Consider the following 57671-nt stretch of genomic DNA (forward strand, 5'->3'; position numbering starts at 1 on the left):
TTAGCCACCGTTTCCAGTAGTTATCCCCCTCCATCAGGCAGTTTCCCAGACATTACTCACCCGTCCGCCACTCGTCACCCGAGAGCAAGCTCTCTGTGCTACCGTTCGACTTGCATGTGTTAGGCCTGCCGCCAGCGTTCAATCTGAGCCATGATCAAACTCTTCAATTTAAAAGTTTGATGCTCATGAATTAAACTTCGTAATGAATTACGTGTTCACTCTTGAGACTTGGTATTCATTTTTCGTCTTGCGACGTCAAGAATCCGTATCTTCGAGTGCCCACACAGATTGTCTGATAAATTGTTAAAGAGCAGTGCAACGCGGCTTTCGCTCACCGTTGCGAGGTGGCGTATATTACGCTTTCCTCTTTTTGAGTCAAGCCTTTATTTTCGCTTTCCTCACAGACTTCTTAACGAAGCCTTTCTGACCCGGCGGCCTGTATGCCGTTGTTCCGTGTCAGTGGTGGCGCATTATAGGGAGTTATTAGAGCCTGACAAGACCTAAATGCAAAAAAAAGCTCAACCGTTCACTTTTCAAACAACATTTGAACCAAAAGCCTATTTTCGCCTGGTTTTTAAACAAAAACGAGCCCGTCAGGGCCCGTTTTATTCAAATTTGTGACTTACTGCACTGCCACAATACGATCATCATTGGCTTCAAGGCGAATCACTTTGCCAGGAACCAGTTCACCAGACAGGATTTGCTGCGCCAGTGGGTTTTCGATCTGCTGTTGAATAGCACGTTTTAACGGACGCGCCCCGTAGACCGGATCGTAACCGTTGGCGCTCAACAGTTTCAGCGCCTCGTCGGAGATATGGATTTCATAACCACGTTCTTCCAGACGTTTGTACAGACGCTGCAGCTGGATCTGAGCAATAGAAGCGATGTGTTGCTCACCTAACGGATGGAATACCACAACTTCATCAATACGGTTGATAAATTCCGGACGGAAGTTTTGGCTAACCACACCCAGCACCATCTCTTTCATTCGACCGTAATCCAGTTCGCCAAAGCGCTCCTGAATGAGATCGGAACCGAGGTTAGAAGTCATAATGACCACCGTATTACGGAAGTCGACCGTTCTCCCCTGCCCGTCAGTCAGCCGACCGTCGTCCAGCACCTGCAACAGAATGTTGAATACATCCGGATGCGCTTTTTCTACTTCATCCAACAAGATGACGGAATAAGGACGACGGCGCACCGCTTCCGTCAAATAACCGCCTTCTTCATAGCCGACATATCCCGGAGGCGCCCCGACCAAACGAGACACGGAGTGTTTCTCCATAAACTCAGACATGTCGATACGCACCATCGCGTCGTCGCTGTCGAACATAAAGTTAGCCAGCGCTTTACACAGTTCGGTTTTACCGACCCCCGTCGGCCCAAGGAACAGGAAGGAACCAATCGGACGGTTCGGATCGGACAGCCCCGCGCGGCTACGACGTATGGCGTTCGATACTGCTTCAACGGCTTCATTCTGCCCGATCACACGGCTGTGTAACTCTTGTTCCATACGCAACAGTTTTTCACGTTCGCCTTCCAGCATTCTGGCAACCGGAATACCGGTCCAGCGCGCCAGCACTTCGGCAATTTCCGCATCCGTTACTTTGTTACGTAACAGACGCATGGTTTTACCTTCCGACTGGGTCGCGGCTTCTAACTGTTTTTCCAGCTCCGGAATTTTGCCGTACTGCAGTTCAGACATTCGCGCCAGGTCGCCAACGCGACGCGCCTGCTCGATGGCGATCTTCGCCTGCTCCAGCTCCGCTTTAATAGTTTGCGTACCAGAGAGCGACGCTTTTTCCGCTTTCCACTCTTCTTCTAACTCAGAATACTGACGCTCTTTATCGTCCAGTTCTTCATTCAGCATATCGAGACGTTTTTTACTCGCCTCGTCAGACTCTTTCATCAACGCCTGCTGTTCCAGTTTGAGCTGAATAATGCGGCGGTCGAGCCTGTCCAGCTCCTCCGGCTTAGAGTCAATCTGCATACGAATGCTGGATGCCGCTTCATCGATGAGGTCGATAGCTTTATCCGGCAACTGACGGTCGGCGATATAGCGATGAGACAATGTTGCCGCCGCCACAATCGCCGGGTCAGTGATCTGCACATGGTGATGCAGCTCGTAACGTTCTTTCAGGCCACGCAGAATAGCAATGGTGTCTTCCACTGAAGGTTCTGCGACAAACACTTTTTGAAAACGACGTTCCAGCGCCGCGTCTTTTTCAATGTACTGACGGTATTCATCCAGCGTGGTGGCGCCCACACAGTGCAGTTCACCACGCGCCAGCGCCGGTTTCAGCATATTCCCGGCGTCCATTGCGCCATCGGCCTTACCTGCGCCAACCATGGTGTGCAGCTCGTCAATAAACAGGATGACGTTGCCTTCCTGTTTCGCCAGATCGTTCAGCACGCCTTTCAGACGCTCTTCAAATTCGCCGCGATATTTCGCCCCGGCCACCAGCGCGCCCATATCCAGCGCCAGTACGCGACGACCTTTTAAGCCTTCAGGGACTTCACCGTTAATAATGCGCTGCGCCAGTCCTTCAACAATTGCCGTTTTACCGACCCCTGGCTCACCGATTAACACCGGGTTGTTTTTAGTACGACGTTGCAGTACCTGAATGGTACGGCGAATTTCTTCATCACGACCAATTACCGGGTCAAGCTTACCTTGTTCAGCCCGCTCGGTCAGATCGACGGTATATTTTTTCAAGGCCTGACGTTGGTCTTCAGCCCCTTGATCGTTCACGCTTTCACCTCCGCGCATCTGTTCAATTGCCTGAGTGATATTGGCCGTGGTCGCACCGGCTGATTTCAGCAGATCGGTTAACGTGCCGCGAGACTCAAGCGCCGCCAGAACAAACAGCTCTGACGAAATAAAATTGTCCCCTCGTTTTTGCGCCAGCTTGTCGCAAAGGTTCAGTACGCGCACCAGTTCCGAAGAAGGCTGTACGTCGCCGCCGGTACCTTCCACCTGCGGTAAACGGCTCAGCGCTTGATCGATAGCGGTGCGCAACTGGCCAGCATTAATGCCGGCGGAGGTTAATAAAGGACGTATCGATCCCCCTTCCTGGTTCAGCAAGGCGCTCATAAAATGAAGAGGTTCGATGAATTGGTTGTCGTGCCCCAGCGCGAGCGACTGGGCATCGGCAAGAGCAAGCTGGAATTTGTTAGTAAGACGATCCAGACGCATAACTCCTCCCATAACAGGTCAAAATTGCTACTGGAGATTAAATGAGGTCATCCCTCAATTATTCAAGGTGAATGACCTGAATTATGTGAAAAGAAAGTTACCCGTACCGGATCGTCTTGATTCTTTAGGTTATATCAGCCAAATAAAACTTGCCATACGACCTGTCGTCTTGTCGCGACGATAAGAGAAGAAAGTCTCACTTTCGCTAAAGGTGCAGCGATCCCCGCCATAGACATGTTCAACGCCGGTATTCGCCAGACGTTGGCGTGCAAGCTGATAAATATCCGCCAGAAATTTTTCCCCGTGCGGCAAAAATGCGCTATCGGCTTGCGCATCTTTTGCTAAAAATGCGTCACGCACTTCCGGCCCCACTTCAAACGCGGTCGGGCCGATCGCCGGACCTAACCAGGCGATGATATTTTCTGGTTTGTCAGCAAAGCAGGTGACAGTTTCCTCCAGTACGCCTTCACATAATCCGCGCCAGCCCGCATGAGCCGCCGCCACTTCTGTTCCCTCACGGTTACAGAATAGCACAGGCAGGCAGTCTGCCGTCATTACCGCGCAGACGGTTCCTGGCGTATTGCTGTAAGACGCATCCGCACGTTTGGAGGCATAAGGTTCCCCGGTAAGCCTCAACACATTTTTACCGTGAACCTGTTCAAGCCAGACAGGTTTCGAAGGCAGATTGCCCGCCGCAAACAGACGCTTGCGGTTCTCTTCAACATGCTCCGGGTTATCGCCGCAATGCGCGCCCAGATTCAGCGAGTCGTAAGGCGGTAAACTCACCCCGCCAATACGGGTAGAACTACAGGCTGCGACGCCTTTCGGCAGCGGCCACTGCGGGACAATCAGTGCATTCATAACCAGTCCACATCATCTTTATGATCTTCGAAATCGGCGCGCATCGCATCGATAAGGTCCACCATATCTTGTGGAATCGGCGCGTGCCACTCCATTTCGATACCCGATACAGGATGGTAGAGACGCAGCATCGTTGCATGAAGCGCCTGGCGGTCAAACTTACGCAGCGTGGAAATAAATTCTTCCGATGCGCCTTTCGGTGGACGTGGACGACCACCGTAGACCTGATCGCCCACTAACGGGTGCGTAATATGCGCCATATGCACGCGGATCTGGTGCGTACGCCCGGTCTCCAGACGCAACCTAAGACGCGTGTGCACACGGAAATGTTCCATAATACGGTAGTGGGTCACCGCCGGTTTGCCCATGGGATGCACCGACATATGGGTACGTTTGGTCGGGTGACGACTAATGGGTTCATTCACCGTTCCTCCCGCCGTCATATGTCCGATCGCGACCGCTTCATATTCGCGGGTGATCTCGCGCAGCTGCAAAGACTCCACCAGGCGCGTTTGCGCCGGAACGGTTTTGGCCACCACCATCAGCCCCGTCGTGTCCTTATCCAGACGATGCACAATGCCCGCGCGCGGGACATCCGCAATCGGCGGATAATAATGTAGCAACGCGTTCAGTACCGTACCGTCCGGGTTACCCGCGCCAGGATGTACCACCAGATCGCGTGGTTTGTTGATAACCAGAATATCGTCATCTTCATAAACAATATCTAACGGGATATCCTGCGCTTCAAAACGAATCTCTTCGTCGATCTCCGCATCAATAGCCACCCGCTCGCCGCCTAACACTTTTTCTTTTGGCTTATCGCAAAGTTGACCATTGACCAACACGCGCTGATTCAAAATCCATTCTTTTATACGCGAACGTGAATAATCCGGGAACATTTCGGCCAAAGCCTGATCTAAGCGTTGACCGAGTTGGTTTTCGGAGACCGTTGCGGTGAGTTGTACTCGTTGTGCCATATACAGCTTCTTCGTTTAACGTTGGGTTTTACGGCTTTGCCGTTTAATATAGTGTGCTATTGTAGCTGGTCTTAACCGGGAGCAGGAACAGAGAATCTCCCGTAAAACATTTTGAGGAAAGTCAAAACGTCATGACGCGCATGAAATATCTGGTGGCAGCAGCCACGTTGAGCCTGTTTCTGGCGGGTTGCTCGGGTTCAAAGGAAGAGGTGCCCGATAATCCGCCGAATGAAATCTACGCGACTGCTCAGCAAAAGCTGCAGGACGGTAACTGGAAACAGGCAATAACGCAATTGGAAGCGTTAGATAATCGTTATCCATTCGGACCGTATTCTCAGCAGGTGCAGTTGGATCTTATCTACGCCTATTACAAAAACGCCGATTTGCCGCTAGCGCAGGCCGCCATCGATCGTTTTATGCGTCTTAATCCAACGCACCCTAATATTGATTATGTCATGTACATGCGCGGCCTGACGAACATGGCGCTGGATGATAGCGCGCTGCAGGGTTTCTTTGGCGTCGATCGCAGCGATCGCGATCCGCAACATGCGCGGGCGGCGTTCAATGACTTTTCGAAACTGGTACGCAGCTATCCTAATAGCCAGTACACCACCGACGCCACTAAGCGTCTGGTATTCCTGAAAGACCGTCTGGCGAAATATGAATATTCCGTCGCAGAGTACTATACCGCGCGCGGCGCATGGGTTGCGGTCGTAAACCGGGTAGAAGGTATGCTACGCAATTATCCTGATACGCAGGCCACGCGCGATGCGTTGCCGCTGATGGAAAACGCCTATCGCCAGATGCAGCTGAATGCGCAGGCTGACAAAGTCGCGAAAATTATTGCCGCTAACAGCAAAAACACCTGAAGCAATACCAACAAGCAAAACGGCAGCCTTCCGGCTGCCGTTTTTTTATTCGATATCTGATGCAACAGAAATGATTTCACTGCAACGCATCCAGTCAAATATGGCCTGCTTTCAGCCATTCCTCAAGTAAAAGATCGCTTCTTCCTGCGATGCCTCACAAAAAGTTCGCCTTGACAAAAAGTGACAAAATAATGTGATTTACATCACACATTTTGACATTAAGAACGGTATGCTGGAATCACCAAGACGGGAAAGACAAGAGGTAAAATTTATGACAATGAACATTACCAGTAAACAAATGGAAATTACTCCGGCAATTCGCCAACATGTCGCAGACCGTCTCGCCAAACTGGAAAAATGGCAAACTCACCTGATTAATCCTCATATCATTCTGTCTAAAGAGCCACAGGGCTTTATTGCTGACGCCACCATTAATACACCGAACGGACATCTGGTCGCCAGCGCAAAACACGAAGATATGTACACCGCTATTAATGAATTGATCAACAAGCTGGAACGGCAGCTCAATAAAGTGCAGCACAAAGGCGAAGCCCGTCGTGCCACCGCATCGGTGAAAGATGCCAGCTTCGTCGAAGCAGAAGAAGAGTAGTCCCTTACATTGAGTGTATCGCCAACGCGCCTTCGGGCGCGTTTTTTGTTGACAGGATTAAAACAGTACGGGTACTGTACTTACGTACACAAAGGAAACAGTTATGAAGCTCACCCGGTTTTTCTTCGCATTCTTTTTTATCTTCCCCTGACCGGGAGGCGTTTCGTCATGTGATAAAGAATGCGAAGACGAACAAGAAGGCCTCCCCCACCGGGAGGCCTTTTTTATTGATAACAAAAAAGGCAACACTATGACATCGGAAAACCCATTACTGGCGCTGCGAGATAAAATCAGCGCTTTAGACGAAGAGTTACTGGCCTTACTGGCAAAACGACGCGCGCTGGCGATTGAAGTGGGACAAGCAAAACTACTGTCGCATCGTCCGGTTCGGGATATCGATCGTGAACGCGCGCTGCTGGACAGGCTCATCCATCTCGGTAAAGCCCACCATCTCGACGCACACTACATTACCCGTCTGTTCCAGCTTATCATTGAAGACTCCGTGCTTACTCAGCAGGCGCTGCTGCAACAACATCTGAATAATACTCACCCTCATTCGGCACGTATTGCGTTTCTTGGGCCGAAAGGCTCCTATTCTCATCTCGCGGCGCGCCAGTATGCCGCACGTCATTTTGAGCAATTTATTGAGAGCGGCTGCGCAAAATTCGCCGATATTTTTCATCAGGTCGAAACCGGCCAGGCCGATTACGCCGTGGTTCCGATAGAGAACACCAGCTCCGGCGCTATCAACGATGTGTACGACTTATTGCAACACACCAGTCTGTCGATTGTCGGTGAGATGACCGTCACTATCGATCACTGCGTACTGGTTTCCGGCGCTACGGATCTGAATACCATCGAAACGGTGTACAGCCATCCGCAGCCGTTCCAGCAGTGCAGTAAGTTTTTGAGCCGCTATCCGCACTGGAAAATCAACTATACCGAGAGTACGTCGGCAGCGATGGAAAAAGTCGCGCAGGCGAACTCTCCGCGCGTCGCGGCGCTCGGCAGCGAGGCAGGCGGCATGTTGCACGGATTACAGGTGCTGGAACGCATCGCCGCAAACCAGACGCAGAATATCACCCGCTTTCTGGTACTGGCGCGCAAAGCCATCAACGTTTCCGATCAGGTTCCGGCAAAAACCACTCTGTTAATCGCCACCGGGCAGCAAGCTGGCGCGCTGGTCGAAGCGCTGCTGGTGCTGCGTAACCACAATCTCATCATGACGAAACTGGAGTCGCGCCCCATTCACGGCAATCCGTGGGAAGAGATGTTTTATCTCGATATTCAGGCGAACCTGGAGTCGCAGGTAATGCAAAGCGCGCTAAAAGAGCTGGGCGAGATCACGCGCTCAATGAAAGTGCTTGGCTGCTATCCCAGCGAAAACGTCGTGCCGGTAGAACCTGCCTGACGTTCAATAAAACGGCTTTTCTTCATCCCTGCGACGGCTACCTGCAGGGTGAAGATGGCGCCGGAGAGCGGATAATCCGCCACTTCCTGAGCAGACATATTTTCTCTGGTAGTTGTAATAAACAGCGTTTTCATATCTGCGCCGCCAAAGCAAACCATCGTCGGACAACGTACCGGCAACCGGTACTCTTCCAGCTGCTCTCCTTGCGGTGAGAAACGCGCCACGCGCCAGCCGTCAAACATCGCGCTCCAGTAGCACCCTTCGCTATCCATCGCCGCGCCGTCGGGAAGTCCTTCTCCTTCGCCAAAATGGCGAAAAAGTTCACGCTTGCCCGGTTCGCCATGCTTATCAAATAACGTGCGGTATATCACGCCATTCGGCGTATCGGAGGTATACATCCACTGGTTATTCGGGCTGAACGCCAGGCCATTGTGTCCCTGGATATCGCACTGGATCACTTTTGCCGTCAGGTCATGATCGATCCGCATCAGCAACGCGCCATTATAGTCACCTGGCGCCCAGAACGTTCCGGCATAAAAACGTCCATCACCATCAGTGCCGCCATCGTTGAAACGCGCCAGTTTCGTATTAGAGGGATTGTCGCAAACCTTACGCTGCAATAATCCATTTTTATCGGCCAGCCAGATAGCATGACGCATGGCCACAATAAATCCGCCCTGCTCACGCAAGGCAAAACAACCCACCTCTTCCGGAAACGCCAGCACGCTATGCGTCCCGCTCGCCGGATGGTAACGATGGATCTCCTGTTCCAGGATATCGGTCCAATACAGCGCGCTTTCATCCTCGCTCCATGTGGGGCATTCTGGTAAATGTCCGACATAATCAAATAAAACGTGCGGCGTAGTCATAACGGTTCCTTAAACGAAAAAAGCCAGCAAAGCTGGCTTTTAGTATAGATGTCATCATTATGGTCGGCTGTCATTCGCCTGACGCAATAACACACGGCTTTCATTCTGGAAGCGTCTGGCATAATCGCCAAACCAGTGTTCAACTTTGCGAAAACTGTCGATAAAAGCCTGCTTATCACCCTGTTCCAGTAACCCGATCGCATCGCCAAAACGTTTATAGTAACGCTTGATAAGCGCCAGATTGCGCTCCGACGACATAATAATGTCCGCATACAGCTGCGGGTCCTGGGCGAACAGACGCCCGACCATCGCCAGCTCCAGTCGATAAATCGGCGATGATAGCGCCAGAAGCTGCTCAAGCTGGACGTTCTCTTCCGCCAGATGCAGCCCATAAGCGAAGGTAGCAAAGTGGCGCAACGCCTGGATAAAAGCCATGTTCTGATCGTGCTCGACAGCGCTAATTCGATGCAACCGCGCGCCCCACACCTGGATTTGCTCAAGGAACCACTGATACGCTTCCGGTTGACGCCCATCACACCAGACCACCACCTGCTTCGCCAGGCTCCCGCTGTCCGGACCAAACATCGGATGCAAGCCCAACACGGGGCCATCATGGGCCGCCAACATTGCCTGCAACGGACCGCTTTTCACCGATGCCAGATCGACCAGAATACAGTCGGACGGCAGGGGCGGCAGTTGCGCTATGACCTGTTCAGTAACATGAATCGGCACGCTGACGATCACCATTCCGGCATCGGCAACAATGTCCCTGGCGCGCGGCCAGTCCTGCTGTTCCAGAATACGGACCTGATAGCCCGACAGCGTGAGCATTTTTTCAAACAGACGCCCCATCTGTCCGCCGCCGCCCACAATGACGACCGGACGCAGAGAAGGACAAAGCGTTTTGAACCCCTTATCATTTTCGCTGGAGTAAGATTCACGCATTACCCGGCGCAGGACATCTTCAATGAGATCGGGCGGGACACCGATCGCTTCTGCTTCCGCCCGTCGTGAAGCCAGCATAGAGGCCTCACGCTCCGGCACGTAAATAGGCAGGCCAAAACGGCTTTTCACCTCGCCTACTTTGGCAACCAGTTCCAGGCGCTTAGCCAGTAAATTCAACAACGCTTTATCGACATCATCTATTTGATCGCGTAACGCGGTCAATTCAGCAACCATAACAACCTCTTATGCGACGCGCACCGCCAGCTGGCCGCTCAAATCTTTATGAATTTCACGTAACAGGGCATCGGTCATCTCCCAGCTAATACAAGCATCGGTGACGGAAACGCCATACTTCATTTCGCTGCGCGGCTGCTCGGAAGACTGATTACCCTCATGAATATTACTTTCAATCATTAAGCCAATGATTGAACGATTGCCATCTTTAATCTGCGCAACCACAGATTCGGCAACGGCTGGCTGGCGGCGATAATCTTTATTGGAGTTACCATGACTGCAATCTACCATCAGCGAAGGACGTAGTCCCGCCTGTTCCATCTCTTTTTCACACTGAGCGACATCTGCCGGGCTATAGTTTGGCGCTTTGCCGCCACGCAGAATTACATGGCCATGCGGATTTCCCTGGGTTTGCAATAACGCAACCTGACCGGCCTGGTTAATGCCAACAAAACGATGAGGTTGCGCAGCGGCGCGCATGGCGTTAATCGCTGTCGCCAGGCTGCCATCCGTGCCGTTTTTAAAGCCGACCGGCATAGAAAGACCAGACGCCATTTCGCGGTGGGTTTGCGATTCGGTTGTGCGCGCGCCTATCGCCGACCAGCTAAACAGATCGCCCAGGTATTGCGGGCTGTTCGGATCCAACGCTTCGGTCGCCAATGGCAACCCCATATTCACCAGTTCCACCAGTAGCTGACGCGCTATTTTCAACCCGGCTTCCACATCAAATGAGCCATCCATGTGAGGATCGTTAATCAGCCCTTTCCAGCCGACGGTAGTCCGCGGCTTTTCAAAATAGACGCGCATTACCAGATAGAGGCTATCGCTGACCTCTGCGGCAAGGGCTTTAAATCGACGGGCATATTCCAGAGCGGTTTCAGGATCGTGAATAGAACAAGGACCGCATACCACCAACAGACGCGGATCGCGCCCGGCAATAATGTCAGAAATGATTCCCCGGGACTGCGCTATCTGCGCTTCCTGCGCCAGGCTCAACGGAAAGGCCGCTTTAAGCTGCTCCGGCGTCATTAATACCTGTTCATCGGTGATACGTACGTTATTCAGCGCGTCTTTTTGCATGATGGCGATCCTGTCTTTTCTTGTTTGCGATAGTTGATCCTCCACGAGGATGTTTAAACCATACCACAAAAAGTAAAGATTTCAATCCATATTACGTAAAATAAACTTTACACCATGCGCAATCGTCGATTAAACCCCTCCATTTCGTATCAAAAACTTTACACAACAAGTGAATTATTTTATTCCCAGCCTCAGAAAAACGGTAAAATGAGCGATGCTCGCTATTTTTTGATTATTTTTTCTCCGCACACATATTTTTACTTTCTGATATAGGGTGATTAATACCATTATCACAAGAATTTAATATCAGGGACGCCACTTAAATTATTCATATTATCAATAAGAAATAATGACGATATGGCAAAATAATGTTATTTTGCTACAAACAATCACGGATGTATTTTAATGCTTTACGACTGAAGATGGTGGGGACTTGTTAATGCGTTTTTCTCACCGATTTATCCTTCTGTTATCGCTATTATTAGCAAGCTTGCCTCTGTATGCTCAACGCGTCACGGAAGAAGAGAAATCCGTACGCGCCATCGTCTCCGGTATCGTCAGTTATACACACTGGCCGGCGTTATCCGGGCCGCCAAGGCTATGCATATTTTCATCTGCGCGTTTTGTCAGGGTACTTAGCGAAGAGGCTGACTGGGCTTTCCCTTATCAACCGCTTGTCATCCGTACCACACAGGAAGCCCTGAGCGCCCGCTGTGATGGTTTTTACTTTGGCAATGAATCGCCAGCTTATCAGGTGGAGTTAACGCGTCATTATCCAGTTAATGCCTTGTTATTAATTGCCGAGCAAAATACCGAATGTATTATGGGCAGCGCATTTTGTCTGATCATTAACAATGATGAAGTCAAATTTTCCGTCAACCTGGACTCCCTCTCGCATAGCGGGGTGAGAGTGAATCCAGAAGTATTAATGCTTGCACGGAATCAAAAGCATGAATAAGGAATTTTCTCTGTCCAGACCAACATTTAAACGCACACTACGGCGGATTAGTATAATCAGCGTGCTGCTTACAATGACATTGATCTGGCTATTAATTTGCGTTGCGTCTGTCCTTACGCTCAAACAGTATGCGCAAAAAAATCTCGATTTGACCGCCGCCACAATGGCCCATAGCCTTGAAGCGGCACTGGTATTTTCCGATAACGCGGCCGCAGCGGAAACGCTCGCCACACTGGGACGCCAGGGACAATTTTCAGCGGCGGAGGTCCGCGATAAAAATGGCCGTACTATCGCCTCATGGCGCTATGATGCGCGAGCCGCAGACGATAAGCTCATCGGCTTAATTAGCCACTGGCTTTTTCCATTGCCGGTATCGCAACCCGTCTGGCACAACGGCAGGGCCATCGGCGAAGTACGGCTTGTCGCCCGCGACAGCCTTATTGGTCATTTTATCTGGCTATCGCTGGCAGTGCTGACAGGATGTATTCTGCTGGCATCCGGCATTGCCCTGCTGCTCACGCGTTATTTACACAATGGCGTTGTGGATGCGCTGCAAAATATTACTGAAGTTGTACACGACGTTCGCACTAACCGAAATTTTTCACGCCGGGTACCTGATGAGCGTATTGCGGAATTTCACCTGTTTGCGCAGGATTTCAATAGCCTTCTGGATGAGATGGAAGAATGGCAGCTACGGCTTCAGGCTAAAAATGCCCAGTTACTGCGTACCGCACTGCACGATCCGCTGACGGGGCTTGCCAATCGCGCGGCATTTCGCAGCTGTATTAACGCGCTGATGAAGGACAATTCCGCTCGTAGCAGTTCGGCATTGTTATTTCTGGATGGCGATAACTTTAAATATATTAATGATACCTGGGGACATGCGGCAGGCGACCGCGTACTTATAGAGGTTGCCAAAAGATTAGCGGAATTCGGTGGTAGCCGTTATCAGACTTACCGACTCGGCGGCGATGAATTTGCGATGGTGCTTTACGATGTACATTCGGAATATGAAGTACAACGTATTTGCGCAGCGCTATCCCAGGCGTTTAATCGACCTTTTGAACTGCATAACGGCCAGCGAATAACGATGACCCTGAGTATTGGCTTTGCGCTGACATGGGAACATGCCACTGCCGAAAAACTACAAGAACTGGCCGATCGAAATATGTATCAGGCTAAACACCGGCGTGCGGAACGCTCGCTAAACTAAGGAACGGGCCTGGCCGTTTCTGACTCAGCGTTGAGACCACTGACCCAGACTAATCATGCAACCGTCTATGGCGTGGAGCAAACCCATAAAAAAAGGGGCCAGCGTAATGCCAGCCCCTTCTTTTCTACAAGCTTTCGGATGTTGCGAAAGCGCGTTCTTAGTTAAGACGCTCTTTGATACGAGCCGCTTTACCAGTACGCTCACGCAGGTAGTACAGTTTAGCTTTACGAACAGCACCACGACGTTTAACAGCAATGCTGTCAACTACCGGAGAGTGAGTCTGGAAGACACGCTCAACGCCTTCGCCGTTGGAAATTTTACGAACAGTGAATGCAGAGTGCAGACCGCGGTTACGAATAGCGATAACCACGCCCTCGAATGCCTGCAGACGTTTCTTGGTACCTTCAACAACCCATACTTTCACTTCCACGGTATCGCCCGGACGGAAGGAAGGTACGTTCTGCTTCATCTGCTCTTGTTCAAGTTGCTTAATAATGTTGCTCATAATTTAATCTCTTATCCTGGGTAAACTGATATTTGGGGGCCTATGCCATCCCATCATGTTTATGCTGCTGTTGTGCGTGTTCTGTTTTGAACTCCGCCAGCAACCTTGCTTGCTCTTCAGTCAGAGCCAGGTTTTCCAGAAGTTCAGGTCTTCTAAGCCAGGTTCGGCCCAGCGACTGTTTCAAACGCCAGCGACGTATCTCGGCATGGTTTCCCGACAGCAATACTGGCGGTACTTCCATCCCCTCTAACACTTCAGGGCGCGTATAGTGCGGACAATCCAGCAACCCATCAGCAAACGAATCTTCGATTGCTGATGCCTCATGCCCCAGAACCCCCGGTATAAACCGGGCGACGGAGTCAATCAGCGTCATTGCCGGTAGTTCGCCACCGCTGAGAACGTAATCGCCAATTGACCATTCTTCGTCAATTTCGGTCTGAATTACGCGCTCATCTACGCCTTCGTAGCGACCACACACCAGAATAAGCTTCTGATTCGTGGCCAGCTCGCTAACGCCCGCTTGATCAAGCTTGCGTCCCTGAGGCGACAGATAAATCACTTTAGCGCCTTCACCTGCCGCGGCTTTTGCTGCGTGAATGGCGTCCCGCAAGGGTTGCACCATCATTAACATCCCCGGTCCGCCGCCGTAAGGACGATCGTCCACGGTACGGTGCCGGTCATGAGTAAAGTCTCGAGGACTCCAGCTCTGGATGTTCAGCAGGCCATTTTTTACTGCCCGGCCAGTTACCCCGTAATCGGTAATTGCGCGGAACATTTCAGGAAACAGGCTAACGATACCTATAAACACAAGCCAATCCCCATAACGCCGACTTTTACCGTTTATCCGGTGGTTTAAAAACCAGGATCCCAGTCTACTTCGATAGTACGAGTAGCGAGATCGACTTTCTTGATAACCTGCCCATCGAGGAACGGTACTAGTCGTTCCTTGATACCAAATGCATCTTTCAGGTTCGCCTTAATGACGAGAACGTCATTCGACCCGGTTTCCATCATGTCGATAACTTTACCGAGATCGTAGCCTTCAGCGGTGACTACCTGGCAGCCCATCAGGTCTTTCCAGTAGTAGTCTCCCTCCTCAAGCGCAGGAAGTTGCGAGGAATCCACGACAATTTCGCAATTCGTCAGAAGATTCGCGGCATCTCGATCGTCAACGCCTTTCAGCTTGATGATCAGATCCTGATTGTGGTGCTTCCAGCTTTCCAGCTGTACCTGCTGCCACTGACCCGCCTTCTGGATAAACCAGGGCTGATAGTCAAAAATGCTTTCGGCGTCTTCAGTGGAGGAAAACACTCTGAGCCAACCACGGATACCGTATGAAGAACCCATTTTCCCCAGTACAACCGGTTCAGCGGGTACTTGTGCGGCGAGTTGCTTGCTCATCATGACCACCGTGACAGATTAAGCTGCTTTTTTTACTTCTTTGATCAGCGCCGCAACGCGATCGGAAATGGTTGCGCCCTGGCCAACCCAGTGAGCGATGCGATCCAGATCCAGGCGGGTGCCTTCTTCTTTTTCGCTAGCGATTGGGTTGAAGAAACCAACGCGCTCAATGAAGCGACCGTTGCGTGCATTACGGCTGTCGGTGACAACAACCTGGTAGAACGGACGCTTTTTAGCGCCGTGACGAGCTAAACGAATAGTTACCATAACATCCTCTTGTGTGAATAAAACAACCGGGCCCCATCGAGGAACGGAGCCCGGCGTCATATTAAAAGCCCGAAAATTTTACTGATTTCTGGGAGAATTGCAATCAACAGTTAATAACTCTGCTGTAGAAGGCCGTCGGCGGCGCAGCGAGTTCGGTACCGGCGTGCGCGCAGCCACCGCAGCGTACACGCAGTACGTGAGGATGGCGAGCACACCCCGGTGCCGAAATAGCAAGTGAGCCAGGCCGGGAAATTAGCGACCCGGGAAGCCTGGCGGCATCATCCCCTTCATACTCCGCATCATCTTCGCCATCCCGCCCTTCTTCATCTTCTTCATCATGCGCTGCATGTCGTCGAACTGTTTCAGAAGGCGGTTAACGTCCTGCACCTGCATCCCACAGCCCTGCGCGATACGACGCTTGCGGGAACCTTTGATGATTTCCGGCTTCGCGCGCTCTTTCAGCGTCATCGAATTGATGATCGCTTCCATACGCACCAGCACCTTGTCATCCATCTGCGATTTAACGTTGTCCGGAATCTGCCCCATGCCCGGTAATTTGCCCATCAGACTGGCCATACCGCCCATGTTTTTCATCTGTTTGAGCTGTTCCAGGAAGTCGTTCAGGTCGAAACCGTCGCCTTTCTTCAGTTTGGTCGCCAGCTTCTCAGCCTGTGCGCGGTCAACTTTGCTTTCGATATCTTCGATAAGAGACAGTACGTCGCCCATGCCGAGAATACGCGAGGCGATACGATCCGGGTGGAACGGCTCCAGCGCGTCGGTTTTCTCGCCGACACCGAGGAATTTAATCGGCTTGCCGGTGATATGACGAATAGAGAGCGCCGCACCGCCACGCGCATCACCATCAACTTTGGTCAGCACCACGCCGGTTAACGGCAGCGCTTCGTTAAAGGCTTTTGCGGTATTCGCCGCATCCTGACCGGTCATCGCATCGACGACAAACAGCGTTTCTACTGGCTTGATAGAAGCGTGGACCTGTTTGATTTCGTCCATCATCGCTTCGTCAACATGCAGACGACCGGCGGTATCCACCAGCAGCACGTCGTAGAATTTGAGCTTCGCTTCTTTCAGCGCGGCGTTGACGATATCAACCGGTTTCTGGCCGACATCAGACGGGAAGAAATCCACGCCAACCTGCTCAGCCAGCGTTTCGAGCTGTTTGATCGCCGCCGGGCGATAGACGTCGGCAGAGACGACCAGCACTTTCTTCTTGTGCTTCTCGCGCAAGAATTTACCCAACTTACCGACGCTGGTGGTTTTACCCGCCCCCTGCAGACCCGCCATCAATACTACGGCTGGCGGCTGCGCAGCTAAATTCAGCGTCTGGTTCTCTTCGCCCATCGCCGCAACCAGTTCGCTACGGACAATCTTGACGAACTCCTGCCCTGGGGTCAGGCTCTTGTTAACTTCATGACCAACCGCTTTCTCTTTTACGCGATTGATGAACTCACGCACTACCGGCAGCGCAACGTCAGCCTCCAGCAGCGCCATGCGCACTTCGCGCAGCGTCTCTTTAACGTTGTCTTCAGTAAGGCGCCCACGGCCACTGATATTGCGCAGCGTGCGCGACAAACGATCGGTTAAATTATCAAACATTGTCTCTCGCCTGGGGTGGAAACGGTTGGTCGCCGCAGCGACACAGTTACAGAATTTCGCCACAGTATACCATGAAGCCGTCTTTGTTGTTATGCAACGGTTGGAGCTGCGGTCACGTAACGCTATACTGCTTCTCTTTCTCACTGGTCAACTGTCGACACAACTATGCCCGTTTTTGCTTTACTTGCCCTTGTCGCCTACTCCTTCAGCCTCGCGCTGATCGTTCCCGGACTGTTGCAAAAAAACAGCGGCTGGCGGCGTATGGCTATTCTTTCTGCGGTCATCGCGCTGGTGTGCCATGCTGTCGCGCTGGAATCGCGTATTCTACCCGGCGGCGACAGTGGACAAAACCTGAGCTTGCTGAATGTCGGTTCGCTGGTCAGCCTGATGATCTGCACGGTGATGACCATTGTCGCGTCGCGTAATCGCGGCTGGTTACTTCTGCCCATTGTCTATGCTTTTGCGCTGATTAACCTGGCCTTCGCCACATTCATGCCTAATGAATATATTACGCATCTGGAAGCGACCCCAGGCATGATGGTGCACATCGGTCTGTCGCTTTTCTCTTACGCGACGCTGATAATCGCCGCGCTGTATGCGCTACAACTGGCGTGGATCGACTATCAGTTGAAGAACAAAAAGCTGGCGTTTAGTAATGAAATGCCGCCATTGATGAGCATTGAGCGCAAAATGTTTCATATTACGCAGATTGGCGTCGTACTGCTGACCCTTACTCTGTGTACCGGCCTGTTTTACATGCATAACCTGTTCAGTACTGAAAATATTGATAAAGCCGTGCTCTCTATCGTGGCATGGTTTGTCTATATCGTTCTGCTGTGGGGGCATTACCATGAAGGCTGGCGGGGTCGGCGGGTCGTGTGGTTTAACGTCGCAGGCGCGGGTATTCTGACGCTGGCCTATTTTGGTAGCCGCATATTACAGCAATTTGTAAGCTAAGCTTTTAAAGGAGTTTCCCCTGGAACACATCTCCACCACCACGCTGATTATCATATTAATCATCATGGTGGTCATCTCGGCCTATTTTTCCGGTTCCGAAACTGGAATGATGACGCTAAACCGTTACCGTTTACGCCATATGGCGAAGCAAGGTAATCGCTCGGCAAAACGGGTAGAAAAATTACTGCGTAAACCCGATCGACTGATAAGCCTGGTGCTGATCGGCAATAACCTGGTCAACATTCTTGCCTCGGCGCTCGGCACGATTGTGGGTATGCGGCTTTACGGCGACGCTGGCGTGGCTATCGCCACCGGGGTACTGACGTTTGTCGTGTTAGTTTTTGCCGAAGTCCTGCCCAAGACTATCGCCGCGCTCTATCCGGAAAAAGTGGCCTATCCCAGCAGCTTCCTGCTGGCGCCGTTACAGATACTGATGATGCCGCTGGTGTGGTTACTTAACACCATCACCCGCCTACTGATGCGTCTGATGGGAATTAAAACGGACATCGTGGTCAGCGGGTCGTTAAGCAAAGAGGAATTACGCACTATCGTGCATGAATCCCGTTCGCAAATCTCTCGCCGCAATCAGGATATGCTGCTGTCGGTTCTCGACCTGGAAAAGGTCAGCGTGGATGACATCATGGTGCCGCGTAATGAAATTATCGGGATCGATATCAATGACGACTGGAAGTCTATCGAGCGGCAGCTCACCCACTCGCCGCACGGACGCATTGTGCTCTATCGCGATTCGCTGGATGACGCCATCAGTATGCTGCGCGTGCGTGAAGCCTGGCGGTTAATGGCCGAGAAAAAAGAGTTCACCAAAGAGATGATGCTGCGCGCCGCCGATGAAATCTATTACGTCCCGGAAGGTACGCCGCTCAGTACACAACTGATTAAATTTCAGCGTAATAAAAAGAAAGTCGGACTGGTCGTCAACGAATATGGCGATATCCAGGGGCTGGTCACCGTGGAAGATATTCTCGAGGAGATCGTTGGCGACTTCACCACATCGATGTCGCCGACACTGGCGGAAGAGGTCACGCCGCAAAACGACGGTTCGGTCATTATTGACGGTACCGCCAACGTCCGGGAAATCAATAAAGCGTTTAACTGGCACCTGCCGGAAGATGACGCGCGCACCGTCAACGGGGTGATTCTGGAGGCGCTGGAGGAAATTCCGGTTGCTGGCACGCGCGTGCGCATTGAGCAGTACGATATCGATATTCTCGATGTACAGGAAAATATGATTAAGCAGGTAAAGGTTGTACCGGTAAAACCGCTGCGCGAGAGTGTGGCGGAGTAACACAATGGCGAACTCCGGTTCGCCTTTTTTATCGCCGTCTTTTAAGATTCCATCAATTCCTGCCATTTACTTAACAATGCAATAATGTCTTTTCAGGCATTCAGAAAGGATATTGATGTTATGTCAGAAGATTATGTAATTGAATGGGATAAGAATTTTGCAGACGACCTCAACGTCGTCGCCAACGTTTTTTTATCGCACAACCCAACCTTATGGCCCACTATTTTCTCTCAACTTTCGACGCAACCTGAAATCTTTGAAGACGAAGATGAAGACGAATATGGGTTGCAGGACGTCCTGGATTGTAGCGGTGGCGATCTCGGAAATAACGAGCTGGCACAGGCATTTTTACAAGTTCTACGCGGCGAAGGATTTATTCACCTCGTTGACTGGAAAGGTGAAGATGAAGAAGGCGAACTGGCTAATTTTGCTACAGATCGCTTTTATGAACTCACAAAAAACCTGACGGCCTCTGAGGAATTAAGGAGTCTTCTTGTCGAAATAACCCAAGAGGATGAAATCTCCGATGTCTGTGAAGCCGGGGACCGTTACCTTGACGAGATCTTTGAACGCATCCAGACCGAACTCAATAAGAGGGGCTTCCAGATTTTTGATCTGAATGAAGGATCTGACACCTATAATGTGGTCGTTCTGCCAATGAGCGAATATAAAAAAATAGAAGATTTCAACACGCCGTGGCTGGAAGTGCAGGATTTTTTAAGCTAAAAAAATGGCCGACTTTACATCGGCCATCAGACTTTTACTTCGCCTTCGCTACAGTCACCATCGCCGCGCGAATGGTACGACCGTTCAGCGTATAGCCTTTCTGCATAATACCCAGCACATTGCCTGCCGGAACCTCTTCCGACTCCACCATCGCAATCGCCTGATGCACGTTCGGGTCCAGCGGCACGTTGGTCTCAGCAATCACTTCCACGCCGAACTTACGCACCACATCCAGCATAGACTTCAGCGTCAGCTCAATCCCTTCGACCATTGCCGCCATATCCGGATTGGCTTTGTCTGCGACTTCCAGCGCGCGATCCAGGCTATCGATTACCGGCAGCAATTCGTTGACGAACTTCTCGAGAGCGAATTTATGCGCTTTTTCGATATCCTGTTCAGTACGACGGCGCAGGTTTTCCATTTCCGCTTTGATACGCAACACGGTGTCGCGTTCGCGAGTCTGGGCTTCTGCAAGCTGAACTTCCAGATTCGCAATTTTTTCATCGCGCGGATCCACCTGCTCAGCAGAATCGTTTGGTTCAACTGCCTCAACCTCTTCGTGCTGATCCATGATAATTTCTTCCGGGGCTTGCCCCTCAGGCGTTTTCTGTTCTTTACTACTCATGAATTTCTCCGCGTTTTTTTTCGCATTCATCTCGCTAACTTCGCTTATTATGGGGATCAGATTCAGGGTTTCAAGGGAAGTACTCACATTGTCATCAATCTTCGCTACAAGGACCTCAGAAAAATGAATAATCATTTCAAGTGTATCGGCATTGTGGGGCATCCGCGTCATCCCACCGCACTCACGACACATGAAATGCTCTACCGTTGGCTATGCGATCAGGGTTATGAGGTCATTGTGGAGCAACAAATCGCCCACGAATTACAGCTAAAAAATGTGCCAACCGGTACGCTGGCGGAAATTGGTCAACAGGCGGATCTGGCGGTAGTCGTGGGCGGCGACGGCAATATGCTTGGCGCAGCGCGTACGCTGGCGCGTTATGACATCAATGTGATTGGCATTAACCGCGGTAATCTTGGCTTCCTGACCGATCTCGATCCGGACAACGCCCTGCAACAATTATCTGATGTGCTGGAAGGGCGCTATATCTCCGAAAAACGTTTTCTGCTGGAAGCGCAGGTCTGCCAACAGGACCGCCAGAAGCGTATCAGCACAGCCATTAATGAAGTGGTGCTGCATCCGGGAAAAGTGGCGCATATGATCGAGTTCGAGGTTTATATTGATGAAACCTTCGCTTTTTCACAGCGATCTGATGGTCTGATCATTTCTACGCCGACCGGCTCCACCGCCTATTCGCTCTCCGCAGGCGGCCCTATTCTGACCCCTTCACTGGATGCCATCACCCTGGTGCCGATGTTCCCGCATACCTTGTCGGCGCGCCCGTTAGTCATTAACAGCAGTAGCACGATTCGTCTGCGTTTTTCGCACCGCCGTAGCGATCTGGAAATTAGCTGCGACAGCCAGATAGCCCTGCCTATTCAGGAAGGAGAAGATGTGCTGATTCGCCGCTGCGATTACCATCTCAACCTCATACATCCCAAAGACTATAGCTATTTCAATACATTAAGCACAAAACTCGGTTGGTCAAAAAAATTATTCTAATTTTACGTTAGCCTCTTTACTGTATAAAAAACCAGTTTATACTGTATTTAATTACAGTCATGGTTTTTCATACAGGAAAACAGCTATGTTGGCGCAACTGACCATCAGCAATTTTGCTATCGTTCGTGAGCTTGAGATCGATTTTCAGAGCGGAATGACCGTCATTACTGGTGAAACCGGCGCGGGTAAATCTATTGCGATTGATGCCCTGGGTCTGTGTCTGGGCGGTCGCGCTGAGGCCGATATGGTCCGTAGCGGAGCGACCCGCGCCGATTTGTGTGCCCGCTTTGCGCTGAAAGACACGCCTGCGGCATTGCGCTGGCTGGAAGAAAACCAGCTTGAAGAAGGGCGCGAATGCTTACTTCGCCGCGTTATCAGCAGCGATGGTCGCTCACGGGGCTTTATTAACGGCACCGCTGTGCCCCTGTCTCAATTGCGCGAGCTCGGTCAGTTGCTGATTCAAATTCACGGCCAACATGCGCACCAGCAGCTTACCAAACCCGAACAGCAAAAATCGCTGCTGGATAGCTATGCCAACGAAGCCGCTTTAGCGCAGCAGATGGCTGCTCGCTACCAATTATGGCATCAAAGCTGCCGCGATCTCGCCCATCACCAGCAACAAAGCCAGGAACGCGCCGCGCGCGCGGAACTGCTGCAATATCAGTTAAAAGAGTTGAACGACTTTAATCCGCAGGCCGGCGAATTCGAGCAAATTGACGAAGAGTACAAACGGCTGGCCAACAGCGGGCAGTTGCTTACGACCAGCCAGAACGCTCTGGCGCTACTCGCGGACGGCGAAGACGTTAACCTGCAAAGCCAGTTATATAGCGCAAAACAACTGGTTAGCGAGCTGGTAGGTATGGACAGCAAGCTTTCCGGCATCCTGGATATGCTGGAAGAAGCCACTATCCAACTCACCGAAGCCAGCGATGAATTACGCCACTATTGCGAGCGTCTGGATTTAGACCCCAATCGCCTGTTTGAGCTTGAACAGCGCATCGCTAAACAAATTTCGCTGGCGCGAAAACATCACGTCAGCCCGGAAGCGCTGCCGCAGCTTTATCAGTCACTGCTCGAAGAACAGCAGCAGCTCGACGATCAGGCCGATTCGCTGGAAACGCTAACGCTGGCGGTTAATAAGCATCACCAACAAGCGCTGGAAACGGCGCAAGCGCTGCATCAACAGCGTCAGTTTTACGCCCAGGAGCTGGGGCAGTTGATCACTGAAAGTATGCATTTACTTTCGATGCCGCACGGTCTGTTTACTATCGACGTGAAATTTGATGAGCATCATCTGAGCAACGACGGCGCCGATCGCGTGGAGTTTAAAGTGACGACAAACCCGGGTCAGCCGCTGCAGCCTATCGCTAAAGTCGCGTCTGGCGGTGAACTGTCGCGCATTGCGCTGGCTATTCAGGTGATTACCGCGCGCAAAATGGAAACGCCGGCGCTAATTTTTGACGAGGTCGATGTTGGCATCAGCGGCCCAACCGCCGCCGTGGTCGGTAAACTCCTGCGTCAGCTTGGCGAATCCACCCAGGTGATGTGCGTCACTCACCTGCCACAGGTAGCCGGGTGCGGTCACCAGCACTTCTTTGTCAGTAAAGAAACAGACGGGGCAATGACCGAAACCCATATGCAACCTTTGGATAAACGTGCGCGTTTACAGGAACTGGCCCGCCTGTTGGGAGGAAGTGAAGTTACGCGTAATACGCTGGCAAACGCAAAAGAACTGCTGGCGGCGTAAACTTTTTTACCTCCCGAAGGTCTGAGTTCACAACAAAAACGCCGTAAGACCCGACAGCAAAAGGTTTTAAAGTGATGAAAGGTCTATTATCATCGGCATATTAATATGAGCCACGTACTGCTCAGGCCCGAAAAGGAACCCAATCACTATGCGCTGTAAAACGCTGACTGCTGCCGCAGCAGTACTCCTGATGTTGACCGCAGGCTGTTCCACTCTGGAGCGAGTGGTTTACCGACCTGACATCAATCAGGGGAACTATCTTACACCTACGGATGTCGCCAAAGTGCGTGTTGGTATGACGCAACAACAGGTTGCGTATGCTTTAGGCACGCCGATGATGACCGATCCTTTTGGTACGAACACCTGGTTTTATGTCTTCCGCCAGCAGCCAGGACATGAGAACGTGACGCAGCAGACTCTGACGCTCACCTTTAACAGCAGCGGCGTGTTAACCAATATTGATAACAAACCGGCGTTGACGAAGTAATTTTGTGATACCGCCTGATGAGGTTACGTTCATCAGGCCTGCAAACCTCTCCCCCGCCATTTGGTACGAATTTGCCTGATGGCGCTACGTTTATCTGGCTTACAGGCACGCCTGTGCTTCAGGTGTGGTACGGCTTTCACACCGTTATCCGGCAAAAGAGGCTAATTATCTGCCAGCCGATTTTTCGGCACGCTGGCGGCGTAATGCTTTTGGATCGGCGATTAAGGGACGGTAAATTTCAACCCGATCGCCATCCTGCACCGTATCGGTGAGTTTTACCGGACGACTGTAGATACCTACTTTATTTTTCGCCAGATCGATATCCGTGCGCAATTCCAGCAAGCCGGAAGCGCGAATCGCCTCTTCGACCGTCGCGCCCTCCTCCAGCGTTACGCGCTGCAAATACTGCTTTTCCGGCAGCGCATAAGCCACTTCAACCACAAGTTTATCCGGCACGGTAAACCTCTTTGGCGCGAACCGTAAACGCCTGCACCATGTTGGACGCTAACTCTTTGAATATACGACCAAACGCCAGCTCAATGAGTTTATTGGTAAACTCAAAATCAAGCTGAAACTCAATGCGGCACGCCTCGGGGCTGAGCGGGGTAAATTTCCAGCCGCCGATCAGCTTTTTAAAGGGGCCATCCACCAGATGCATCAGAATGCTCTGGTTACGCGTTAGCTGATTACGCGTCGTAAACGTCTTGCTGATACCCGCCTTCGACACGTCAACAGCCGCCGTCATCTGTGCTGGCGATGACTCCAGGACACGACTGCCAACACACCCAGGCAAAAACTGGGGATACGATTGCACGTCATTCACTAACTGATACATCTGTTCCGCACTGTAGGGGACTAAAGCAGTCCGACTAATCTGAGGCATAGCAATTCCCATCAACATAAATCGTGTAAATAATACCACTTATCAGCGAGTAAAAAAAATGCTGTCCCCAACCGTCATGCCTTAATTGTGCGTGCATAGCCCAACTCATGCTAAGATAGATTTTTGCACCTCATCAGGACGTAATGGGGTGTTTTCGATATCAGATTACCTATGAATTCACGACACTTATGACGAAGAAAAAAGCACATAAACCGGGCTCAGCCACCATCGCGCTGAATAAGCGCGCCCGGCACGAATACTTTATCGAAGAAGAGTTCGAGGCTGGTCTCGCCCTGCAAGGCTGGGAAGTAAAATCTCTGCGCGCAGGAAAAGCCAATATCGGCGACAGTTACGTTATCCTCAAAGATGGCGAGGCCTGGCTGTTTGGCGCAAACTTTACGCCGATGGCGGTCGCCTCGACACATGTCGTATGCGACCCAACCCGAACCCGCAAACTGTTGTTAAATCAGCGTGAGCTTGATTCGCTGTATGGCCGTATTAATCGTGAAGGTTATACTGTCGTCGCGCTTTCTCTGTACTGGAAAAATGCCTGGTGCAAAGTGAAGATCGGCGTGGCGAAAGGTAAAAAACAACATGATAAACGTTCCGATCTTAAAGAACGTGAGTGGCAACTGGATAAAGCACGCATTATGAAAAATGCAGGCCGATAATAGACATTTTTTGTGACCAGCTTCTCAGTATGAAGCTGGTCAATATTCATATCTCATTCATGCCTCGAAAATATATTCTCTGTGTCTGACGCTTATCAATAGCAATAAATACCACAACAAGAATATATTCTTCGTTTAAAAAATTTTTATAGCCTAATAACACAATACTTCAAATGATTTTTATAAAATTTAATATTGCTGAATACCTTCACAAAAGGTATTGTTTTTATGTTAAAAAAGAAAAAGAAGAAGAAATTAAAATTCATTATAAAACATAAAGATAAATAAAAAATCATCATACGTTGTTAGCCCCCCCACCTCTCCTTAACACAAACTCCGTTATATTTCAGACGCACTAACACCTTTATCAATAGATCTTAATTTGCAGAAAGATTTTTTTCTGACTATATCATCTAATACGAAAGCACTAGTCAGGCACAAAAAATAAAGGGTTATTCGGCGAGAAAACCAGACCTTCACCTACGCTCATAAAAAAGAATATGGCTACGGAAATTCATCTCTCATGATGAACGGGAAGGCTCGTCTACGCATTTTGCCCTGAACGTCGTGCCCGTTAATTAATACACAGAGCAAATCCATCAGGAGCTAATTTATGCGTCTACTCGCCGTGGTTTCGAAATTGACTGGCGTCTCCACCACTGTGGAATCCTCAGCGGTCACTCTTAACGCCCCGTCAATTGTTAAATTATCAGTGGCCCGGGAGGAAATTAGTCAACTTACGCGCATTAATCAGGATCTGGTGGTGACGCTCCATTCCGGCGAAACGATCACGATTAAAAACTTTTACGTTACCAACGATCTGGGCGCAAGCCAGCTGGTACTGGCGGAAAACGATGGCACGTTATGGTGGGTAGAAAATCCGCAAGCCGGGCTACATTTTGAACAAATCGCTGATATTAATGAGCTGCTGGTCACTTCTGGCGCTTCCCATGAAGCAGGCGGCGCCGTTTGGCCGTGGGTACTGGCTGGCGCGGTGGCGGCTGGCGGCATTGCCGCTATCGCGTCTTCCGGCGGCGGCGATTCCCACCATCATTCGGATGGCGATAATCCGCCCCCCGATAACACCAATCCTGACGGTAATCCCCCTGATAACAGCAATCCCGGCGGCAGTACCCCCAACGGCAATACTCCAGGTAGCAGTAATCCTGTAGATACTACCCCGCCTCTCGCTCCCGGCGAATTATTGATTTCAGCGGACGGAAAAACGGTGAGCGGCGAGGCCGAAGCGGGCAGTATCATTACCATCAAAGATCCCTCAGGTAACGTCGTTGGCGAGGGCAAAGCGGATAGCGACGGTAAATTTAGTATTGATCTGACAGCGCCACAGATTAGCGGCGAACAACTTACCGTGACCGCGACTGACGATGCCGGCAATACCGGCCCATCCGCAACCATCGATGCGCCCAACATTCCTCTCCCCGATACACCAGCTATCACCGCCGCTATCGATGATGCCGCTCCCCTCACCGGCACGCTGAGCAATAACCAGTTTACGAACGACAATACCCCCACTCTGGAGGGCACCGGCAGCGCAGGCACAGTCATCCATATTTACGCCAATGGTCAGGAAATAGGCTCAACAACGGTTGATAGCAGCGGAAACTGGCATTTTGCCATTACCAGCGCGCTGGCGGATGGGGAAAATCATTTCACCGCCATTGCGACTAACGTTAAAGGCGAAAGTAGCGAATCAGCCCGCTTTACGCTGACTATCGACACACTCAGCCCCGATGCCCCACGCGTTGAACTGATTGCCGATAACACCGGTTTGCTCACCGGGCCGCTACAGAATAATGACCGGACTGACGAGGCAAAACCGCTATTTTCCGGGCAGGGAGAGGCAGGCAATACCATCACGATTAAAGAGGGTTCAACCGTTATCGGCAGCGCTACCGTAGACGAAAATGGACGCTGGACCTTTACGCCGACTACGCCGTTAAGCGATGGCGAACATACCTTTACCGTCGAACAAAGCGACAAAGCCGGAAACACGAGCCGCGTGACGACAACGCCTACTATCATTGTGGACACCACGCCGCCTGACGCCGCTATCATTGATAATGTCGCGAAAGACGGCACAACCGTTAGCGGTACCGCTGAAACTGGTAGTACCGTGTCGATCTATGACCCGGCGGGAAATTACCTGGGCTCCACGATTACCGGAGAAAATAACCACTTCAGCATCACGCTGAATCCGGCTCAGACCCACGGCGAGCGTCTGGAAGCGCGTATTCAGGACGCCGTCGGTAACATCGGCCCCACCACGGAATTTACCGCTTCTGATTCACAGTATCCTGCCCAGCCGACTATCCTTACCGTGACGGATGACGCTGGCGCCGTTACCGGGCTACTGAAAAATGGCGATGCCACAGATGATAACCGCCCAACCCTCAGCGGTACTGCTGAACCAGGCAGTACGATATCGATTAACGATAATGGCTTTCCTGTAGCGACCTTTCCGCCCATTGTCGCCGACGCTGACGGCAAATGGAGCTTTACCCCCTCGCTGGCGCTTGCCGATGGCGACCATGTCTTTACCGCTACCGCGACCAACGATCGCGGCACCAGCGGGCAGTCCGTCTCCTTTACCATTGATATCGACACGCAGCCGCCGGTGCTGGAAGGCCTGGCGGTTAGCGACGTCGGCGACAGACTCACCGGCACTACGGAAGCTGGCAGTACTGTGGTTATCAAAGACAGCCTGGGAAATACGCTCGGGAGTGGAACGGCAGGCGACGACGGTACCTTCTCAATAGGTATTAGCCCGGCGAAAATTAACGGCGAAACATTAAGCATTAGCGTTACCGATAAAGCCGCGAATAGCGGTCCGGTAGAAACGCTGAACGCGCCGGATAAAACTGCGCCTGCGGCACCGGACGGTCTTATCGTGGCGACCGACGGTCTGTCCGTAAGCGGTCAGGCGGAAGCCGGGGCAACGGTCACTATCCGTGACAGTAGCAACACCGTACTTGGCAGCGCCGTCGCTAACGGCAACGGACAATTTATCGTTCCGCTGAATACGGCGCAGACTAACGGCCAGGCGCTTATCGCTACCGCCACCGATGTTGCGAAAAACGAAAGCGCCGCCGCGACGGTTATCGCGCCGGACAGTACCGCGCCGGAAATGCCGAAAAACGTGGTAATTAGTGAGGATGGCGCCAGTATCAGCGGCACCGCCGAACCGGGTAGCGCCATCACGATCGCCACGCCGGACGGCACGCCGCTTGGCAGCGGCAAAGCAGATGGCGAAGGTCATTTTACCCTTCCCCTCGTCCCCGCACAGACCAACGGCGAACAGGTTACCGTCACCGCCACCGACAGCGCCAACAACGTCAGCCCGCCAACTACAGCGCAAGCGCCCGATATCACCGCCCCGGATAAGCCCATTATCACTCAGGTGCTGGACGATGTTGAAAGCTTCACCGGGCCGCTGGTTAGCGGACAAACCACCAATGACAACCGCCCCACCCTTAGCGGTACGGCGGAGGCCGGCGCGCGTGTCGAAGTCTTTGATAACGGTGTTTCGCTGGGACTCGCCACGCTACAGCCCAACGGCGCCTGGACGTTTACGCCGTCGCAAAATTTAGGTGAAGGCGCGCATCGACTGACCGTAATCGCAACCGACGCTAAAGGCAATGCCAGTCAGGCCGCGTCATTCGACCTGGTGGTCGATACGCAATCGCCGCAGCAACCGGTAATCACCTTCATTACAGATGATGCGCCGGGTATTCTCGGTAGCGTCGCGCATCTGGGGCTCACTAACGACAGCACGCCAACGATTAATGGTACAGGTGAACCGGGTTCCACAGTACACCTGTATCAGAATGGCGCCCGGATAGCAGATATTATCGTCGGTAATTCCGGCGTCTGGAGCTACGCTTACACCACGGCCTCGCCACTGGCGGACGACACCTACACCTTTACCGTGACGGCCAGCGACAGTAACGGCAACACCACGCCTTTTTCGACCGATTTTACGATTACCATTGATACCCAGGCCCCTGCCGCTCCCGGCGTTATCGGCGTAGCTGACGGCGACGGAAATACGATTGATACCAATCAGATTACCCAGGAATCCCAGCCCCGGTTGAGCGGTAGCGGCACCGCAGGCGACACAATCATCCTTTACGATAACGGCAATGCCATAGGTCAGGCGCTGGTCGGCACGGACGGGCGCTGGCAGTTTACGCCGCCTGCCGCGCTGGGCGACGGCGACCACCTTCTGACCGCTCGCGCCAACGATCCGGCGGGGAACGAAAGTCCCGAATCCATCAGCTTTACCCTACGCATCGATACCCAGGCGCCGGATGCGCCGCAGATCGTGTCAGCCGCCATCACCGGCGGAGAAGGCGAGGTGCTACTGGCAAACGGCAGTATTACCAATCAGCGTATGCCGACCCTCAGCGGCACCGGCGAACCCGGCACCATCATCACCCTGTACAATAACGGCGTAGAACTGGCTACCGTCCAGGTCAATCCACAGGGTAGCTGGACCTATCCGCTAACCCGTAATCTGAGCGAAGGGTTAAACATCCTGACGGCCACCGCCACGGATGCCGCAGGCAATAGTAGCCCCACCTCCGGCGTTTTCTCCGTTACCCTTGATACCCAGCCTCCAGCGCAGCCTGACGCGCCGCTAATCAGCGATAACGTCGCGCCGGTTATCGGCAACATCGGCAATAATGGCGCAACGAACGATACCACACCGACCTTCAGCGGCACGGGAGAGATCGGCAGCACGATTATTCTCTACAATAATGGCAGTGAAATTGGTCGCACAACGGTAGGCGATAACGGTAGCTGGAACTTTACGCCTGCGGCACTGACGCCAGAAACCTATACCATTACCGTCACGGAAACCGATATAGCGGGCAATATCAGTCCACCTTCCGCCTCAGTCACTTTTACGCTAGACACCACTGCGCCCGCCAATCCGGTTATCACTTTTGCCGAAGATGACGTCGGCGAAGTCCAGGATACTATTGTCAGCGGCGCAACCACTGACGACAATACACCGGTCATTCACGGCACTGGCGACATCGGCAGCATTATTACGCTCTATAATGGCAGCAGCGTTTTAGGCGTAGTCACCGTCGATGAGACCGGCACCTGGACGCTGCCGGTGACCAGCGCGTTGCCGGATGGCGTCTACACCCTGACCGCCATTGCCGCCGATGCCGCCGGAAACAGCAGCGGCGTATCGAACAGCTTTACCTTCACCGTCGACACCGTTCCGTTGCAGCCGCCCGCCGTCAATGAAATCCTTGACGATGTTGCGCCAGTGACCGGGCCATTAACCGATGGCGCCTTTACTAACGATCGGACGCTGACTATCAACGGCAGCGGCGAAAACGGCAGCACCGTCACGATTTACGACAATGGCGTGGCAATCGGGACGGCGCTCGTTACCGACGGGGTCTGGACATTCAATACGCCCGAATTGTCAGAAGTCAGCCATGCGCTAACCTTCAGCGCGACTGACGACGCTGGAAATACCACGGCGCAAACCCAACCGATCATCATTACCGTGGATATCACCACCCCGCCCGCGCCAACAGTCCAGACGGTGGACGACGATGGCACGCGCGTCGCCGGACTTGCCGATCCTTACGCTACCGTTGAAATTCACCATGCCGATGGCACCCTGGTCGGCAGCGCTGTCGCTAATGGCACCGGTGAATTCGTCGTTACGCTCAGTCCGGCGCAAACCGATGGCGGTACGCTGACGGCAATTGCTATCGATCGCGCGGGGAATAACGGCCCGGCTACGAATTTTCCCGCTTCCGACAGCGGTCTGCCCGCCGTCCCGGCTATCACGGCGATTGAAGATGATGTCGGGAGCATACAGGGGAATATTGCGGCGGGCGGCGCCACGGACGACACCATGCCGACGCTGCGCGGCACCACGGATATCGGCTCTACCGTTGAAGTTTTCATTGATGGCGATTCGGCAGGCTTTGCCACCGTTGACGCCAGCGGGAACTGGATCTTTGAGATCGCGACGCCATTAAGCGAAAGCACACATTACTTCACCGTCCAGGCAACCAATGCGAATGGCCCGGGCGGCCTGTCCGCACCGGTCGGGATCACTGTCGATCTTAGCGCGCCGGCGCAACCGGTTATTACCAGCGCAACGGATGATGTCCCCGGCATGACCGGTACGCTGGATAACGGCGCGCTCACCAATGATTCACGCCCGACGCTCAACGGAACGGGAGAAGCTGGCGCCACCATCCGCATTCTGGATAACGGCGTAGAAATCGGTTCCGCCACGGTAGATCAAAGCGGCAACTGGCGCTTCACCCCGAACGCGCCGCTGGAGAGCAACGCGCACATCTTTACCGCCGTGGCGACCGATCCCGCTGGCAATAGCGGCCAGCCTTCGGACGGCTTTACGCTGAACATTGACGCGCAGGCGCCAGATGTGCCGGTTATCACGTCCGTGATTGACGATAACAATCAACCGACCGTTCCGGTGTTACCGGGGCAATCCACCGACGATCGGCAGCCAATACTGAACGGAACTGGCGAACCTGGCGCGACAATCACCATTTTTGATAACGGTACGCCGCTTGGCACGGCTCAGGTAGGCGAAAACGGTAGCTGGACCTTCCCGGTGCCCCGCAATTTGTCAGAGGGAAGCCATAATCTGACGGTTAGCGCAACCGATCCGGCGGGCAATACCAGCGCGGTCTCCGCGCCGTGGACGATCATAGTCGATATTACGCCTCCGGCGATTCCGGTTCTCACCTCCGTCGTGGATGACCAGCCCGGTATTACCGGCAACCTGGTAAGCGGGCAGCTAACGAACGATGCGACGCCTACCCTGAACGGGCGCGGAGAGGCTGGCGCGACGATTAATGTCTATCTTGACGGCAATCCAGCGTCCATCGGTACCACGACGGTGAATAGCGACGGCACATGGAGTTTCACGCCGCAGACGCCGCTTGCAAACGGTAGCCACACGTTCACCCTTAGCGCCACCGATCCGGCGGGTAATAGCAGCGCGGTGTCCAGCGGATTTGTGCTGACGATTGACGCCACACCGCCCGCCGCGCCGGTTATCGCCAGCGTGGCAGACAATACGGCGCCGGTGACGGGCATCGTCCCCAACGGCGGCTCGACGAACGAAACCCGACCAACACTCTCGGGTACCGGTGAGGCGGGTACAACCATCTCGATTTATAATGGCAGCGCGCTGGTCGGCACGGCGCAAGTTCAGGCCAACGGTAGCTGGAGTTTTACACCTTCTACCTCGCTGGGCGCGGGCGTCTGGAACCTGACGGCGACAGCAACCGATGCGGCAGGCAATACCAGCGCCGCGTCCGAAATACGCTCGTTTACTATTGATATCACGGCTCCCGCCGCGCCTGTTATTGATACGGTCTACGACGGTACGGGCCCCATTACCGGCAATCTGAGTTCAGGGCAGATCACAGACGAGGCGCGCCCTGTCATTAGCGGCACCCGTGAAGCCAACACTGCTATTCGTCTCTACGATAACGGCACGCTGCTGGCTGAAATTCCCGCCGACAATAGCAGTAGCTGGCGCTACACGCCCGATGCCTCTCTGGCGACGGGCAACCATGTAATTACCGTCATTGCCGTTGATGCCGCAGGCAACGCCAGTCCCGTTTCAGACAGCGTTAATTTCGTTGTCGATACCACGCCGCCGCTGACGCCGGTAATCACATCAGTCAGTGACGATCAGGCGCCAGGCCTCGGCACGATCGCGAACGGCCAAAATACCAACGATCCTACGCCAACCTTCAGCGGCACCGCAGAAGCCGGCGCCACGATCACGCTCTATGAAAATGGCACGGTCATTGGCACGACAACGGCTCAGCCTGACGGCGCGTGGAGCGTCTCCACCTCAACGCTGGCAAGTGGAACGCACGTCATCACCGCCGTCGCCACCGATGCCGCAGGAAACAGCAGCCCGAACAGTACGGCTTTCACCCTGACGGTCGATACCACCGCGCCGCAAACGCCGATCCTGACGTCCGTAGTGGATGACGTCGCGGGCGGGGTCACAGGAAATCTCGCTAATGGTCAGATAACCAATGATAACCGCCCCACGCTGAACGGCACTGCCGAAGCGGGCAGCGTGATCAGTATCTATGATGGCAACACTCTGCTTGGCGTCACCTCGGCTAACGCGGGCGGCGCGTGGAGCTTCACGCCGACGACAGGGTTAAACGACGGCACGCGCACATTAACAGTGACCGCCACCGACCCGGCAGGCAACGTTAGCCCGGCCACCAGCGGTTTTACTATCGTGGTCGATACCCTTGCGCCAACGGTTCCACTTATAACCAGCATCGTTGATGATGTCCCGAACAGTACCGGCGCCATTGGCAATGGACAATCGACCAACGACACACAGCCGACGCTCAACGGTACCGCGGAAGCCAACAGCGCGGTAAGCATCTTCGATAATGGCGCGCTGGTCGCGACCGTGAACGCCAATGCCAGCGGCAACTGGAGCTGGACGCCAACCGCCGCGCTCGGCCAGGGAAGTCACGCCTATAGCGTTAGCGCCGCCGATGCGGCTGGCAACGTTAGCGCCGCTTCGCCATCGATAACGATTATCGTGGATACCATTGCGCCCGGCGCGCCCGGCAACCTGGTCATCAATGCTACCGGTAATCGGGTGACGGGCACCGCGGAAGCAGGCAGTACAGTGACGATTACCTCTGAGACTGGTGTGGTACTGGGAACCGCCACCGCCGACGGTACAGGCAGCTTCACCGCCACACTCACGCCCGCGCAGACCAATGGTCAGCCGCTACTGGCATTTGCCCAGGATAAAGCAGGCAACACCGGCATTGCCGCCGGATTTACCGCGCCCGATACGCGTGTGCCGGAAGCACCGATCATCACCAACGTAGTAGATGATGTGGGTATTTATACCGGCGCTATCGCCAACGGTCAGGTCACTAATGACGCACAACCCACATTGAATGGTACCGCTCAGGCGGGCGCCACGGTGAGCATTTATAACAACGGGGCGCTGCTCGGCACCACCACGGCGAACGCCAGCGGAAACTGGAGCTTTACCCCGACAGGCAATTTGACCGAAGGCAGCCACGCCTTTACCGCCACCGCAACTAACGCCAACGGTACAGGCAGCGTCTCCAGCGCCGCGACGGTGATTGTCGATACGCTGGCGCCCGGTACGCCGTCAGGTACGCTCAGCGCCGATGGCAGTTCACTTTCCGGACAGGCAGAGGCAAACAGCACCGTAACCGTCACGCTGGCGGGCGGCGTGACGCTCACCACCACCGCCGGCAGCAACGGCGCATGGTCTCTCACCTTGCCGACAAAACAAATTGAAGGTCAACTCATTAACGTGACGGCCACTGACGCTGCGGGTAACGCCTCCGGCGCGTTAGGCATTACTGCGCCGGTTCTGCCGCTGGCGGCAAGGGATAACATCACCAGTCTTGATCTGACCTCTACCGCCGTCACCAGCACGCAAAACTATTCGGATTACGGCCTGCTGCTGGTTGGCGCGCTTGGCGATGTCGCCTCGGTTTTGGGTAACGATACCGCTCAGGTTGAGTTCACCATTGCTGAAGGTGGTACGGGCGACGTCACCATCGATGCCGCCGCAACGGGAATCGTGCTTTCGCTGCTCAGTACTCAGGAGATTGTGGTACAGCGCTACGACACCAGCCTCGGCGCCTGGACGACGATCGTCAACACCGCCGTTGGCGACTTCGCGAATTTGCTTACCCTGACCGGGAGCGGCGTTACCCTGAACCTGAGCGGCCTGGGCGAAGGCCAGTACCGGGTACTCACTTATAACACTAGTCTGCTCGCTACCGGGTCATATACCAGCCTGGATGTCGATGTACACCAGACCAGCGCAGGTATTATTAGCGGGCCAACCATCAGTACCGGCAACGTCATGGCTGATGATACCGCGCCGACGGGCACCACGGTCACCGCCATCACCAACGCCAACGGCGTCAGTACGCCGGTCGGCGCGGGCGGCGTGGATATCCAGGGACAATACGGCACGCTGCACATTAATCAGGACGGCAGTTACACCTACACGCTGGCTAAGCCCACGGCAGGATACGGACATAAAGAGAGCTTCACCTACACCATTACCCAGAATGGCGTCGGTAGCAGCGCCGCGCAACTGGTTATCAATCTGGGTCCCGCGCCTGTACCGGGCAGCGTGATAGCGACAGACAATAACGCCTCGCTGGTCTTTGATACTCACGTTAGCTACGTCAACAACGGTCCCTCGACACAAAGCGGCGTCACGGTATTAAGCGTCGGACTTGGTAATGTACTGAACGCGAATCTGCTTGATGATATGACTAATCCGATCATCTTTAACGTTGAAGAAGGCGCTACGCGAACCATGACGTTACAGGGAACCGTCGGCGGCGTCTCACTGGTTTCCACGTTCGATCTGTACGTTTATCGCTTCAACGATGCCATTCAGCAATATGAGCAGTTCCGGGTGCAAAAGGGCTGGATTAACACCCTGCTGTTAGCCGGACAGTCTCAGCCGCTGACCCTGACGTTGCCTGGCGGCGAATACCTGTTCGTGCTGAATACCGCCAGCGGCATTAGCGTCCTCACTGGCTATACGTTGGCGATTTCCCAGGACCACACCTATGCCGTTGACAGTATCACCGCCAACACCACCGGCAACGTACTGACCAATGATGTCGCCCCTACGGACGCCCTCCTCACTGAAGTAAACGGCGTGGCGATTGCGGCGACCGGCACGACGGAGGTAAACGGGCTGTATGGCTCGCTCACCATTGACGCAAGAGGCAACTATACCTACACGCTGAAGAACGGCGTCGGCGCCGACAGCATTAAAACGCCGGACAGCTTTATCTATACGGTCAAAGCGCCAAACGGCGATACCGATACGGCCTCGCTCAATATCACGCCAACCGCCAGGGCGCTGGATGCGATTAATGATGTCAGCGATACCCTTAGCGTCGCCACGCTTCAGGATACCGCTGCCTGGCTGGACTCCAGCGTCGGCAGCGCCAGTTGGGGGCTACTCGGCAAATCGGGCAGCGGGAGCGGCACCTTTGACGTTGCAACGGGCACCGTACTTAAAGGCGCGTCACTGGTCTTTGATGTCTCCACGCTCATTACGCTGGGCAATCTGAATATTAGCTGGGCCATTCAGGAGAACGGGACCGTCATACGTAACGGAACCGTCCCGGTGGCGAATATCACGCTGGGCAGCGCGACGGTGACCGTCAACCTGAGCGGCCTGGAGCTGGATGCCGGAACGTACACGCTTAACTTTACCGGTACCAATACCCTGGCCGGGGCGGCGACGATCACGCCACGCGTCATCGGCACCACCGTCGATCTGGATAATTTTGAAACGTCCGGAACGCATACCGTTCCCGGCAATATTTTTGACGGCAGCGACGCGGCGGGGGCGATGGATCAGCTTAATACGGTGAATACCCGCCTGAGCATTAGCGGGTATAACGGCAGCGCCGCCACGCTGGACGCCGCGGCGAATACCACCAGCGCCACGATTCAGGGACATTACGGCACATTGCAAATTAACCTTGATGGCGCCTACACCTACACCCTGAATAATGGCGTCGCGATGTCGTCCATCACCAGTAAAGAGGTCTTTACCTATCAACTGGATGACAAGATGGGTCATACGGATAGCGCCACATTGACCATTGATATGGCGCCGCAAATCGTCAGTACCAACCAAAACGATGTTCTCATCGGCTCCGCCTATGGCGATACGCTGATTTACCACCTGTTAAACGGCTCGGACGCGACCGGCGGCAACGGCGCCGATCTCTGGCAAAACTTCTCTACCGCGCAGGGCGACAAGATCGATATCCACGAACTGCTGACCGGCTGGGATCACCAGGCGGCGACGCTGGGTAACTTTGTTCAGGTTCATACCAGCGGCACCAATACGGTGATATCCGTCGATCGCGACGGCGCCGGCAGCGCGTTTAAATCAACTGACCTTGTCACTCTGGAGAATGTGCAGCTCACGCTAAATGATCTGTTGCAGAACAACCACCTGATAACCGGCGGTTGATAAAAAAGCCCCGAACGCCACGACGTTCGGGGCAACAAGCGGTGATATTTAAAAGGGATAAACTATGGGAAGAGTCGCGCCTGTCGCCATCGTACTGGCATTTGCTTTGTTTCATCACCAGCCCCGGGGCGCAGAAGCGCCGCCAATGATTACATCCGAAGGATTAGCAACGGACCAGATGCTCCCTTCGCTGGATGGCTCCGCCGCTGAGCTGCCGCTCAGCGCCGCCGCGCCGGGCAACCTGACGCTCAATGACGCGGTCAATCGCGCCGTTAACTGGCATCCTTCTATTCGCGAAGCCGTCGGCAAACTGCTCGCACAGAATGAACAAATAGAGGTCGCCAAATCGAAATATTATCCGCAAGTCAGCGCTGGCGTGAACAATGGGTACAGCAATACCTACACCGATCACGGGTATAGCCCCTCGCTGGTGCTGTCGGTATCGCAAATGCTTTATGACTTCGGCAAAGTGGCAAGCCAGGTTCGCGCCGAAACCGCAGGCGCAGCGCAGCAACAGGCCAATGTGTTGCTCAGTATTGATACCGTCGCGCACGAAACCGCCAACGCCATTGTACAAACGCAGAGCTGGCAGCAAATGGTAGAAGCGGCGGAAGAACAGCTCGTCGCGCTGGACGGCATCGGTAAACTTATCCGGCAGCGCAGCGATGAAGGCGCTACGTCGCTCTCTGACGTGGTGCAAACCGAAGCCAGAATCGAATCCGCCCGCTCGCAACTGGCGCAGTATCAGGCCAATCTCGACAGTGCGAAAGCCTCACTGATGAGCTGGCTGGGCTGGAATTCGCTTAACGGCATCAATAATGACTTCCCAGCGAAACTTGCTCGCAGCTGTGAGACGGCGACTCCCGACGATCGACTGGTGCCCGCGGTACTGGCCGCCTGGGCGCAGGCCAACGTTGCGCGGGCGAATCTGGACTATGCCAGCGCGCAAATGACGCCGACGATTTCGCTCGAACCTTCTGTACAACATTATCTTAATGATAAATATCCCAGTCATGAAGTGCTGGATAAAACCCAGTATTCCACCTGGGTAAAAGTTGAGATGCCGCTTTATCAGGGCGGAGGGCTGACTGCCCGACGCAACGCCGCCAGCCATGCGGTAGACGCGGCTCAGTCGACCATTCAGCGCACCCGGCTTGATGTCCGCCAGAAACTGATGGAGGCGCGCAGCCAGGCAATGAGTCTTGCCAGCGCGTTACAAATCCTTCGTCGGCAACAGCAGCTTAGCGAACGCACGCGCGAACTGTATCAGCAGCAATACCTTGACCTCGGTTCCCGCCCGCTGCTCGACGTGCTTAATGCGGAGCAGGAAGTTTACCAGGCGCGTTTTGCCGAACTGCAAACGAAAAGCCAGTTGCATCAGTTGCAACTGAACTGTCTGTATAACACCGGCGCGCTTCGTCAGGCGTTCGCGTTAAATCATCGCAGCATTCAATCCGTGGAGATCCAGCCATGACCCGCGCCGCCCCCGATGTAGAAGAGGTACTCAGTGAGCGCGCGCTGAGCCAATGGGCGCAGGCCATCAGCCATGTCGCCGGTCATTATCGCGTTGCCTGTTCTCCCGGTTCAATTCAGGCCAACGCCCCGTGGTTTAGGGGTAAAAGCAGAACGACCGCCTTAACGCAGCTCGCGCGGCAGGCGGGTTTATCCTTTCATGCGCCGGACATAGACAAAACGGCATTTAGTCAGTGGCGATTGCCGTTGGTTGTCGAGCTCCGGGACGGGCAGTTATTGGTCATCGAGCATGTTAATGGCGAAGATGCGGTAGACGTTTTTGTGATTGAAGAAGAGGGTCAGCGTAACCGCCTGACGTTCAGCGAGTTATTGCCGGAGATCCTCTATGTTGCCGCGCTACGCCCGCTATCGGCGCTCAAGGATAGCCGCGTCGATCGCTATATCTCCCGCTTTAAACCCGACTGGATGCGCGAGCTGGTTCTGCAGGATATTCGCCCTTATTTACCGGTAATGGTCGCCGCCTTTCTGATTAACGTGCTGTCGCTGGCCGGGATTGTGTTCTCTATGCAGGTTTACGATCGGGTGATCCCCGCTCAGTCATATCCTACCCTGTACGTGCTCTCCTTCGGCGTGCTGGTAGCGGTGCTGTTCGGTTTTCTGCTGCGTGAAGCGCGTACGCACATTATGGACGTGCTCGGTAAACGCGCCGATATGCGCATTTCCGATCGGGTATTCGGTCATGCGTTAAGGCTGCGCAACAGCGCTATCCCCCGTTCCACCGGCAGTTTTATCTCGCAGTTACGCGAACTGGAGCAGATCCGCGAGATGATTACCTCTTCAACGCTGGCGACCATTGTCGATCTGCCTTTCTTTTTCCTGTTTATGATAGTCCTGGCGATTATTGCCCCACCGCTGGCATGGATAGCGCCCGTGGCGGCTCTGCTGATGATCCTGCCGGGCGTCGCACTGCAAAAAAAACTGGCTGTCCTCGCCAACCAGGCCGCCCACGAAGCGACGCTACGCAATGCAGTCTTGGTCGAAAGCGTTCAGGGGCTGGAAGATATTAAACTGATGCAGGCGGAGAACCGCTTTCTTCAGCAGTGGAATAGCTATATCCGTATTACCGGCGAGTCGGGTCTACGCACCCGCAAACTCACGCAAGGGCTTATCAGTTGGGGGATGTCGGTACAAAGTCTGGTGTATGCCGCAGTGATTATGTTTGGCGCGCCGATGGTCATTGAAGGCAGTATGACTACCGGCGCCGTGGTCGCCGCGTCGATGCTCGGCTCGCGGATGATCGCGCCAATGGCTAACCTGTGCGGCGTGCTGGCGCGCTGGCAGCAGGTGAAAGCGGCGAAGATGGGTCTCGACAACATTATGCAACTGCCCACCGAGACACAGCATGACGATAGCCTGATACACCGCGACATCCTCCACGGGCATTACCTCTTTGAAAATGCTCAGTTTCGTTACCATAACGACGATCAACGCATACCGCTGCGCCTCGTGCGTCTGGAGATCATGCCAGGCGAGCGGATTGCGATACTGGGGCGTAACGGCGCGGGTAAATCCACACTTTTACAGGCGATGGCGGGCGGCCTGGAGATGATTCAGGGAGATGCCCGGCTTGATAATCTCAGCTTGTCGCACATCGATATGGCGGATTTACGCCGCAACATCGGCTTTCTTAGCCAGAACGCGCGGCTTTTCTTCGGCACCCTACGAGAGAACCTGACGCTCGGCGCGCCGCACGCCAACGATGAACAGATTTTTGACGCGCTCGAAGTCAGCGGCGGCGCCGTCTTCGTCAGGCGGCTGGCAAAAGGGTTGGATCATCCCATTATGGAGGGGGGTAACGGCCTGTCCGGCGGGCAGCGTCAGTCCCTGTTGCTGGCGAGAATGCTGCTGCGTTCCCCCAATATTGTGCTACTTGACGAACCCAGCGCCTCGCTGGACGAGCATACGGAACGAGAGTTTATTCAGCGGTTACATCAGTGGCTTGGCAATCGAACCCTGGTCGTCGCGACGCACCGGGTACCAATACTGGAGCTGGTTGAGCGTGTCGTTGTCCTGAAAGAAGGACAACTGGTGATGGATGCGCCAAAAGCGCAGGCGCTTAACGCGGATCGGATGCAAAGTCATCGTCGGGAGTGGAAAAATGAAAATCAATCAGCATGATGCCGCGATGGACGATCCCAATATTCAGCGTGAACGGGCGTTTTCCGGCGCGGGTCGTATTGTTCTGATCTGCTCACTGTTATTTCTCATTCTCGGCATCTGGGCGTGGTTTGGCCGACTGGATGAGGTTTCCACCGGCAACGGGAAAGTGATCCCCAGTTCACGCGAACAGGTTCTGCAGTCGCTGGATGGCGGCATTCTGGCGCAGTTGACGGTGCGGGAAGGCGACAGAGTTCAGGCTAACCAGATTGTCGCCCGGCTTGATCCGACGCGTCTGGCGTCCAATGTGGGTGAAAGTGCGGCAAAATATCGCGCTTCACTCGCCTCCAGCGCACGGTTAACCGCGGAAGTCAGCGACTTACCTCTCGCCTTCCCCGCTGAGCTGAACGGCTGGCCGGATCTGATTGCCGCAGAGACGCGTCTCTATAAAAGCCGCCGCGCGCAGCTGGCCGATACCGAAGCCGAGCTACGGGATGCGCTGGCGTCGGTTAATAAAGAGCTGACCATTACCCAGCGGCTAGAGAAAAGCGGCGCGGCCAGTCATGTTGAAGTGCTACGCCTGCAACGACAAAAAAGCGATTTAGGCTTAAAAATTACCGATCTGCGCTCACAATATTATGTGCAGGCACGCGAAGCGTTATCAAAAGCGAACGCTGAGGTCGATATGCTCTCCGCCATTTTAAAAGGACGCGAGGATTCCGTCACCCGCCTCACCGTACGTTCGCCGGTTCGCGGCATTGTTAAAAATATCCAGGTCACGACGATTGGCGGCGTGATCCCGCCTAACGGCGAGATGATGGAGATAGTGCCGGTAGACGATCGTCTGTTGATTGAAACCCGCCTTTCGCCGCGTGATATCGCCTTTATTCATCCCGGCCAACGCGCATTGGTTAAAATTACTGCTTACGATTACGCCATTTACGGCGGGCTTGACGGCGTGGTGGAGACCATTTCACCGGACACCATTCAGGATAAAGTGAAACCGGAAATTTTCTACTATCGCGTGTTTATCCGCACCCACCAGGACTATCTACAAAATAAATCAGGACGCCGTTTTTCGATTGTTCCAGGCATGATCGCCACGGTGGATATCAAAACCGGTGAAAAAACCATTGTCGACTATTTAATCAAACCGTTTAATCGCGCGAAAGAAGCGCTGCGCGAGCGGTAAATCGTTGAAGATAAGAAGATACGGGGGCTGGTCACGCGTGTCACAAGTCTGTTATACTTACCTTACACATTGGGGCTGATTCTGGATTCGACGGGATTTGCGAAACCCAAGGTGCATGCCGAGGGGCGGTTGGCCTCGTAAAAAGCCGCAAAAAAATAGTCGCAAACGACGAAAACTACGCTTTAGCAGCTTAATAACCTGCTTAGAGCCCTCTCTCCCTAGCCTCCGCTCTTAGGACGGGGATCAAGAGAGGTCAAACCCAAAAGAGATCGCGTGGATGCCCTGCCTGGGGTTGAAGCGTTAAAACTAATCAGGCTAGTCTGGTAGTGGCGTGTCCGTCCGCAGGTGCCAGGCGAATGTAAAGACTGACTAAGCATGTAGTACCGAGGATGTAGGAATTTCGGACGCGGGTTCAACTCCCGCCAGCTCCACCAATCATGATTGGACTGTGCCAGGACAGCACCAGAAAAAACAGGGAGTTAGCAGTCTCAGCAGGACACCGACCAGACGGTGAGGGGACAAGAAAGGATACGCAAAGGAGCCGCGGCTCTTTGATGACACAGAAGCCCGCTTATGCGGGCTTTTTTGTACTCATTAGCTCAAGGCCGAATTCTTGCCTCGATAACTTTTTGATACAGTGTGATTGCTTCATCAACCAGAGCCAATGGATAGCAAGTGTTGATATTAATCCCTGAAGGACATTTAATCTTCTCGGCACCAGTTTCGCTACGTAGTTTCTCACACCACTGCCAGATCTCCTCGACAGAGTATCCCTCAAGCTCAAGTTCTAACAGGCGTTGCGGAACACTCCTGAATTTTGATAAATCCCTTAAACTTTCTAACGAGTTAACTTTTAGTTCAACCTGGTTTACCCGGCTCTCGAGTTCTTCGCGCCTTTCAATCTCCATCACTAAAGCTTGAACTGTTTGCTGAAGACTATTTGCGAAAGCACTCAGTTCCGAACGTTCCTGCTTAGGAGGGGGCGGATAAACACCAAACTCACGAATTGAGGGCAGAACACTATGAAAGAGCCAGCGTTGGAATTTTTTCCCTGCTGCTGTCGTATCTTGAGCAAGGACCCTGTATAAACCTGGCTCAGTGAGGAAAGTTTCAGAAATTGTCTCGCCATCTACAATAAGAGGAACGTTTCTGAATTCATCTGGATCTAGCGTCTTAATTACTGCTTTAAGAACAGTGATAAGACTTTGGGATGTTTTACCATCAAGCTTTCTGTTTTCTGCTGAAAGAGTCTTCAAAACGTCCGAGAGTGAAACAAAAAGTTGTCCTTTTTCGTTCATACTACGAATGTAATTTTCGCCACACTCCCCTTCGTAGCAAAGTTGTAACAAGTTTTTTTGCACGCTACCCCTCCTTAGTTTTTTTGATTATACCGTCGGCAGCAAAATTGTCATGGGTATAGTACTAAGTCACATTCTCCTATAAAACTGAAAAATCGTACACTTAGGATGAATTCCCCTAACTTCGGGCAGTGAATCGCCACAGGTTTAACAGACACCTCAGAGTCATTTAAGATGACTTAAAGAGAGGTGCCCATGAGCGGTAAGCGTTATCCCGAAGAGTTTAAAATTGAAGCGGTCAAACAGGTTGTTGATCGTGGTTATTCTGTTTCCAGCGTTGCAACACGTCTTGATATCACCCCCCCCACCAATTACAAGGACGCCACCAAATAAAACAAGGGGCAACGTGAAAACGTAGCTCCTATTTGTTGTCTATGTCTACTTTACGTCCACCAAATTAAAGGATTTAACGCCAGAATTAATGCAGTCACTAAAAGTATGGCACTAACTACTTTAGGAAGAGGCGTCCGTCACATCACTGCACGGAAAGTCCACACAGAACACGATCCGCCGCCGGACACCGTTAAATTGCCCCGCAACGTGTTATCAATACTACTACCTACGCTTCCCGTTACCTTGTTGTCGGTACGTTTACCTCATTGTCTGAAAGGTTATGTGCGAAGTTATCATTAATAATCCACGGGCGTCTGGTATGCGAATCCAGTTCCCCCAATCCTGGCACTTTGCCTGTGCGACCATACGCGCGTAAATAAGCCTGAAACCAAACTTCACCGCTTAACGCTCTCCTCTTTCCCGATTTTTACGCAAAAAATCATCACATGATCAAGTGTCGTATTAGTTATTGCATTTTACAAATGATATTGGTAATTATTATCATTCTCATTAACAACTTGTTCGATTTATGACGTGGAGAGAGAGGATTTCTCATGCGTATTCTGTTTGTCGGTCCACCACTGTATGGACTGCTATACCCTGTGCTGTCCCTGGCGCAAGCGTTTCGTGTTAATGGCCATGAAGTGCTGATTGCAAGCGGTGGAAAATTTGCACAGAAAGCAGCAGAAGCTGGGTTGGTGGTATTTGACGCTGCGCCTGGTTTCGATTCGGAAGCGGGTTATCGCCGTCAGGAGGCATTACGAAAAGAAAATAACATTGGAACAAAAATGGGGAACTTCTCATTCTTCAGCGAAGAGATGACTGACCCGCTGGTCGCGTTCGCCGGGCAGTGGCGACCAGATCTCATCGTCTACCCTCCCCTTGGGGTCGTTGGACCACTGATTGCCGCTAAGTATGACATTCCGGTAGTGATGCAAACCGTCGGCTTCGGTCATACGCCCTGGCACATCAAAGGCGTGACGAAATCACTTTCTGACGCCTACCGCCGCCATGGGGTCAGCGCGCCACCAAGAGATCTGGCGTGGATAGACGTCACACCGCCCAGCATGAGCATACTGCAAAATGACGGAGAGCCGGTTATCTCCATGCAATACGTCCCGTATAACGGCGGCGCCGTCTGGGAAGAATGGTGGGAACGTACACCTGATCGCAAGCGTCTTCTGGTCAGCCTCGGCACCGTCAAACCGATGGTGGATGGCCTGGATCTGATTTCCTGGGTAATGGATTCTGCCGGCGAAGTAGATGCCGAAATCATCCTGCATCTTCCGGCAAACGCCCGCTCGGATTTACGTTCACTGCCGCCGAATGTCCGTCTGGTCGACTGGCTTCCGATGGGCGTTTTCCTTAACGGCGCCGACGGTTTTATCCACCATGGCGGCGCAGGCAACACCCTGACGGCGCTGCATGCCGGCATTCCGCAGATAGTCTTTGGCCAGGGTGCCGACAGACCCGTCAATGCCCGCGCCGTGGTCGAGCGCGGATGCGGCATTATTCCCGGTAAGAGCGGGCTTACCAGCAGCATGATCAATACCTTCCTCGGTAATCGCGCGCTTCGCGAGGCGTCGCAGGAGGTCGCGGCGGAAATGGCGGCCCAGCCTTGCCCGACCGAGGTGGCAAAAAAACTGATCGCCATGCTGCAACACGGCTAACCGCGGCAGCGCAATGACAATGTGGCGGCTGAACCCAGATTGCGTCGCCATATCTCATCTTTCACCGATAAGGAGGCTTAATGCCCGCGACTCATTCCCCCATGCCCGCTCGTGCCTGGATAGTTCGCCTTGCCCGCGTGTGTTGGGAACGTAAAACACTGAGCATCATTGTCATCGTAGCATCAGTATCGACCATTTTACTGGCTGCGCTGACGCCGCTAATAACGCGTCAGGCCGTCAATGACGCGATAGCAGGCGATACGGCCCGCCTGCCGTTACTTGCCTGCGGCCTGCTATTAATTGCCCTTTTTGATTTTATCGGGAATTACGTGCGCCGCGGCTATGCCGGAGAACTCTCGTTGTGGGTTCAGCATACGTTACGTAGCCGTGCGTTCGACAGTATTCAAAAACTGGACGGCGCAGGCCAGGACGCCTTGCGTACCGGGCAGGTCATTTCGCGTACCAACAGCGATCTTCAACAGGTACACACCTTGCTACAGATGTGCCCGGTGCCGCTGGCGGTGCTCACTTACTATGTGGCCGGTATCGCGGTGATGCTATGGATGTCGCCATCCATGACGCTTATCGTGATTTGCGTACTGGCCGCCCTTGCTATTACCGCCCTGCGCGCCCGTCGCCGTGTTTTCGCGCAAACGGGGCTTGCCTCAGACCGGCTGGCGCACATGACGGAACATATGCGCGAAGTATTGGAACAGATCTCAGTGGTGAAGTCCTGCGTGGCGGAGTTACGCGAAACGCGTTGGCTCGATGGTCAGTCGCGGCAGATGGTGCGGGTACGCATCGGCGCCGCTATCTCGCAGGCGATGCCGGGCGCAACCATGCTGGCGCTACCAGTGATAGGGCAAATCGTCCTACTGTGCTATGGCGGCTGGTCGGTGATGAATGGGCGCATCGATCTGGGAACCTTCGTTGCGTTCGCGAGTTTTCTCGCTATGTTGACCGGCCCCACCCGCGTACTGGCATCGTTTTTGGTTATCGCACAGCGCACACAGGCGTCGGTGGAGCGCGTCTTCGCGCTTATCGACACGCGTTCTCGCATGGAAGACGGTACTGAGTCGGTTGAAGGTCAGATTATCGGGCTGGACGTGGAGAAGATGAGTTTCCACTACGACAACGGTAACCGTATCCTCAATGAGATCTCGTTTTCCATTCACGCCGGTGAAACCGTGGCAGTGGTTGGCGCATCCGGCTCCGGGAAATCAACGTTGCTGATGTTGCTGGCGCGCTTTTACGATCCCACCTCCGGCGGGGTGTGGCTCAACACCACTGCGGGTCAACAGAATATTCGCGACCTGAAACTGACGGCGCTTCGTCGTCGCGTTGGCGTAGTGTTTGAAGACGCGTTTCTGTTTGCCGGTACGGTGGCGGAAAACATCGCCTATGGGCACCCGCAAGCGACTCAGGACGACATCCGACGCGCCGCCGATGCCGCAGGCGCCAGCGGGTTCATCAATGCGCTACCGCAGGGGTTCAACACCCGACTGGCCGAACGCGGAAGCAACCTCTCCGGCGGCCAACGCCAGCGTATTGCGCTAGCCCGGGCATTGATTACCGCGCCGGAACTGCTGATTCTCGATGACACCACCTCGGCGGTCGATGCCGGTACTGAAGCGGAAATTAATACGGCTCTTGGTCGTTATGCCGATAATGAGCATATGCTGCTGGTGATTGCACGCCGCCGTTCAACACTGCAGTTAGCCGATCGGATCGTCGTGCTGGATAAAGGCCGCGTCGTGGATATCGGTACCCAGGCGGAGCTGGATGCAAGGTGTCCGACGTTTCGCTCGCTGATGAGCGGCGAGGGGGATTTTCTCGCCCTTGCCCCGGCAGAACAACGTACGCTATGGCCAACAACGCAGGCGGTAAAATCCGACGACGCGCATGAGCGCCAGACAACCGCCGGAAAAGGTTTTGTCGACCGGATGACGCGCGTTCCAGAACGCGCCGTACAGATGGCGCTGGCAGGCCACGGGCGTCAAGTCTCATCGCTGCTGACGCCAGTAGCCTGGATGTTCGTCATCGCCGCCCTGCTTATCGCGCTTGATTCCGCCGCAGGCGTTGGCGTGCTGGTGCTTTTGCAGCGCGGTATTGACTCAGGCGTTGCCGCAGGGGATATGTCGACTATTGGCATATGCGCCCTGCTCGCGCTGTGCCTGGTGGCGATCGGTTGGTGCTGCTATGCGCTGCAAACGATCTTCGCCGCCCGCGCGGCAGAGTCGGTACAGCATACGGTACGCTTACGCAGCTTCAGCCACCTGCTACGCCTGAGTCTTCCCTGGCACGAGAAGCACATCGACTCGCGTCTTACTCGCATGACCGTCGACGTTGATTCACTCGCCCGATTTCTGCAAAACGGTCTTGCCAGCGCGGCCACCAGCATCGTGACGATGGTCGCTATCGCCGCGGCAATGTTCTGGCTTGACCCCATTCTTGCGTTAACGGCATTAAGCGCCGTACCTGTAGTGATACTGGCGACGTGGATTTACCGCCGTTTGAGCTCGCCTGCTTACGCCCAGGCACGGCTGGAAATTGGTAAGGTGAACAGTACGCTTCAGGAAAAGGTCTCCGGTATGCGGGTAGTGCAGTCACACGGTCAACAGAAGCAGGAAGCCGCCAGGCTACGGGCGTTATCAGACAACTTCCGCGCCACCCGCGTGCGGGCGCAAAAATACCTTGCTGTCTATTTTCCGTTCCTGACCTTCTGCACCGAGGCTGCCTATGCCGCCGTGCTTTTAATCGGAGCGACCCGGGTCGCCGAAGGCGAAATGACGCCCGGGATACTGGCGGCGTTCTTCCTGCTATTGGGACAATTTTATGGCCCGGTACAGCAGTTGTCAGGCATTGTCGATTCCTGGCAGCAGGCGACCGCCAGCGGCAAACATATCAATGCGCTATTGGCGACTGAGGAAACGGAGAATATTGAACCGTCCTCCATAACGCCTGGCACTGGCGGCGCGCTACGTCTGGAGGCATTGACATTCCGCTATCCCGAAAAAACGCAACCTGTGCTTGATAATCTCTCGCTCACCATTCCGCCAGGAACGGTAGTCGCGGTGGTCGGACGTAGCGGCGCCGGCAAATCGACGCTGATCAAGCTGCTGGCCGGGCTCTACTCTCCCGGCAGCGGGCAAATCCGTGTCGGTGAGCGCCTAATTGATGCCGCGTCGCTTAGTGATTATCGTCGCCAGACGGGGCTGGTCACTCAGGATGTCGCATTATTTAGCGGCGATATTGCCGAAAATATCCGCTATTCACGGCCAGACAGCAGCGACACGGAGGTGGAGATCGCGGCGCGACAGGCGGGACTCTTTGAAACTGTGCAACATCTGCCGCTGGGGTTTCGTACTCCGGTCAATAACGGCGGCACGGATCTGTCCGCGGGCCAGCGTCAGTTGATTGCCCTCGCCCGCGCCCAACTGGCGCAGGCGCACATTCTGCTGCTCGACGAGGCGACAGCGCGTATCGACCGCAGCGCCGAGGAGCGCTTAATAACCTCGCTTACCGGAGTGACGCATACCGAGAAACGCATCGCGCTTATCGTCGCGCACCGACTGACCACCGCTCGCCGCTGCGATGTTATTGTCGTAATCGATAAAGGATGTATCGCTGAATATGGCAGCCATGAGCAGTTGATAGCGGCTCATGGCCTGTATGCTCGTCTGTGGCGGGCCAGCGTCGGCCAGACACGCGATACGCAAGGAGAGGTCGTAGGATAGTTTTTATCGCCACGATTTACGCAAAAGAAAGCCCGCAAGCGGCTGTTCCTGTAACAGCCGCTTTAGCTATTGATACTGACCGAAATATAAATGAGATGGAATACAAAGAATGAGACTGAGCCCGCCCGTCGCTCCTGTCGCTATACAGACCGCTACGCGCCTTCGCCGTCAACTCGCCGCCGGAAGCCAGGTTGACGCTTCTCACTTCTGGCGAGAAGCAAACTCGCTCGCACTGCCGCTGGTGACAGCCATTAACGGCGCAGACGATGAACGGGAAGTCACCTTCCTGTGGCGTGCCGCCTCTCCTCTGCGGGGGGTTTATGTTCGCCTGAACCGTGTCACCGATAAAGATAACGTGGCGAAAGGTATGATGACGCAACTGCCCACAACGGATATCTGGCATCTGACGCTTCGCTTACCGGCGTCCTACTGCGGTTCCTATACGATGGTCGAAATACCACCGAAAACCCCGGACGAGACGGTGTTGCAGCTTGGAAGCCGTTTCGCCTCCCTTGTCGGGAAGGCGGACCCGCTGAACAGCACGCCGGGAATAAATGTTCGGGGCAATGCGCAGGAGTCCGTTCTGGCGTTGGATCATGCCCCGGCACAGGAGGAGTGGTCAGGCTGTCGCGCTTACGCCGGGCAGCTTTTCACCTCAGAACATCGGCTCGCCGGACAACGTCGCCGTGTGCGGCTGTATCTTCCTGACGTTCCTGTCGAACAACCGCTGGGCTTGCTGGTACTCACGGATGGCGAGATCTGGTTCGACCATCTTGGGGTAAGCGCCGCCATTGACGCCGCCATCCGCAGCGGACGCATCGCGCCGGTGGCCGTACTCGGCATTGATAACATCAACGCGCGTGAACGCGTCGCAATCCTCGGCGGTCGCCGCGAGCTGGTGCTCGACATTGCCGAACGCCTGCTGCCAACCCTTCGCGCCAAATACCCGGAACGGCGGTGGGCGGACCGTACACAAACGGTGCTGGCTGGGCAAAGCCTCGGCGGCGTGACCGCGCTGATGGCGGCCCGCCACGCGCCAGAGAGCTTCGGCCTGGTGCTGAGCCACTCCCCCTCAATGTGGTGGACGCCGGACAACCGCAACCGCCCGAACCATTTCAGCGCAGAAGAGCGCTCATGGGTCAGCGAACATGTGTTATCCGCGCCCTCGCCAGCCGTACGTACGCATCTGTGCGTGGGATCGCTGGAAGGTTCGACGGTCCCGCAGGTCAAACAGTTGCATGAAAAATTGCGCGCCGCCGGCGTTGAAAGCCATTGCAGCGTGTACACCGGCGGTCACGATTATGCCTGGTGGCGCGGCGCGCTGATTGACGGATTACGTCTACTGCCCCGATAAAACTTCACCTGCCAAAAAGGAATCACATCCGATGTATGGTCGCCAGTACCACAACAAGTGCTATCGCATGGCGCTATTTTTAGTGAGTTTTTGTTTTAGCGCGCTGAGTTATGCGCAGCCGGATATGCAGCCATTAGGGCCGAATATCGCTGATAAAGGTTCGGGATATTACCATTTTAGGGTCAATGACTTTCAATCTGCCGATGGCGCAAGACATTACCGGGTATGGACCGCTATTCCCAATAAAGCCGCCCCGCCGTCGGGTTATCCTGTCTTATATATGCTGGACGGCAACGCAGTGATGGACAGACTGCCGGAGACGCTGCTCAAACAGCTGGCAGACCACTCGCCGCCGGTGATTGTAGCGATTGGCTATCAGACTAACCTGCCGTTTGATCTTAACGGCAGAGCTTATGACTATACGCCGGCGCCGGGAATCGATCGCGAAGGCAGTGAAAATAACCCGCGTTTTCATCGTAAAACCGGCGGTGGGCCAGCGTTCCGCCAGCTACTGGAGAGACATATCGCGCCGCAGGTGGAACAAGGAATAACCATCAACCCCGAACGGCGCGGGGTATGGGGACATTCTTATGGCGGCCTGTTCGCTTTGGACTCCTGGCTGTCGTCATCCTTCTTTCATATCTATTACAGCGCCAGCCCGTCACTCAGCAGGGATAACTTTGCCCTGTTGAATCGCCTTACGGCAGTGAAGCCGTCGCCGTTCTACCATAAAAAACTCATTATAATGGAAGGTTCAGCGTCGAATGGAGATAGCAGGCAACGCCAGATGGCCGAGCTCCTGCAAAAAGTTCAGGAGACCGTGAGAACGCTTGAGAACAACGGCGTTAACGCGGCCCTGCAGCATTACCCGGGCCTGGGCCACGGGCCCATGTTTAACGCCTCTTTTCGCAGTGCATTGCTGGATATCAGTCGCGAACCGGCAAGCCAAAAACCACGCTGCCATTAACCCGCCGCCAGAATATGCCCGCCAGCGGCGGGCATAATCCATCAAAACGAGGCCGTCACACCGGCATAATAAGCCCGCCCCGGTTCGTTATAGGTATTTGCCCCTTCGGCGGAGCGATAGATCTGTTTATCGAAGATATTGCTGATACCGACATTAAGACGCAGGTTCTTATTGATATCGTAGTTAACGTTAGCGCCGACCAGTGAGTAAGCCCCCAGCGCTTTCCCGGACAATCCTTTGGTCTCTTCACTACGCGACTCCGCATGTGTTCGCGGTTTTTGCTTGCCGTATAACGTCCAGTTGACGTTAGCGGAGAGCGCGCTGGTGATAGTCCAGTCGAGGAAGGTATTCACCGTATATTTCGGGATTATCGATAAGGGATTGCCGGTATCTTTTTGCTCAGAAGCAATCATATAAGTCGCATTGGTATTCCAGTTCAGACGGTCCGGCATCAGCGGAACAGTCATGCTGGCTTCAATACCTTCAATCAGCGCTTTACCGCCGTTCTGCCATTGCAATACATAAGCGCCAGATGCGCTTCTGCCAATAATTTTATCACCTGCGACAATCTTATTCTGATAATCGTTACGGAAATACGTGACGCTTGCGTGGTAATCGTCTACGGTAAATTCCAGCCCGATCTCTTTATTGATGCTAATTTCAGGATCGAGGTTCTTATTACCGACCAGGTAACAGCCGCCCGACGTAATATCTTTTGGACAACCGTTGCCTTTCGAATAGAGTAAATACCCCTCACTGGTTTGATACAAGTTCGGTGCCTTAAAGGCACGGGCAATACCGGCTTTCACCTTGACGTATTCACCTAACTCCTGGGAAAGGTTAAGACTGGGACTAAAATTACTCCCGGATTCGCTCAAATAGTCAAAACGCAGACCCGGAATAATATTGGTACCGGCCATGGGTTCGATATTATCTTCAACGTACAGCGCACTGATTTCCGATTTATTTTTGCTGCTACGGTTAGCCGCCGAACCGGAAATCCCGGCGATATTGCTATCCTTAACCGTCAGACTGGTAGAGGAAGGATCGCTCAGCTCATCGCGGTTCCACTCCGCGCCGACGGTGAGCGTTTGCTCAAATAGCCATATCACCGGGACATTCACCTCGCCGCTGGTGCGATACGAGGTCAGGCGGTTAGTGGTGAACGTCTGGTCGTTGGTAATACGCCCCTCGCCGCCGCCGGAGAGCCCCTCATTCATGCGGGTGTTATCGGTTTTTTCATAGTAGAACCCCAGGCGGCTTTGCCCCCAGTCCCAGATGCCGTTATGAGTTAGACCGTAATTCTGCCGGTACAGGCGATTGGTCTCCCGCCCGGACTGCGCCAGACTTTTGGTAACCGCGTTTGAAGTACTGTTTTGCGTATCGCCAGCATAAATATTCCCCTGCCGACTATATCCCGCTTCAAAATCAAGGATTTGCTGCGGGGTCATTTTCCATGAGAAGACGCTATTAATATCTTTATTGGTGACCCCCTCCCGTCCGGCGGCATTTTTGGTACCGGCGGAGGAGTTAATATCCCAGCTATCGGCATCGGTTCTGTTGAGATTACCGTACAGGCGCATCGTCAACGTATCTCCAGCCAACGGGCCGCTAAGGCTAAAGTTACCCCGCCGGGTGTCACCTTCTTTGCTGCTTTCCGGCTGGTTGGTATAGAGCGACAGCGAACCGTGCCAGTCATTAGTGGGGCGTTTGGTGATGATATTCACCACCCCACCTGCGGCACCGGAGCCATAGCGCGCGGCGGCGGGCCCACGGATCACTTCAATACGTTCTACCATCTCCGGCGGCACCCAGTTCGTATCGCCACGGGTGTCGCGTTCTCCGCGCCAGCTATAGCGAACCGAATTTCGCGACGTCACCGGCACGCCGTCAATCAGCACTAAGGTATTTTCCGGCCCCATACCACGAATATCAATTTGTCGGTTATTTCCGCGCGTCCCCGAGGCGCTATTGCCGGTAAGATTAACCCCAGGCATCTTACGAATAATATCGGCAAGATCGTTAACGGGAGGATTCTTCTGAATATCGTCACGAGTAATAATCGAAACGCCCGGCTGTTGCTTTAATACTTGCTCGGCGGTGGATTCAACCACCATCGTTTCGCCGTTGTCGTCAGTAGATTCTGCTGCTGATAATGGACTATTAACCCCTGTAGAAACCACGGTTATTAACCAGAGGAACTTATTAACTCTCATACCCATTCCCTAAATAATGTCTAAAGTAGCGCTGTTGCCCTCAAGCTCACATCCTTGCCAGGTTACGTCTATATAGTAATTATTATCATATGCTAATGATAATAATTATCATTCAATTAAGAAAAAGGCAATCTTTCGACCACAAAAATCTGGTAATAAAAAAACGGAAACGGGATTTTGCAATATGACTCTCTGTCCGGGCTCCGCTTTGCCAGTAAATCCGGGAAGGGGGGCAGAATGCGCCTACTGAACGGAGGTTTTACAAAATAGGAGTAGAGAAATAAAACTATTTTTCAAAGCGTTAATGACAAGAAACACCCTGGTAAGATGGTATAGCACGGTTCAGGGTTCACCGGCGCTTCCCTGCCGACGGCGAACCGTTCTTACAGTTTGCCAGCGACTTTCCCGCTGGGTAATGGTGGGATCGGATACGATTGTAGTCATTCGATATTTGATGATGAAAGTGATGTTGGCGCCAAAATACAAAGCGCCTGGTAATATTTATCAGGCGCTTTGCAGACTGAAAACCATTAAACATCGGTTTCTCGTTCTCCAGGAACTACTGGAAAATATGGCAACCCACAGTTAGTGGATTTTACTGTCGGGTCTTGCCAGGGATGTTGTGTTACCCCCAGGTCTTTTAAAAGACCTCGTAACAGCACTAACTCACTGGGTGTCATTTTTTGCTTTGGTTCACCCTCCTTAGGTGGACGAATATCCTCCTGACTAGTACATGTAACACAATAACCTTTTAACTCTATCCACTTAGGCTTAGGGGGGGCCTTAGGATCGGGAGGCGTCGGGCTGGCAACGCACGAACAGGCACTTATACATCCAGGCATAACGTTTTCCTTTTCAAACAATTCGCTTTAGTTGGAAGTTCTACTTGAGAAAATAGAAATAGTTATTCAGATATTTTGATCGTCGCATACTCCTGTAATAATAAAAGATACTGTAAATAATTAACTCTCGGCTACTATTCAGTAGCAGATTGTCATTCTTACATTGCTTTTATTTCAGATTCACGTCAAAAAGGGCTAAATATTTTCACTATAAAATTCGTTAAAGAGTGTTTGTGTACTTGTAGACATTCTGGCGTCTTCGGTACGCAAATGGGTTAGTGTACAATCTTTAAAACAGGTATTGTTTAAATTAGCCTCAGCCAAATCAGCCCCGTCCAGGTTCGTAGAAATGAAACTCGCCTTTCGCAGGTTTGCCCGGGTTAAGATAGCGCCTTCCATATCAGCAGCCATTATAGTAGCACTCTTTAATGTCGCACCGCTCATATCGGCGCGTATAAGGGTTGCGCCTGAAATATTAGCATGCTCCATATTTGCACCGGAACAAAGACATTCTACCATGCTACAGCCTAACAGACTTGCGTGTTGTAAATTGGCGCCGGTAAGATTAGCGCGATCGAGGGTAGCGCCACACATAATACTATCTTCCAGACAGGCGTTCATTAAATTACTGTCGCCTAATGATGCTCCCGATAGATTTGCCCCCTTAAGATTTGCACCGTCACAATCCGCCATGAACAGTACTGCCCCCCCTAAATCTGCGTCGCTTAGGTCTGCGCCACATAAATTTTCTGCCGTCAGATTTGCTCCGGTAAGGACAGCGCCTTTAAGATTCATGCCTCCCTGGGCAGTTAACATTACAGAATCCTGAGGGAGAGAAAATTCGCATCTGAATAGTAAAACTCGACATATTTTTTCAAAAGAGGCAAACGGAATTTCTCTCGTCTCAAAATTGTCGCCTTTACTGACCCGTACAATAACTTGTCCAGCTTCGTTATTCTCACCAGGAAGATTAAATTCGACACGACACCCATCCACATCCTCCAGTATGATGTTTTCTGGCAACGGAGCACCTCTGTCATGCATTGAACTTTTCAATGTATCAGCCATAACCTCTATCAATTCCTGATATTGTGCTTCATTTTTCCGACGTACCCCACCACAGGTAAAAAAGTTAATGATATGTTCCAGAATAGTTTTGGGAGAGGTGACTTGCCGCATAGCAGCAGAAGTCCCCGCGCCAAAAGCAGATGTAGCCATACCAGCCAGACTATCGAGTGAACGCTGCATATATTTTCTCCCAGAGAGAGCAACACAGTACATGATAAAATTTATCATATAGATTTGCATTTAGAGATAAGGTGAATACCCCCTTTGCGTCTGGTTACATAATCACGTATCACGGCGCTTTGCTGTCTGGCTTACACAATACCAGCCAAATAAATATATTGGCTTATACTCGTCATACTTCAAGTTGCATGTGCTGCGGCTGCGTTCCCTCACCCCAGTCACTTACTTTAGTAAGCTCCTGGGGATTCGCTCGCTTGCCGCCTTCCTGCAACTCGAATTATTTAGAACATAAACATTATTTAAAATAATAAACACGGCATTCGTTTTAATACCACGTTCAGGACTCATCCCACTCATTAGCAGAAAACCTATTAAAAAGCGTGTTCAGGCATTTTATTGTTGCCATTGATAAACTGTTTAACAACATCGTCTGTACAGGCCTTCTTCGTTGCCTTTACGTTTAACTCAATCAGGCTACCGTCTCGGTTATAAGTCCATCGAGTAGTAGAGCCGTAGTATGACGATGCAGCAAAGTGATATGGAAAGATATAATCCATTATTAATGTTAAAAGAAGTCATGGCGCAGACGCCTTATCGCCATAAACGCTGGGGAGAGCGTAAGTTTCGCTATAAATTTGTATTACGTTGCCTTATTAACCCCATAACGACAATTAAATACTTCAATGAATTATGCCATCTGTCTCAGCCCAGAACGCTGATCATTCATCGTCCACTGTTGCCGGCAAAAATCCAGCGGCCCTATTTGTATACCGGGCTTAGCATACGTTGCCGGGCAAGAGCTATTCTGGAACACTACCAGTTCGTTCAGTCCTTTCCGGAAAGTAAAATTAAAAAGATCCTCCTGTCCGAGGAACAAATCTTGCTCGCTCACCTGGAAGGAAAAAACGACGCTCTGGTAGATATCTACTGCGGTCCCTGTGGCTATGACAGAGAAGGTGAACTGACATTAACGCTGTGCTTCAATGATACGCCGTTGGCACGTTTATCATTTTCCTTTATCCGCCATGAAGGGAAGCAAATAGCACTGGTTGCCGGGTTACAAGGGCCCAGTAAACATGTCGGCCCACAAGTCATACGTAACGCCACCAAAGATTGTTACGGTCTCTTTCCTAAACGGATGCTGTATGAAGCATTTGCGACATTGATGCAGGCCTGTAATGTCGACGAGATTTATGCGGTAAGTGAAAACAACCATGTTTATCGTCAACTCAGGTACTTATTCCAGAAGAAAAAAACTTTTGTGGCCAGCTATAGTGAATTCTGGGAGTCGCTAAACGGCGTTAAGAAAGGTGCCTTATATCATCTGCCATCACAGGTGATGCGTAAAGCGCCTGAAAGTATCCCCAGCAAAAAACGCGCAGAGTATCGGAAACGCTATCATATTCTGGATACAATAATACAAGAGGTTAACAGCCTCTCCCGGTAGAACTATTTCATACGCGGATGTGCAGATCCTGCTACTGTTCAGCGGATCTTTTGAAATCTGTATCGCTACTGAATGGTTAAATACAGAATGGCTTGCGAGTGAAAAGTGCGGCATTAAACCGTCGCTTTCACTCATACTATGATCAACATCTTAATCTTATTCCCTTCACCATAAC

Annotated in this window: 40 protein-coding genes, 1 rRNA gene, 1 other RNA gene, 1 pseudogene and 1 other annotated feature; of the genes and pseudogenes, 24 read left to right on the forward strand and 19 right to left on the reverse strand. The window is 53.1% G+C overall.

The window, feature by feature from the left end; genetic code table 11:
- The 4 genes from ACLJQJ_RS10300 to rluD all read right to left on the reverse strand — a co-directional run.
- Positions 1–170 (reverse strand): 16S ribosomal RNA (locus ACLJQJ_RS10300); the annotation flags it as partial.
- A 452-nt stretch (positions 171–622) separates the two neighbouring features.
- Positions 623–3196: an ATP-dependent chaperone ClpB gene (gene clpB / locus ACLJQJ_RS10305; RefSeq protein WP_063809645.1), complete on the reverse strand. Its 2574-nt coding sequence runs from the start codon at positions 3194–3196 to the stop codon at positions 623–625.
- Positions 3197–3325: 129 nt separating this feature from the next.
- Positions 3326–4057 (reverse strand): purine nucleoside phosphorylase YfiH, encoded by a 732-nt coding sequence (yfiH, locus tag ACLJQJ_RS10310; protein ID WP_000992639.1) that lies wholly within the window; start codon positions 4055–4057, stop codon positions 3326–3328.
- Positions 4054–5034, reverse strand: coding sequence for a 23S rRNA pseudouridine(1911/1915/1917) synthase RluD (gene rluD / locus ACLJQJ_RS10315; RefSeq protein ID WP_000079130.1), 981 nt, complete (start codon positions 5032–5034; stop codon positions 4054–4056). Before rluD ends, yfiH begins: the two co-directional genes overlap by 4 nt.
- A gap of 131 nt (positions 5035–5165) precedes the next feature.
- Between rluD and bamD the strand changes: the two genes are divergently transcribed.
- From bamD to pheA, 4 genes are all read left to right on the forward strand, one after another.
- Positions 5166–5903 carry an outer membrane protein assembly factor BamD gene (bamD, locus tag ACLJQJ_RS10320; protein WP_000197660.1) on the forward strand — a complete coding sequence of 246 codons (738 nt, stop codon included), beginning with the start codon at positions 5166–5168 and terminating at the stop codon, positions 5901–5903.
- A gap of 271 nt (positions 5904–6174) precedes the next feature.
- Positions 6175–6513 (forward strand): ribosome-associated translation inhibitor RaiA, encoded by a 339-nt coding sequence (gene raiA / locus ACLJQJ_RS10325; RefSeq protein ID WP_000178449.1) that lies wholly within the window; start codon positions 6175–6177, stop codon positions 6511–6513.
- 102 nt (positions 6514–6615) lie between these two features.
- Positions 6616–6741 (forward strand) — a sequence feature (Phe leader region).
- Positions 6617–6664: a pheA operon leader peptide PheL gene (pheL, locus tag ACLJQJ_RS10330; RefSeq protein ID WP_010989056.1), complete on the forward strand. Its 48-nt coding sequence runs from the start codon at positions 6617–6619 to the stop codon at positions 6662–6664. It overlaps the preceding feature by 48 nt.
- A gap of 22 nt (positions 6742–6763) precedes the next feature.
- The gene (gene pheA, locus ACLJQJ_RS10335) at positions 6764–7924 is read left to right on the forward strand and encodes a bifunctional chorismate mutase/prephenate dehydratase (RefSeq protein ID WP_023181675.1); all 1161 of its coding nucleotides are present in this window, start codon (positions 6764–6766) and stop codon (positions 7922–7924) included.
- On the opposite strand, the gene ACLJQJ_RS10340 is transcribed toward pheA, so the two are convergent.
- Genes ACLJQJ_RS10340 through aroF form a run of 3 tightly spaced genes read right to left on the reverse strand, consistent with a single transcriptional unit; the run spans position 7885 to position 11052 of the window.
- The gene (locus tag ACLJQJ_RS10340) at positions 7885–8793 is read right to left on the reverse strand and encodes an SMP-30/gluconolactonase/LRE family protein (RefSeq protein WP_023238310.1); all 909 of its coding nucleotides are present in this window, start codon (positions 8791–8793) and stop codon (positions 7885–7887) included. The two genes, pheA and ACLJQJ_RS10340, sit on opposite strands and share 40 nt — an antisense overlap.
- Positions 8794–8850: 57 nt before the next feature.
- Positions 8851–9972, reverse strand: a complete 1122-nt coding sequence (gene tyrA / locus ACLJQJ_RS10345; protein ID WP_000225191.1) for a bifunctional chorismate mutase/prephenate dehydrogenase — start codon at positions 9970–9972, stop codon at positions 8851–8853.
- A gap of 9 nt (positions 9973–9981) precedes the next feature.
- A complete protein-coding gene (gene aroF / locus ACLJQJ_RS10350; RefSeq protein ID WP_001168062.1) occupies positions 9982–11052 on the reverse strand; it encodes a 3-deoxy-7-phosphoheptulonate synthase AroF in 1071 nt (356 codons plus the stop codon).
- Between the two features lie 439 nt (positions 11053–11491).
- Between aroF and ACLJQJ_RS10355 the strand changes: the two genes are divergently transcribed.
- Both ACLJQJ_RS10355 and dgcN read left to right on the forward strand, forming a co-directional pair.
- Positions 11492–12010 (forward strand): YfiR family protein, encoded by a 519-nt coding sequence (locus ACLJQJ_RS10355; RefSeq protein WP_001212380.1) that lies wholly within the window; start codon positions 11492–11494, stop codon positions 12008–12010.
- A complete protein-coding gene (gene dgcN, locus ACLJQJ_RS10360) occupies positions 12003–13223 on the forward strand; it encodes a diguanylate cyclase DgcN (protein ID WP_001030985.1) in 1221 nt (406 codons plus the stop codon). The genes ACLJQJ_RS10355 and dgcN overlap by 8 nt, the downstream gene beginning before the upstream one ends.
- A 157-nt stretch (positions 13224–13380) precedes the next feature.
- Here dgcN and rplS read toward each other — a convergent pair whose 3' ends face one another.
- The 5 genes from rplS to ffh all read right to left on the reverse strand — a co-directional run bounded on the left by rplS (position 13381) and on the right by ffh (position 17010).
- Positions 13381–13728 carry a 50S ribosomal protein L19 gene (gene rplS / locus ACLJQJ_RS10365; RefSeq protein ID WP_000065257.1) on the reverse strand — a complete coding sequence of 116 codons (348 nt, stop codon included), beginning with the start codon at positions 13726–13728 and terminating at the stop codon, positions 13381–13383.
- Between the two features lie 40 nt (positions 13729–13768).
- A complete protein-coding gene (gene trmD, locus ACLJQJ_RS10370; RefSeq protein WP_000469813.1) occupies positions 13769–14536 on the reverse strand; it encodes a tRNA (guanosine(37)-N1)-methyltransferase TrmD in 768 nt (255 codons plus the stop codon).
- A 44-nt stretch (positions 14537–14580) separates the two neighbouring features.
- Entirely contained in the window at positions 14581–15129 is a 549-nt protein-coding gene (rimM, locus tag ACLJQJ_RS10375; protein ID WP_000043266.1) for a ribosome maturation factor RimM, read from the reverse strand.
- A gap of 18 nt (positions 15130–15147) precedes the next feature.
- The gene (gene rpsP, locus ACLJQJ_RS10380) at positions 15148–15396 is read right to left on the reverse strand and encodes a 30S ribosomal protein S16 (RefSeq protein ID WP_000256453.1); all 249 of its coding nucleotides are present in this window, start codon (positions 15394–15396) and stop codon (positions 15148–15150) included.
- 252 nt (positions 15397–15648) lie between these two features.
- Positions 15649–17010 (reverse strand): signal recognition particle protein, encoded by a 1362-nt coding sequence (gene ffh / locus ACLJQJ_RS10385; RefSeq protein ID WP_000460052.1) that lies wholly within the window; start codon positions 17008–17010, stop codon positions 15649–15651.
- A gap of 165 nt (positions 17011–17175) precedes the next feature.
- Here ffh and ACLJQJ_RS10390 point away from each other — a divergent pair, with 165 nt between their 5' ends.
- The 3 genes from ACLJQJ_RS10390 to ACLJQJ_RS10400 all read left to right on the forward strand — a co-directional run bounded on the left by ACLJQJ_RS10390 (position 17176) and on the right by ACLJQJ_RS10400 (position 19999).
- Complete coding sequence (locus tag ACLJQJ_RS10390) at positions 17176–17967, forward strand: inner membrane protein YpjD (protein WP_001537507.1); 792 nt, start codon at positions 17176–17178, stop codon at positions 17965–17967.
- 19 nt (positions 17968–17986) lie between these two features.
- Positions 17987–19273, forward strand: coding sequence for an HlyC/CorC family transporter (locus tag ACLJQJ_RS10395; protein WP_127172650.1), 1287 nt, complete (start codon positions 17987–17989; stop codon positions 19271–19273).
- Positions 19274–19393: 120 nt separating this feature from the next.
- Positions 19394–19999 carry a hypothetical protein gene (locus ACLJQJ_RS10400; RefSeq protein WP_047606277.1) on the forward strand — a complete coding sequence of 202 codons (606 nt, stop codon included), beginning with the start codon at positions 19394–19396 and terminating at the stop codon, positions 19997–19999.
- 34 nt (positions 20000–20033) lie between these two features.
- Here the strand turns inward: ACLJQJ_RS10400 and grpE are convergent, their stop codons facing one another.
- Positions 20034–20624: a nucleotide exchange factor GrpE gene (grpE, locus tag ACLJQJ_RS10405; RefSeq protein ID WP_001518875.1), complete on the reverse strand. Its 591-nt coding sequence runs from the start codon at positions 20622–20624 to the stop codon at positions 20034–20036.
- Positions 20625–20747: 123 nt separating this feature from the next.
- Between grpE and nadK the strand changes: the two genes are divergently transcribed.
- The 3 genes from nadK to bamE all read left to right on the forward strand — a co-directional run bounded on the left by nadK (position 20748) and on the right by bamE (position 23860).
- Positions 20748–21626 carry an NAD(+) kinase gene (nadK, locus tag ACLJQJ_RS10410; RefSeq protein WP_001059155.1) on the forward strand — a complete coding sequence of 293 codons (879 nt, stop codon included), beginning with the start codon at positions 20748–20750 and terminating at the stop codon, positions 21624–21626.
- Positions 21627–21711: 85 nt separating this feature from the next.
- Positions 21712–23373 (forward strand): DNA repair protein RecN, encoded by a 1662-nt coding sequence (gene recN / locus ACLJQJ_RS10415; RefSeq protein WP_000880958.1) that lies wholly within the window; start codon positions 21712–21714, stop codon positions 23371–23373.
- Between the two features lie 148 nt (positions 23374–23521).
- Complete coding sequence (gene bamE / locus ACLJQJ_RS10420; RefSeq protein WP_001203445.1) at positions 23522–23860, forward strand: outer membrane protein assembly factor BamE; 339 nt, start codon at positions 23522–23524, stop codon at positions 23858–23860.
- A gap of 165 nt (positions 23861–24025) precedes the next feature.
- On the opposite strand, the gene ACLJQJ_RS10425 is transcribed toward bamE, so the two are convergent.
- Positions 24026–24316, reverse strand: coding sequence for an RnfH family protein (locus ACLJQJ_RS10425; protein ID WP_001112990.1), 291 nt, complete (start codon positions 24314–24316; stop codon positions 24026–24028).
- Positions 24306–24743 carry a type II toxin-antitoxin system RatA family toxin gene (locus ACLJQJ_RS10430; RefSeq protein WP_001537508.1) on the reverse strand — a complete coding sequence of 146 codons (438 nt, stop codon included), beginning with the start codon at positions 24741–24743 and terminating at the stop codon, positions 24306–24308. The genes ACLJQJ_RS10425 and ACLJQJ_RS10430 overlap by 11 nt, the downstream gene beginning before the upstream one ends.
- A 188-nt stretch (positions 24744–24931) precedes the next feature.
- On the opposite strand from ACLJQJ_RS10430, the gene smpB reads away from it, so the two are divergent.
- The 6 genes from smpB (at position 24932) to ssrA (ending at position 42758) form a co-directional block, all read left to right on the forward strand.
- On the forward strand, positions 24932–25414 hold the full coding sequence (smpB, locus tag ACLJQJ_RS10435) for an SsrA-binding protein SmpB (RefSeq protein ID WP_001518569.1): 483 nt from the start codon (positions 24932–24934) through the stop codon (positions 25412–25414).
- Between the two features lie 613 nt (positions 25415–26027).
- Positions 26028–37502 carry a biofilm-associated protein BapA gene (bapA, locus tag ACLJQJ_RS10440; RefSeq protein WP_063808943.1) on the forward strand — a complete coding sequence of 3825 codons (11475 nt, stop codon included), beginning with the start codon at positions 26028–26030 and terminating at the stop codon, positions 37500–37502.
- A 64-nt stretch (positions 37503–37566) separates the two neighbouring features.
- On the forward strand, positions 37567–38976 hold the full coding sequence (locus tag ACLJQJ_RS10445; protein WP_063808942.1) for a TolC family outer membrane protein: 1410 nt from the start codon (positions 37567–37569) through the stop codon (positions 38974–38976).
- Complete coding sequence (locus tag ACLJQJ_RS10450) at positions 38973–41153, forward strand: type I secretion system permease/ATPase (protein WP_063808941.1); 2181 nt, start codon at positions 38973–38975, stop codon at positions 41151–41153. The genes ACLJQJ_RS10445 and ACLJQJ_RS10450 overlap by 4 nt, the downstream gene beginning before the upstream one ends.
- Positions 41154–41160: 7 nt before the next feature.
- Positions 41161–42324 carry an HlyD family type I secretion periplasmic adaptor subunit gene (locus ACLJQJ_RS10455; protein ID WP_074182100.1) on the forward strand — a complete coding sequence of 388 codons (1164 nt, stop codon included), beginning with the start codon at positions 41161–41163 and terminating at the stop codon, positions 42322–42324.
- Positions 42325–42395: 71 nt separating this feature from the next.
- Positions 42396–42758, forward strand: a transfer-messenger RNA (tmRNA) gene (gene ssrA, locus ACLJQJ_RS10460).
- A gap of 165 nt (positions 42759–42923) precedes the next feature.
- On the opposite strand, the gene ACLJQJ_RS10465 is transcribed toward ssrA, so the two are convergent.
- Positions 42924–43685, reverse strand: a complete 762-nt coding sequence (locus tag ACLJQJ_RS10465; RefSeq protein ID WP_020899111.1) for a Bro-N domain-containing protein — start codon at positions 43683–43685, stop codon at positions 42924–42926.
- Positions 43686–43877: 192 nt separating this feature from the next.
- Here ACLJQJ_RS10465 and ACLJQJ_RS10470 point away from each other — a divergent pair.
- From ACLJQJ_RS10470 to ACLJQJ_RS10490, 5 genes and pseudogenes are all read left to right on the forward strand, one after another.
- Positions 43878–43997: pseudogene (locus ACLJQJ_RS10470) on the forward strand (transposase); the annotation flags it as partial.
- A gap of 572 nt (positions 43998–44569) precedes the next feature.
- Complete coding sequence (gene iroB, locus ACLJQJ_RS10475) at positions 44570–45685, forward strand: salmochelin biosynthesis C-glycosyltransferase IroB (protein WP_023216370.1); 1116 nt, start codon at positions 44570–44572, stop codon at positions 45683–45685.
- Positions 45686–45765: 80 nt separating this feature from the next.
- Complete coding sequence (iroC, locus tag ACLJQJ_RS10480; RefSeq protein WP_063808939.1) at positions 45766–49422, forward strand: salmochelin/enterobactin export ABC transporter IroC; 3657 nt, start codon at positions 45766–45768, stop codon at positions 49420–49422.
- Positions 49423–49531: 109 nt separating this feature from the next.
- Positions 49532–50776, forward strand: a complete 1245-nt coding sequence (locus ACLJQJ_RS10485; protein WP_063808938.1) for an esterase family protein — start codon at positions 49532–49534, stop codon at positions 50774–50776.
- Positions 50777–50807: 31 nt separating this feature from the next.
- On the forward strand, positions 50808–51743 hold the full coding sequence (locus tag ACLJQJ_RS10490; protein WP_023231819.1) for an alpha/beta hydrolase: 936 nt from the start codon (positions 50808–50810) through the stop codon (positions 51741–51743).
- A gap of 41 nt (positions 51744–51784) precedes the next feature.
- Here ACLJQJ_RS10490 and ACLJQJ_RS10495 read toward each other — a convergent pair whose 3' ends face one another.
- The 3 genes from ACLJQJ_RS10495 to pipB2 form a co-directional block, all read right to left on the reverse strand.
- Positions 51785–53959 carry a TonB-dependent siderophore receptor gene (locus tag ACLJQJ_RS10495; RefSeq protein ID WP_274595803.1) on the reverse strand — a complete coding sequence of 725 codons (2175 nt, stop codon included), beginning with the start codon at positions 53957–53959 and terminating at the stop codon, positions 51785–51787.
- Positions 53960–54489: 530 nt separating this feature from the next.
- Positions 54490–54822 (reverse strand): hypothetical protein, encoded by a 333-nt coding sequence (locus tag ACLJQJ_RS10500; protein WP_077248411.1) that lies wholly within the window; start codon positions 54820–54822, stop codon positions 54490–54492.
- A gap of 174 nt (positions 54823–54996) precedes the next feature.
- The gene (pipB2, locus tag ACLJQJ_RS10505) at positions 54997–56049 is read right to left on the reverse strand and encodes a type III secretion system effector PipB2 (protein WP_063808949.1); all 1053 of its coding nucleotides are present in this window, start codon (positions 56047–56049) and stop codon (positions 54997–54999) included.
- A gap of 517 nt (positions 56050–56566) precedes the next feature.
- Here pipB2 and ACLJQJ_RS10510 point away from each other — a divergent pair.
- Positions 56567–57496: a VirK family antimicrobial peptide resistance protein gene (locus ACLJQJ_RS10510; RefSeq protein ID WP_047607362.1), complete on the forward strand. Its 930-nt coding sequence runs from the start codon at positions 56567–56569 to the stop codon at positions 57494–57496.
- Positions 57497–57671 lie beyond the last annotated feature (175 nt).

It is taken from the genome of Salmonella sp. SAL04202, from assembly GCF_046550775.1.
Lineage (GTDB): Bacteria > Pseudomonadota > Gammaproteobacteria > Enterobacterales > Enterobacteriaceae > Salmonella > Salmonella enterica.

Bases quoted from the DNA above. Each gene is read 5' to 3' on its own strand.
- nadK (WP_001059155.1), top strand. From the start codon at position 20,748: ATGAATAATCATTTCAAGTGTATCGGCATTGTGGGGCATCCGCGTCAT.
- ACLJQJ_RS10400 (WP_047606277.1), top strand. From the start codon at position 19,394: ATGTCAGAAGATTATGTAATTGAATGGGATAAGAATTTTGCAGACGAC.
- yfiH (WP_000992639.1), bottom strand. From the start codon at position 4,057: ATGAATGCACTGATTGTCCCGCAGTGGCCGCTGCCGAAAGGCGTCGCA.
- rimM (WP_000043266.1), bottom strand. From the start codon at position 15,129: ATGAGCAAGCAACTCGCCGCACAAGTACCCGCTGAACCGGTTGTACTG.
- clpB (WP_063809645.1), bottom strand. From the start codon at position 3,196: ATGCGTCTGGATCGTCTTACTAACAAATTCCAGCTTGCTCTTGCCGAT.
- aroF (WP_001168062.1), bottom strand. From the start codon at position 11,052: ATGCAAAAAGACGCGCTGAATAACGTACGTATCACCGATGAACAGGTA.
- ACLJQJ_RS10490 (WP_023231819.1), top strand. From the start codon at position 50,808: ATGTATGGTCGCCAGTACCACAACAAGTGCTATCGCATGGCGCTATTT.
- ffh (WP_000460052.1), bottom strand. From the start codon at position 17,010: ATGTTTGATAATTTAACCGATCGTTTGTCGCGCACGCTGCGCAATATC.
- rluD (WP_000079130.1), bottom strand. From the start codon at position 5,034: ATGGCACAACGAGTACAACTCACCGCAACGGTCTCCGAAAACCAACTC.
- ACLJQJ_RS10510 (WP_047607362.1), top strand. From the start codon at position 56,567: ATGACGATGCAGCAAAGTGATATGGAAAGATATAATCCATTATTAATG.
- ACLJQJ_RS10390 (WP_001537507.1), top strand. From the start codon at position 17,176: ATGCCCGTTTTTGCTTTACTTGCCCTTGTCGCCTACTCCTTCAGCCTC.
- smpB (WP_001518569.1), top strand. From the start codon at position 24,932: ATGACGAAGAAAAAAGCACATAAACCGGGCTCAGCCACCATCGCGCTG.
- ACLJQJ_RS10495 (WP_274595803.1), bottom strand. From the start codon at position 53,959: ATGAGAGTTAATAAGTTCCTCTGGTTAATAACCGTGGTTTCTACAGGG.
- ACLJQJ_RS10445 (WP_063808942.1), top strand. From the start codon at position 37,567: ATGGGAAGAGTCGCGCCTGTCGCCATCGTACTGGCATTTGCTTTGTTT.
- tyrA (WP_000225191.1), bottom strand. From the start codon at position 9,972: ATGGTTGCTGAATTGACCGCGTTACGCGATCAAATAGATGATGTCGAT.
- ACLJQJ_RS10340 (WP_023238310.1), bottom strand. From the start codon at position 8,793: ATGACTACGCCGCACGTTTTATTTGATTATGTCGGACATTTACCAGAA.
- ACLJQJ_RS10485 (WP_063808938.1), top strand. From the start codon at position 49,532: ATGAGACTGAGCCCGCCCGTCGCTCCTGTCGCTATACAGACCGCTACG.
- pipB2 (WP_063808949.1), bottom strand. From the start codon at position 56,049: ATGCAGCGTTCACTCGATAGTCTGGCTGGTATGGCTACATCTGCTTTT.
- iroC (WP_063808939.1), top strand. From the start codon at position 45,766: ATGCCCGCGACTCATTCCCCCATGCCCGCTCGTGCCTGGATAGTTCGC.
- bamD (WP_000197660.1), top strand. From the start codon at position 5,166: ATGACGCGCATGAAATATCTGGTGGCAGCAGCCACGTTGAGCCTGTTT.
- rpsP (WP_000256453.1), bottom strand. From the start codon at position 15,396: ATGGTAACTATTCGTTTAGCTCGTCACGGCGCTAAAAAGCGTCCGTTC.
- iroB (WP_023216370.1), top strand. From the start codon at position 44,570: ATGCGTATTCTGTTTGTCGGTCCACCACTGTATGGACTGCTATACCCT.
- ACLJQJ_RS10455 (WP_074182100.1), top strand. From the start codon at position 41,161: ATGGACGATCCCAATATTCAGCGTGAACGGGCGTTTTCCGGCGCGGGT.
- ACLJQJ_RS10430 (WP_001537508.1), bottom strand. From the start codon at position 24,743: ATGCCTCAGATTAGTCGGACTGCTTTAGTCCCCTACAGTGCGGAACAG.
- dgcN (WP_001030985.1), top strand. From the start codon at position 12,003: ATGAATAAGGAATTTTCTCTGTCCAGACCAACATTTAAACGCACACTA.
- pheA (WP_023181675.1), top strand. From the start codon at position 6,764: ATGACATCGGAAAACCCATTACTGGCGCTGCGAGATAAAATCAGCGCT.
- ACLJQJ_RS10355 (WP_001212380.1), top strand. From the start codon at position 11,492: ATGCGTTTTTCTCACCGATTTATCCTTCTGTTATCGCTATTATTAGCA.
- ACLJQJ_RS10450 (WP_063808941.1), top strand. From the start codon at position 38,973: ATGACCCGCGCCGCCCCCGATGTAGAAGAGGTACTCAGTGAGCGCGCG.
- bamE (WP_001203445.1), top strand. From the start codon at position 23,522: ATGCGCTGTAAAACGCTGACTGCTGCCGCAGCAGTACTCCTGATGTTG.
- grpE (WP_001518875.1), bottom strand. From the start codon at position 20,624: ATGAGTAGTAAAGAACAGAAAACGCCTGAGGGGCAAGCCCCGGAAGAA.
- rplS (WP_000065257.1), bottom strand. From the start codon at position 13,728: ATGAGCAACATTATTAAGCAACTTGAACAAGAGCAGATGAAGCAGAAC.
- bapA (WP_063808943.1), top strand. From the start codon at position 26,028: ATGCGTCTACTCGCCGTGGTTTCGAAATTGACTGGCGTCTCCACCACT.
- recN (WP_000880958.1), top strand. From the start codon at position 21,712: ATGTTGGCGCAACTGACCATCAGCAATTTTGCTATCGTTCGTGAGCTT.
- raiA (WP_000178449.1), top strand. From the start codon at position 6,175: ATGACAATGAACATTACCAGTAAACAAATGGAAATTACTCCGGCAATT.